Genomic DNA, 57,671 nt, shown 5'->3' with positions numbered 1-57,671 from the left:
AGAATTACAAACGATTGGAGCAACGACTCTAGACGAATATCAAAAATATATCGAAAAAGATTCTGCATTAGAACGGCGTTTTGCACGAATTCAAGTAGATGAACCAACTCCTGAAGAAGCGGAAGAGATTCTTCAAGGATTGCGTTCAAGATATGAAGAGCACCACGGGGTAGAGATTACAGATGAAGCTGTGCGGGCAGCAGTTAATCTTTCTGTTCGTTATATCACTTCTCGTCAACTACCTGATAAAGCTATTGATTTGATTGATGAATCAGCGGCGAAAGTCCGTTTGGATCAAACCGATCACTTAACAAAATCAACTGTAATCAAATTAGAAATTGATGAATTAGTACAAGAAAAAGAAGCAGCGATCCAAAAACAAGACTTTGAAAATGCTGCGCAATTACGTAGACAAGAAAAAGCACTACGTAAAAAGCTACAAAAAGTTTCTGCAATCGAAGCAAAACAAGAACAAGGATATTCTGATCGTGTAACGGAAGAAGATGTTGCTACAGTTGTATCGGAGTGGACTGGTGTCCCTCTACAGCAGTTGGAGAAAAAAGAAAGTGAACGTTTGTTAGAATTGGAAGGTCTCCTGCATGAACGGGTGGTTGGTCAAGATGAGGCTGTCAAAGCAGTTTCACGCGCCATTCGTCGTGCACGAAGCGGCTTGAAAGATCCTGACCGTCCAATTGGATCATTTATGTTCCTTGGACCAACTGGTGTCGGAAAAACAGAGTTGGCCAAAGCACTTTCAGAAGTCATGTTCGGAAGCGAAGATGCCCTGATCCGTGTTGATATGTCAGAATTTATGGAAAAATACAGTACAAGCCGATTAATCGGATCTCCTCCAGGATACGTAGGGTATGATGAAGGTGGACAGTTGACAGAAAAAATTCGTCAAAAACCATATTCAGTGATTCTCTTAGATGAAGTGGAGAAAGCACATCCAGATGTTTTCAATTTACTTCTGCAAGTATTGGATGATGGTCATTTAACAGATTCTAAAGGTAGAAAAGTGGACTTTAGAAATACGATCATGATTATGACTTCAAATATCGGAGCGACACAAATTCGAGAAGAAAAAAATGTCGGATTTAATGTCCAAGATGTCACGAAGGATCACAAAGCCATGCAAAAACGTATCTTAGAAGAGTTAAAGAAAGCTTTCCGACCTGAATTCTTGAATCGAATTGATGAGACTGTCGTCTTCCATTCATTGAGTAAAGATGAAATCCATACAATCGTCCAAATCATGAGTAAAGCGATTATCAAGCGATTGAAAGAACAAGATATTCAAGTGAAAATCACCCCATCTGCAATCGATGTGATTGGGAAAGCCGGATTTGATCCTGAATATGGTGCACGTCCAATCCGTCGCGCACTTCAAAAAGAAATTGAAGATCGATTGAGCGAGGCATTGCTTGGCGGAGAGATTCGCTTAGGTGACCACGTAACAGTAGGTGCATCAAAAGGAAAGATCACATTGAATGTTCGCGGGCCTAAAAAGGAAACAGTAGGTTCCCTATAGGTACTCGGTCTGTGTTAGCTGAATTTTTATAATAGTAAGACTTGATTAAGAGGTTGTGACAAGATTTTTGTCACAATCTCTTTTTATATTTGGACAGAATATATCGAACTTTATTTTGACTTTTTGTGAAATAATTTTCAAAAATCCGACTTTAAATAGAAGAAGTATTGGAAAGTTTTTAGAGCTATGCTACTATTATGAAGTTGTAGGAGGAGGAAATTATGATCGAACTCATAACCACAGTAGAGACTATCAAACAAGCAGAACAGTTGCTTGCTGCAGGTGCAGACACACTATATTTTGGTGAAGAGCAATTTGGATTGCGTCTGCCTGCTTCGTTCACACGAGAAGAACAGCGACAATTAGTAGAATTAGCACACAAGCATGGTAAAAAAGCAAATATTGCTGTAAATGGGATCATTCATCCTGAAAAAATGAAAAATGTACCTGAATATTTGGCTTTTTTAAAAGAAATAAACGTAGATGTGATCACAGTTGGTGATACAGGTATCATTTATACGATGAAAAAGAATCCTGAATTGCGTATACCGTATATTTATGATGCTGAAACATTAGTAACGAGTGCACGTCAAATCAATTTCTGGGCGAAAAAAGGCGCAGTTGGCGCAGTACTTGCTCGTGAAGTTCCTTTTGAAGAGATGAAGGCGATGGAAGAAAGACTCGACATTCCTGTAGAAATCCTTGTGTATGGTGCTACATGCATCCATCAATCCAAACGTCCACTGCTACAGAATTACTATAACTATACGAAGCAAGACGAACAAAAAGATCGTGAAAGAGGTCTTTTTATCTCGGAACCAAAAAAAGAAGAGACACATTATTCTATTTATGAAGATAGTCATGGCACACATATTTTTGCCAGTAATGATCTAAATCTCTCGAATGAATTGAATGAACTTTATCAGCATCATTACCGTACATGGAAATTGGACGGGTTATTTACTCCAGGCGAAAATTTCGTGACTATCACTCAACTATTCGCCGAAGCAAAAAAACAAATTTTAGAAGGTAGCTGGAATCAAGAAAAAGCAGAAAAATTGACGAGCGAAATCAACAAATTGCATCCTGAAAACCGGGAATTAGATACAGGATTCTTTTATATTGATCCTTCTGCTATCAAATAAGGAGTATGATGAATGAAATGACAGTAAAAAGAAAATTGAAACGTCCAGAAATCTTAGCGCCAGCAGGAACACTGGAAAAGTTAAAAACAGCGATCCATTATGGAGCAGATGCAGTATATATTGGCGGAAATGCGTATGGTTTAAGAAGCCGTGCAGGTAATTTTACTTATGAAGAAATGGCTGAAGGGGTTGCTTTTGCAAAAGAACACGATGCAAAAGTGTACGTTGCTGCTAATATGGTCACCCATGAAGGAAATGAAGAAGGCGCTGGGGAATTTTTCCGTAGTCTGCGCGATGTCGGTATTTCTGCAGTGATCGTTTCTGATCCAGCTTTGATCGAAATTTGCGCGACAGAAGCTCCAGGTCTGCCGATCCATTTATCTACTCAAGCTTCAGCAACCAATTTTGAGACATTGGAATTCTGGAAAGAGGAAGGGTTGGAACGTGTCGTTTTAGCTCGTGAAGTTTCAATGGAGGAAGTGGCAGAAATCCGTAAAAATACGGATATCGAAATCGAAGCATTTATTCATGGAGCCATGTGTATTTCTTATTCTGGTCGCTGCACATTGTCCAACCATATGTCAATGCGAGATGCGAATCGTGGCGGATGCTCTCAATCTTGTCGCTGGAAATATGGATTGTTCGATATGCCTTTTGGTCAAGAACGAAATAGTTTGACTGATACAGGAGAAATTGAAGAAGAATTCTCGATGAGTGCAGTTGATATGTCCATGATCGAGCATATTCCAGAATTGATTGAAAACGGTGTAGACAGCTTCAAGATCGAAGGAAGAATGAAATCGATCCATTATGTATCTACAGTGTCAAATGTCTATAAAGCAGCTGTAGACAGCTATATGGAAGATCCTGAAAACTATGTCTGCAAACAAGAATGGATCGACGAGTTATGGAAAGTGGCACAACGAGAGTTAGCTACAGGCTTTTATTACAATACACCAACTGAAAACGAGCAATTATTTGGTGAACGTCGTAAAATCCCAGTATATAAATTTGTCGGTGAAGTATTATCTTATGATGAGGCAACACAGATTGCTACGATACGTCAGAGAAACTTATTCTCTGTAGGGGATGAAATCGAATTTTATGGTCCAGGATTCAGTCATTTCAGTCAAACAGTCGAAATCATGCATAATGAAGAAGGGGAATCCATTGACCGAGCACCAAATCCAATGATGGTTTTGGCCATGCCAGTTGCACAACCAGTGAAACCTGGAGATATGATCCGGAAACGCAAATAAAGAAAAAGCTGATACATCTTTGTTTCAAGCATCTTCGCATACAAAATCTAAGAAAAGTGTTACACTTGTTTTCTGTAGAAAAAGGATCGTTAAATAAAGGTTTTGATTGATCTCTTCAATAAGGAGGAACAAAATGCAAATATATGATTACATCGTAATTGGTGGCGGCTCTGGCGGTATTGCTTCAGCAAACAGAGCAGGGATGCATGGCGCAAAAGTTTTGCTGATTGAGGCAAATGAATTAGGCGGAACCTGTGTCAATGTCGGTTGTGTACCTAAAAAAGTCATGTGGCAAGCAAGTACGATTTTGGAAACAATTGAACGCGATGCTCCAAGTTACGGCATCCAAGCAGATTTAAAAAGTGTTGATTTCGCTGGTCTAGTAGAAAGACGAGAAAAATATATTGATTTTCTACACGGTGCTTACCAAAGAGGATTAGATAGCAATCATGTCGAGGCTGTAAAAGGATATGCTACTTTTATCGATAGTCAAACGATTGAAGTAAACGGTGAAACTTATCATGCGCCTAAAATTTTGATTGCGACTGGAGGCCGTGCAAGCAAAATGGGCATTCCTGGTGGTGAGTACGCCATTGATTCAAATGGATTTTTTGAATTAAGGGAATTACCTAAGAGAGCAATCATTTTAGGTGCTGGATACATCGCAGCTGAACTTTCAGGTGTATTTCGTGGTTTAGGTAGTGAAGTCATGTGGGCATACCGAAAAGAACGTCCACTTAGAACGTTTGATAAAATGCTTTCGGACAATCTGATCCAAATGTACCAAGAAGCTGGGATCAAGACTTACGCACATCATATGGCTAAAGAAATCACTAAAAACAATGACGAATACACGGTGTTATTTGAAAATGGCGAAACCTTAACTGGTGATTGTGTCCTTTTTGCAGGCGGGCGTGTGCCGAATACTGAAAATTTAGGTTTGGAAAATACAAATGTCGAATTGGACGAAAAAGGATTTATTAAAGTAGATAAATACCAGAACACAACGGATGAACATATTTTTGCGGTTGGTGATGTGATCGGTAAATTAGATTTGACTCCTGTTGCAATCGCAGCTGGCCGACGTTTGTCGGAACGTTTGTTTAATGGGAAGAAAGATTCTTATCTTGACTATAATCTTGTTCCAACAGTCGTCTTTACGCATCCACCAATTGCAACGATTGGATTGACAGAAGAAGAAGCATTGGAAAAATACGGAGAAAATGACCTGAAAGTTTATCGTTCACGCTTTACTCCAATGTACTTTGCTTTGAATGAATATCGCCAAAAATGCGAAATGAAATTGATTTGCGTCGGAAAAGAAGAAAAAATTGTCGGCTTGCATGCCATTGGTGTAGGTGTCGATGAAATGCTACAAGGTTTTGCTGTGGCTATCAAGATGGGGGCAACTAAAGAAGACTTTGATAATACAGTAGCCATCCATCCAACAGGAGCGGAAGAATTCGTAACGATGCGATAATTTAATACTAGCAGTTCTAGTAGCTTTTTATTGAATAAACCAATGTAAAACCCGAAAATCTGTATACTGATTTTCGGGCTTTTTATTTTTTCATTGTTTATGTAAGATGGCTTCGATATTTTCCCAAAACGAATAAGCAGGGAAGTTGGATATTTTGATTATCTTCGTATTCAGCTGATTCCTATCTAAAGGAAAGTCAGTCAAAACCAAATCATATTGATTGATCAACCGATAGTTCAAATCAAAAAAGCTATCCTGATATTCTTTTATTTCTTTTATCTCAGGAAATTTTTTAGTTAACAATTCCTTATATAAGAAACAAACTTTCGGTTCTTGAGAAGAAAGGATCATGACTGTATATGTCTTTTTTTTTGGAATGATTCGATCAATAAGAGCTGGAGACAGCAAAACCAGTTCTTCCAGCAATTCTTCATATAATAGACGATTGGTTAGAATAAACGAATAATTTTCTTCCACTAATGCTTGTTCATAAAAAGAAAGAATGAGTGGATCCGAATTCAAGACGATCACAAAGAATTGTTTAAAGGAATTGGTTAGAAAAGGTAAAAACTCCTTCTTGAAAGAAATCAAATGATACAAGTAATTTAATTGCTGATCAGATAACATCGTATCAGTAGATAAAGAACGATAGAAATTTTGTGACAAATTTCTTAATTTTTTGATTTCATGAGCTGGCGCCTTTACAGAAGCAAAATGGATCATCTGGCTGATTGGACGCAAAAGTTCACTAGCTGTTTCTTTAGTTAAATAGAAATGATAATTTTTCTCCATAACGGAGCAAAATGTAACGTTATTTTTCGTTCGCTCAAAAAATAAATCAATATCCATTTCGAGAGGTTGGCTTTTCAACTGATCGGATAATCTATGTTTCTTTCCGAGCCGGATAATAGAAATCAAAAAATAATAAATCAAAAACAGCTGTTTGTGGACAGATAGTTTGTTTAATGGAGGATAAAGTTTCATGTATCGTTTGATAGCTGCAGACAATATTTGGTAATGAGGAAGTTGATCCGGTGTATAGATCTCCTCGAATAAACTGCAGTAGAAAAAACGTATTTGTCTCTCCTCACCTTGAATATGTACATATGGAGTAGTGTGGATTCTAAAAAGAAATCCTCGCTTTTGAAAGGATTCATTCAGAAACATAATGATTCTGCGAATACTTGCTGTACTCATAAATAACTGATCAGCTAGTTTAGCAATACAAGGTTCTTGCATCAAAATGATTTTCAACACTTGTATATGGCTTGAATGTTTTAAGATAGTACTCGTGATGCTTTCTAAATTATATTCACAAGGTAATCTCAAAGAAACTTTCTGATGCTCGTCGATATGAATAGATGCCGGAGAATGAACAAAATTAAATGCGGCAATATCAGATAAGAGTGTTTTTTTTGTTACAGCAATTTTCTTCTCTAAGTCTTCTAAATAAAATGAATCCATACTCAAAAGCATGGCTAATCTTAACTGTCTTTCTGATAATTTTTCAAGCATAGTTATATCTTCTGTCATATTTCCAACTGCGTTTTTAAGAAATAATAGATAAAACGCTCCTTCACTTCCTTTCTTTTCAGTCGCTCTTAATCATTATCCCACGTTATAGAGAAAATTGATTCATTTGTATGTTTGTTCAACAATTTTAAGCAACAGGCAGAATAAACAGCAAAAACAGAATGCTTTGACCTCATATTTTTGTTAATTAAAATAACGTAATAACTATAAAATAAATAGTTTTATATTTTGTATTTTTGTTATTTTTAATTATGTATTTATAAATCCTTATTGTACTCTCTATATTTACATTAAAAAAATAAAACATAAATAAAAAGCTTAGATAGAAATATCATGCTTATGTTCTTTAGATTATTGTTATTTAAAATAGCAAATATAACTACTGAATGAAAATTAAACCAACTATACTTTTAATTATTTTATATAAAATTGTTTTTTTTATTTATATCTTCGAGGGTTGTAAATGTTATTTCAAGGGAGTTACTCTTCATTCGATTTTTTATTTCCGAAAATAAAAGATCATTTTCTTTTATTTTTTTGATATATGCTCCATTAGATATAGTTATTTATACTGTTTATCCAAAAATAATAATTATAACATATAAAAACAGTTTTTAAGAAACAGGTTTTCCAAAATAGAAAAAAAAAATACTAAATTCTAGCGTAAATAACTGTAGGATAGATTTAATAGCAAACGAGAAAAGGGGAAGAAAAAATGGTAGGATTTTTAGAAAAGCAACTAGAGAGACAAATCATGCTGATCTGCTTGTTAAGCATGGATATGGCTGAGATCAACGACCTTGCGGAAGAGCTAAAAGTAACGGATAAAACAATTATTGCAGATATTGATAATTTTAATTCTTCTTGTTTTCCTGCGTACATCGAGGTCAATCAGTATAAAGAAGTAACGTTGAAAATACCCAGTAACCTCAATTTAGATGATATTTTTATCAAGATCCTAAATAATTCTATCTATATAGAAGTCTTAAAATACATTCTGATTTCAGAACCATCACTAACTGAGATTTCAGCTAAATTATTTTTGAGTAAGACAAGTGTCAGGAGAATCATTACCAAAATAAATACGTACTTTTCAAAAGAAAGATTAGATATACAAATCATCTTAACCACCAGACTTCAAATCATCGGTGATGAAATCTATATTCGCAAATTTTTCTCAAGTATGTTCAAAGAAATCTGCAAAGAAAAAGATCTTCCTTATTTTGAAATGATTTATAAAATGTTGAAACGCTGTTTGATCAAGCAAGGACGGGATGCTAGCTCTTCTAAAATCATTTATACAGTCTATTATATTTTTACTTCGATCATTCGAATCGGGAACGACCATCTGATTCCTAAAGGGGAACTGGCAGATCGACCAGCTGTCGTTGATTCAATTATGGAAACGATCAAGAGTGATACTGTCTTCTGCACACTTATTAATCAAAATTATAAATTTGTGATCAGTAGAGAAAATATAGAAAATATTTTGAGTCCATATCTCAGTCTGCTTTTTACCAATCCAGCTGAAACAGATGAGTATATGCTCAGAAGAGTAGAACTGTTTCTTAAACATTTCTATTATCTTTCCAATATCAATGAAACGGTCACACCTGAAAAGGTTTTGCATTTTACCAGTTTTATTACCTTTTATAAAGAATTGACTTTTTTCAAAGTCAGCTATGCAGATATCTTTTATAAGAAAATCCTAAAGAAAAAAGTCCAGATATGGGAAGCTTATCAAAGTGCATTGATTATCTCTAACTTGTCCTCTGTACGGAAAAATGAACTTTTGTTAAAAGAATTACTGTTGGAGCTGATTGTCTCTTCGAATGAATTACTGCATCAAGTGGAGCCAAAATTAAAAGAACGGTCTATTTTGTTATTAAGTTCACAAGAAATGGGACTGCCTATTTTATATAAGAACTTGATTTTGAATAAGTACCCTTCTTTTAAGAAAATCGATATTTATGAAAAAGATGTTTTTTCTTTAGACTATACACTGATCAACCAATACGACCTAGTATTGACCGATGTGAATTTGAATTTAAATCGCATATCTTCTGCCATTCTGAAAATTTCTAAAGTACCGACGGATGCTTTCTGGCATAATTTGGAAACATTTCTTCATTCTACTTAAGAAAAGAGTTGCCAATAAATTATTATTTCGGAAAAAGTAGGCGTGGTATAGACAATTTTCAGCGTTAAGATAAAAATAAAAACACTGGAGGAACGAAAATGAAAGAGTTAATCGGTTTATTTTGTATTTTATCCTTTACGTTCAGAATATTGGCCTCAATGATCAAAGCATTGTATTACGTGGCAAGAACCCTTGTTTTATTACCAGTCGCAGGATACAAGTGTTACAAAGAATGCAAAGCCAACAAAAGAGAGAGCAATCTTTTAAATATTTCATCTACATCATCAAGGGAAAACAATAGACAATATGGGACTATTGCCAATCGGATATCAGAAGCTTTCAAGGATGCAGATAAGACAAATGAGTCAAAAAACGAACCGATTTTACACAAGGAACAAGCAATTTGTCGTTAACCGCAACTGTATATAGAGTAAAAATCTGAGAGGAAGTAAAAAAGATGCTTACACCAATCAATCAAAAGTTATTTGAACTTCTGGAATACAACTTGGCAGATGAACGATTTACAAAAGAACCATCTCCCTTCGTAAACCCACGCGACCCGAACATTGAAATCAATATGGATAAGTTGAACGAATCTGTTTCAGAAGCAATTGAGGGGAAAATAAAAACGTTAACTGATGAACAGAAGCTATATAGTTATCTTTCGGAGGAAAAGCAACTTCAAATTGTGATCAATAACATAAAGAAACAACCTTTAGGGGAGATGGAGCAGGAAAAAAATTTTTTAGAGGAAAAGGTCCAGAAAGTCACTGAACATAAAAATAAACTTGAACAACAAAGAGAGTCTGTTACTTATGGAGCTCCTGAGAAACCAGCTCTTAACACCGATAGCTATCAAAATGAAATGCTGATCTTATCTAGAATAAATGTGGCAGAAAACAAATATCGTCTTGATCAAATAAATGAGCCTTCTAATAAAGCTAGGGAAAGAGTAGAAAAACTAAGAATAGAAGCTACCCAGTTAAAAAAACATTTGTCTAGAGATTTAGAGAAAAAAAAACAAGAAATCACAAAAATTGAATCCACTTTGCCTCCAGCACCTGAGGATAAAGAGCGAAGAAAAAGTTGGGAAATGAATAACAATGTGGTAATTGTACAGCTCCAAAAACTAATAGAAGAAAAAGCAGTCATCGAATCACAGATATCGGCAATAGCTAAGATTGAACGTTCTCAAGATGTTCCTACTAAGACAAAAGAATTTTCACAAGAATTACCGAAAAAGGAAGATACCCCCAACGAGCAGCCTAGCCAAATAGTCAAAGAAAGTGTACCTTTGCATCGAGCTGATAGTGAAAAGGTGCAGCCGAGTATTCCAGTGCCACCACCTATGCCACGTGATCCATTATGGCAGAGACAAGAAACACAAAAATCAGAGAAAGCACCTCATCCTATTGACCCGAACGTTATCATTCAAGAGAATCCTAGCCAAAAACGGGAAAATGGACCTCGTCCAAGAGCTGCTAGCGATCCTGGAGAGTTCAGGACAGACGTACCAGATAGTGGTAAAAAGACGCAAGATACACCTGAAATAGCCAAGGAAGTTACACCAGATATATCAAATAAAGATGCTTTACATACAGCAATCGGCGAAAACTTAAAAGCTAGACAAGAACTACTCCAAGTGACGATCGAAAAACAAAAAGAAATATTTGGTATCATTCCTAAAAAAGCGAAACATTTACCAGAATTAAATGCGATAGATAAGAAGATCCAAGAAAATGAAGCCGAACTCGCGAAACTGAAGATCCAGTTAGATGACCCTAAAACGTGGAAGCCCGAAATGATTCAACTGCCAAAAGGGCAATCAGCTACTGTTGAAAATATCAAAGCAGATACAGACAAGATCAAAACAGATATCGAAAAGATCAAAAGCATGGATATCAAAGATTTAAAAAAAGAACTATTCCCACATTCTAAAAAAATGCGTTGGCTCCGCCGAGCGTTGCATCTATGGCCTTTGGCGGCATATCCTTTATTTGTGAGTTGGGCAGTGATGATTTTACCAGCTCTGACGGTTAGTCTCTATGCGGCACCAGTTGCGATTACTGCTTTTTCTTTCTTTTGTGCCAGTTATTATGTCCCTAAATTAATCAATTATGCGAGAAAAAAATAGCCAATCGACGCGAAGCTCAGAAAGATAAAGAAGAACTAAATAAAGGACTGACAAAAGAAAAAGAGCAGCCAGAAGCAGCAAAAGAAGCAACAAAAGAAGTAACAAAAGAAGCAGAAAAAGAAGCAAAGAAAATAGATATAACGACAAATGAAAAAGACAAAGAAACGCTTAAAGGAGAAAAAACGGCAGAACCAAGTCTGGAACCTTCCACGAAAAAAGATTGGAAAGCCAAAACGAAAGATTTCTTGAAGAACAATTGGAAGACGCTAGCGATCATAGTAGGCGGAAGTACGTTGATTGCAGTGGCTTCTGTATTCCTCATGCCAATCATTGCACCTGGACTAGTTGGGGCCGGTATATTTACTCTTGGAACTGTAGCGTTGATGGGGGCTTCTGTGGGTATCGGGGCGCAACTGATTGACAAATTTGGATTGAAAAAAGTAGAAAATCATTTGAATAAAAGAGAAGAGAAAAACTTTGATCAAAAATTAGAAAAAGCACTTCATTCATTTGACCTCTCGAATCAAAAAGAAGAGAAAGTTAAAGAGGTACAAGAAAAAACAAAAGACTCAAAAGTGCAAGAAACAAAAGAACAAAACATCTCGTCAGATAGTTCTCGAACAAGCTCAGTAGTTTCTCAGGATGCTTTAGGTGCCAAAAGAAGCTCAATAAGTTCTCAAGGTTCTCTTGGACCCATAGACTACAACTTGTTTGCACACTCAAAAGATAACCAACAAGTGAAAGCAGAGATTCACGCAGAGCCAAATAGGAAAGTATCACTCGAACAAGGAAAGGAATCAAACAAAGTAGTTCCTATAAATCAAAAATTGACAGAAAATAATCGAAATGCGCCTTCTCAAGGTTCACCAGTAGCAGGGCCACGTCAATTTCAAGAGTTAAAACAAGATGCAGTTGTTAGAGCAAGTAATCAAAACGGAAAAGATGATAGCAATAGAAACAGCCCAGCACGTACCAGAAGCAACAGTCAACCAACTCCAAAAAAGGAGCAGAGTGTTCTATAAATGAAACAGAAGAAAAAACGAAAAGGAGAGTCATGTGAAAAATTCACGTTCTATGGTTTTTAGTTTTCATTTTTTAGTCTTTAGTATACTTTTGTATTTTGGTAATCGAATCGCTTTTTTGTTTTTAAGTGAGGAATTTACTTCATTTGAGCTAGCAGACCGAATTATGGAAGCAATTAATCAAAGCTTTGCAGAAATTGCGAAATTCAGTCCCCATATCGAATTTGAACAAATGTCGCTTCTAGTAGGTGTCGTTTCAGGAGTTAGCTATGTGTTATTCGTTTTGTATAAGACGTTCGATACTAAAAATACTAGACCCAATGAAGAATACGGAAGCGCACGTTGGGGAAAAGCTGGGGATATCCGTCCATTTATTGATAAAAAGAAAGATTTCAATATCTTATTGACGAAAACAGAAAGTCTGTCTTTGTCTGGTCGAATGAAGATCACTAAAAGAGACAACTTCAACCGTAATAAAAACATCGTCGTGGTGGGGGAGCCGGAAGTGGTAAAACTCGGTTCTTTGTAAAACCTAACCTGATGCAGATGCATTCTTCCTATGTTGTCAGTGACTCCAAAGGATTATTGTTGATGGAGACAGGAAAAATGTTTGAAGAAGCGGGATATAAGATCAAGATTTTTGATTTGATCAACCGGAAAGCAACCGACTACTATAATCCTTTCAAATATATCAGAAATGAAGATGATATCTTAAAAATCATCAACAACTTGATCAAGAATACAACCGATCCGGATAAAAAAGGTGGAGATGGATTCTGGGAAAAAGCAGAGACTGCATTGTTGATGGCGATTTTCAGTTACTTGATCCAAGAAGTCGTGGAAGAAGATCGAACATTGGGAAGTGTGATCGAATTGGTTCGATTAGCTGATATCGAGGAAGATGTCCCTAATTTTGTCAGTCCGTTAGATGTATTATTTCAAGAATTAGAACAAAAAGACCCACAAAATTTTGCTGTTGCACAATACAAGATTTTCAAATTATCAGCCGGGAAAACAACAAAAAGTATTTTAGTCAGCTTAGGTGTACGTCTAGCGCCATTCGACATTCCAAGTGTCAGACAGTTGGTATCAAAAGATACATTGGCGTTAGATTCAATCGGTGATCAGAAAACTATTTTATATATCTTGTTACCGGATACAGACACAAGTTTCAACTTTTTAGCTAGTATGATGTACCAACAGTTGTTCGATATGCTTGTTTACAAAGCTGACAATGTATACAAAGGCAGACTACCAGTCCATGTACGCTGTATTCTAGATGAGTTTGCCAACATTGGCCAGATTCCTGATTTTGAAAAAGTCATTTCCGTTGTTCGAAGCCGGGAAATCTCAACGAGTGTGATCTTGCAAAATATCAGTCAGCTGAAAACATTGTATAAGAACACATGGGAAACGATCATCGGTACGAGTGACACCTTCTTATACTTGGGAGGGATGGAACAAAGCACCCATGAATACATCTCTAAATTATTGGGTAAAGAAACGATCGAACAACGAAATATCAGTGTAACAAAAGGGGCAAACGGTTCGTTCAATGAAAGCTTCCAAAAACTAGGGAGAAACCTGATGGATCCTGACGAAGTCGCAAGTTTGAAAGGGCAAGAATGTATCTTGAAAATTCGAGGAGCCCATCCGTTCCTATCTTCAAAATATGACATCACTAAACACAAGAATTATAAAAAACTCGGAGACGTCACAGAGAAATATATGTATACGCGAGATTTTTCCGAGCAAGAGGAACAGTTGCTTCCTGGACAAGAGGAATTGCCTTACGAACCAGATGAACTATTGCTCTCAGACTTTGACGAGACATTAGATGAATCAGATGACATGATCGATGAGGAAGACTTGTATGACGAGTATCAAGAAGAGCCTGATGATGACTATGACGAGGAAGCCTTGAGAGAAACAGTTTGATTATGGGAGTAGGAACGGCAGCTCTACACGAATGGAAAGAGGGGTTCTTTTGGAACTCCTTCTTTATGTGTAAATGACCAAGAAAGATGTTTTCTGAAACGTTCCAAAATTTTCTGAATTTAGAAATAACTGTGAGAGAGTAAGGGAGAATTTTCGCTATACTGAAATTAGGCTTAAAAAATAAAAATTAATTAGAGAAGGAGACTGTAATTATTATGGATTCAGGATTGTTACAACAGGTGTTTACATTAGTTTCACGTTTTACTTTAGTTGGAGGCGGTTTGTGGCTCATTTGGGGGACGATTATTTTAGCAGGTGCCTTAAAAGATAAAAATGGACCTCAGCTGCAGCAGGGTATCTGGCAAATCGTTGGTGGTGGATTAATTCTAGTGGCTGCAGGCTGGTTTGCTACATCCTTTGATATGAGTTCTTTGTTGCCATGAGTCTGAATACAATGAGGATGATAGGAGTTTAGCATATGCACACAGCGATAATGAGTCTCTTCAATCAGATTATTGCTTATCTGAATGGAGAAGATTTACAAGCTATGTTGAGTCAGGATCTGCAGTCTTATATGTATGATGCATACAGTTTGGTTATGCGTCTACAGCAACATGTAGTAGGACCGATTGCCTTATCAATATTGGCTATTTTTGTTCTTTTGGAGTTCCAGAAGATCTCAATGAAAGTAGAAGGGGCAGGTGGTGCCCCTATGCTTGGATTCGAGATGATTATGAAAGCACTGATTAAATTCGTGCTTTGTTACATAGTAATTTTAAGAATCCAAGACATATTAGACGGAATCATCATTATTACCAGCAACTTGACTGCCAGAGTGATCGAGGTTGGAAATGATGGTGTACTGAATAATGTAGCAGATCGGGTAAGTTCAGCAGTCGCCGACCTCTCATGGTGGGAACAACTAGTTATTCTATTAGTCATGTGTATCATGTTTTTGGTTTCACTTGTTGTGCGAGTGTTGATCCAAGTAACGATCTATCTAAGATTCTTGGAACTTTATATTTTTTGTGCTATGGCACCAATCCCAATGGGGACACTTCCAAACCAGGAATTTTCAGCAATGTCGAAAAGCTTTTTCAAGAATTTTGCGGCCACGGGACTACAAGCAACATTTATTGGCTTGGTCTTAGTTATCTATCCGCTTTTGTTTATAAAAATCATGGAAGAAGTCGGTAGCGGAATCTGGGGGATCATCATGGGATTGACCATTTATATGCTTGCTCTACTGCTTTCAATCAATAAAACAAAAGGATGGGCAAAAACATTGCTCTCTGCATCATAAGGAGGAACTATGGCTGTCGAAGTAAAAGTACCGAAAGATATCAAAGAATACAGAGAAAAAGTAATCGCTGGTATGACTTTAAAGCAGTTACTTTGTCTGAGTATCGCTGCTGGAGTAAATATCGTGATCAGTCTGATTTTCATCGCATGGCTGAAGATCCCGATGGAAATCACCAGCTGGCTGATGATCCTTTCGTCGATCCCAATCGTTTCATTTGGTTGGTTCAAGCGAAATGGATTGACCTTCGAAGTGTATATCAAACAATTTTTCAAATATCATTTTTCTCCTGGCATCCGTAAGAAGCAAGGGGTATCAATGAAAGAAGAGAAAAAAGTAGCTGAAACCGTAAATGTAGAAACAAATAAAGATACAGGCGGACAAGAAACATGATGAAGTTGAAGTCATTCACTCAAACAAGAAAATTAAAGAAAAAATTGAAGAACAATGAACCAAAGGCACAAAAGAAGGGAAAGAAATCACAAGATCTACAAGAGACGGATCCTTTGAGAGCAACTTTTGCATTTCAAGAAATCTTTCCTAGCGGTATTTGTCAAATCGATGATATCACTTATTCTACTACCATCGAACTAGAAGACATCAATTACCAATTATCGTCTGAAGACAACCAAATCGAGATTTTTTCTCAGTATTGTGATTTTTTGAATTCCTTAAGTAGTAAGACGAAATTACAGCTGACCGTCTATAAAAAGAAACGACCTTTAGCAGATTTGCAAAAAGTTCTTTATTATCAAGAAAAAGGTGACTTTTTAGATGACTACCGGTCAGAAATGAATGAAGTCATCTCTAGAAAATTAGATGAAGAAAAAAATGGGTACCGCAAATGTATCTTGTTCACTTTTGTACAAAAACATACAAAAATAGAGCATGCAGAAAAAGAACTAGAAATGGTGGCTGATCGCTTTGCAATGTTTGCCAGTCGATTAGGAAGCAAGATCAAGCGCATCGAAAAAACAGAATTATTGACAATCCTCTCAGAGATTTTAGGGACAGATGATAAAAGAGAGAAGCAAAAGGTCGAAGATGTATTGCCAGAAGTCATTGAGATAAAAGAAAACAAAAACTATCTAAAGGTAGATACGCATTATGCAAAAACGATTTATCTTCAAGAATATCCTTCTGAATTAGCAGATACGTTCTTATACGAGCTGTTAGAAATCCCGAAAGAATTAGTGATTACTCTTCATATTGATCCTCTAGAGCAAGATGAAGCTTTTGATTTAGTGAAAACAAAGCTAGCATTCATGGAGCAACAAAAAGTCGATGAGCAAAAAAAGGCGTTGCAAAACGGATATGATTACGAAATGCTTTCTTATGACCTTTCGTATTCATTAACAGAAGCAAAAGGCTTGGTAGACGATTTGCAAAATAGAGGTCAAAAGCTTTATGCGATGACAAGCTCGATTCATTTTCGGGCAGGAACAACTGAACAGCTGGCGGAGATTCAAGACGAAGTGAATGCAGTAGGACGTCGTTTTGGATTCAAGATCATTGAATTAGAATTTATGCAGGAGAATGGACTAAATGCAACACTCCCGCTAGGAATAAATTCGATACCGTTAGATCGTACGCTATCAACAGCCAGCACAGCGATTTTTATCCCATTCACCATATCTGATTTGATCCAAGAAAACGGAAAATATTATGGAGTGAATGCTATTTCTAAAAATATTCTTTCACTAGATAGAAAACTTTTAAAAGCCCCCAATGGATTCGTTCTTGGGACACCGGGCTCCGGAAAAAGTTTTTCTGTCAAACGGGAGATAGTCAATGTCTTGTTACGAGATGCAGAAGATGAAGTCATCATTATTGATCCAGAACGGGAGTATTCGGTCATCGGTCAGAATTTCAATGGAGAGATCATCAAGATATCCAGTGATTCTGCAACAACGATCAACCCGATGGATATCAATGAAAACTATGGGGACGATACCGACCCTGTAGTATTGAAGTCAGAATTCTTGATTTCTTTGTTCGATTTGATTATTGGTGGGGCACTAGGTTTGAGTTCTGCTCAAAAAACGCTGATCGACCGTGTCTGTCGTAGAACATATGAAATAATGAGCGGTGCTATGCCGACTTTTGTTGATTTTTATAACATATTAAAAGAACAGGAAGAAGAAGAAGCAAAGCAGTTAGTCATGGATCTAGAGATTTATATCGAAGGAAGTTTGTCAGTGTTTTCTGCCAAAACAAACGTGGATATCACGAAGCGGCTTGTCATTTACGATATTAAAGATCTTGGGAAACAATTGAAGACAATGGGGATGTTGATCGTTTTAGACCAAGTATGGAATCGGATCACGGAAAACAGGGAACGAGGCGTGCGAACATGGCTGTATATCGATGAGATGCAACTTTTGTTCACCAATGAATATTCAGAGAATTACTTTTTTGAATTATGGAGTCGGGCAAGAAAATGGGGGGCCATTCCAACAGGGATTACTCAGAATGTGGAGACATTGCTGCTATCGGATCTTGCACGAAGAATGTTGTCTAACAGTGACTTCGTCATGATGCTCAATCAGGCTAAATCAGACAGGACACAGCTCGTTCGATTATTCGATATCTCAGAAGAACAAGAGAAATACGTAGTCAATTCTCCAGAAGGCTATGGATTAATGGTATTTGGGGATACCACTCTCCCGTTTTACGATCATTTTCCAAAAGATACGAAGCTGTACAAAATGATGTCGACCAAGCCTGGAGAAACATAATAAAGTAAAAACAAGCAGAAAGGATATGTGATAGTGGCTGATTCGGAAAATCCAATAGGAGATATTGAACTGGATAACGAAAGAGAGGATGAGAAAGGAAGCAGCTCCACTTCCAAGTCTAAAGCAGAAAATATTGTTTTAAATAGAAACGGTGAGAAATCATCAAAAACAAAAGTCTTCAAAACGAGTAGTGAGAAAAAGAAAAACATTCGGTTGAAGAAAAAAAACGGGAAAAAAGTAAAACTGATAACTTCGAATACGCGTAAAAAACGCCTTCGTGCCATGCTTCTCGAAAAAAGAATTGTCGCAGTGCACAATCCAAAAATCGCGAAACAGCAAAAGTTATTTCGAAGAAGACAATTACTTTTAAAATCAAAAAAAGAGCTAAAGTTGGAAAATGCTCGCCAAACGAACCAACAACATATCATTCAACGGGAAAAACCGAATGAGCAGACATATCGAAATAGTGTCATTTCAGATAAGCAAACAACCCAAGACATTACTCGCAAGCAAAAATATCAAAAGCAGTTTTTGCAAAAAGAATTGAAGTATACGGGATATGTCAGTGAAGCAAAAAAAGCTTCTTTACAACAAAAGCAAGCGACCGTTACTCGACAAGCTAAATCAACTCAATTTTCTACTCAATCTTATAAAAGAAAATATCAGCGTTCGACTCTCTCTGCTCAATCGAAGCAAACGGGTCAAACGAGCCAGAAATATAAGAGACAATCTGGACGAGCGAGCACATATAGCGTCAAGAATATGAAACATAAAGTAGACCGTTCATTACAACGAAATATTTCGCCTAAAAATCGTTTTCGTTCACAGATAAAGGAATTAGTGATTGATAAGGTAGGACGAGATGGGGACGGCAATTTGAATTTAATCGGGCTATTGATTGCGCTGTTTATTTTAGTACCGATATTGTTGAAACTGATTATCATCATTACCATCGTTGCAATAGTCATAACCGTCATCACAGTGGTTATTTCTATTTTCATGTTTATTGCTAGTCTATTCGTGATAAAGACCGAAGATATGGCGCTTGAAGAAGCCTATCGTTACGTCACACATCTAGATGCTCTCAAAAATAAGAATGTTTATAATGCTTACCAAAATTTGATCAATGACGACGCATTCGATGAAGTGTACTTCATGGTCAATGGTGTCCAATCAGATCCCGAGACGTTTTTATATTCTTCAAATGGCGATAGTTACTTATACTATTTGAATGCAAAATTCGAAGATTACGATATCGATGAATTAGCAATAGCGAAATATCGGGAAAGGATTGCTCAAAAAACCGGTCAATGGATTCCTAATCGTGGAAGTATCTATGCTATTTTTGCAGATGCTCCATATACATTGACTGATCATCCAGTTAGAGTGAATAAAGTCAGAGATGAGATCCTTGCAATCCATGATATGGTCTATAACTACAGTACACTGGCCGAACTTGGCAAACAGATTGAAACAACGACCGTCACGATCGATGAAGAGACTGGAGAAGAGAAAGTAGAAGTCAAGACGGAAACAAAAGATATTGTCACAATAAATATCAACATCCAAACATTAGGAGAAATGCTAGATTCAGACCCGGAAGTAGATGTCTATACGATGAGAGGAGGAATTATTCCTTCAAACAATGATCCTTATTACGGCAGAGTATCTGCATTTGATGAAGAGGAAGTTGATAAATATTATCCAATCAGTGATTTAGATCGCTTTGAGAACAAAATCTTTTTACTTAATCCATTCGGAGCCACTCATTACGCAAGTGTAATCGAAAATTACGGATATCGTGGACGAAATCCAGATGATAGAAACAATGATATTGTGCTAGAAGCAGAGCCAGGGACGCCAGTCTACGCAATGGGAGAAGAAACGATTGATGGGACCTTAGGGGGGATACAGGCAGTCCAGGTTTACGTACATGGGTCTACATCAATGAATTTTCATTTTATCTGCATTATCGAAATATCAATCTTGTACCTGGACTACGTTCAGGTCAGCGATTATCTGCAGGTGACCTTATTGGATATACTCGTTCTGATAATGGTGGTAATTTGCTTATGGATATGGAACTTTATCGTTTCTGGCACGCAGATCCACCACTATATCCAGCAGTATATATCGATAATCTTTCTTTTGCTCATGAGACGAATCTCGGTTATTTCCGCAGTGGGGGAGGGTTGAGAGGGGAACTAATCAATCCACCAGCTTCTGTTACTAAATGGCGGGAGAAAGTGGCCGAAGAGACAAAGAAGAATGATATCGAAGGGTATGAAAATGCGATTTTATCTATTATCTGGGTAGAAACAGGCGGAAATGAGAGAGAATTTCCGGATATCATGCAAGCCAGTGAATCACAAGGAAGACCGCCTAATTCAATTAGAAGTCCAGAAGAATCCATCGAAGTTGGCGTACGTTATTTTGCTCGTCTTCTGAAAAAAGCACAGGAAAACCAGAAGAATGAGCGAGCTGCTGTCCAGGCATATAACTTTGGAGAAGGATATTTAGATGACTTGATCCGAAGAAATAGTGATTACTCCTTTGATGACAGCAGAATCTTTGCCCGAGATAAAAGTAATGGGAAAACCGTTCCGTATCACAATCCTATTGCGTTGCGGTTTGGTTATACGTGGCGATATGATTATGGAAATATGTTTTATGCGCAACTTGTAACGAATAATATCATGGTCGAGAGTGGACGTATGGTAGAAATAGCTAGAGAAGAGTTAGGGAATTTGAATGGTGATAAATACTGGCGCTGGTTTGGTTTTGAAAATCGTGCAGAATGGTCTGCGATGTTCGTTTCATGGGTGGCAGATCAAGCAGGGTATATCAACCAGAATCGAGTATTGAAGACTCCGAATGTATTAGCGATGAGAGACTGGTTCTACGAAAATGAAAAATTCAAACGTCATGATGAAGAGTATTTACCACAATCTGGTGATCTTATTTTCTTTGATTGGACAGGTGGAAGAACTGGCAAGGATTTTGTCGGAATCGTGGAATATGCAGGGGGCGGAATGGTCCAAGTCATCGAAGGAAATTCCGACAATCGAGTAAGAAGAAGAACCTATGCTTTAGATAGCATAGCTATCTCGGGGTATGGAACCCCATAATCTTATTTTTTAAGAAAGGTGCGAAGATGCTTAAAAATTTTTTAGAGACGAAAGCTGGAAGAAACATCATTATAGGTTTAGCTGTTCTAATCGTGGTCGTTATTACTCTTGTCACTTATTCACTGATGAGTGGGAAACCAAAGGAAACAGCCCAAGCAAATGATAAGACAGAACAGACCCAAGAAAGCAAAGAAACGATCGGACGTTATAACGGAACAATCTACAGCGGAACATGGTATTCGAACCGTTCGGATGATATGTATATCGAGTTAGATGCAGATGGAACTTACTGGGCTTCTTCCTGGATTCCTAAAGGCGAATACTACCTCAAGGACCAAAACATTATGGTTTTAGAAGCAGAAGATGGAAAAACAAAGGAATTCCAATTACAAACACGGATGGGTAGCACAGTGATGTATCTGAAAGAAGGAGAAGAAGAGATTTTCTTATATCCGAATGAAGACATCAAACAAAAAATGGAATCAGAAAATGCCGAACAAATCGAAGCGGCTGAAAAAGCAGTGAACCAAATGTGGTCTGATATCTTGACGCAAGGTCACTGGGAGAACAAAAATTCAGATCGAACATTCAAGTTGGAATTCAAAGACGGAGAGTACGTCCAAACGAAAATCGAAGGTGACGATGAGGAGACGGAGACTTTCAAATATACTATTTCAGGAATAGTTACCGAACAAAGTGGAGCAACCATTTCTTTAAGCAGAACCGATAGTAACGATAGAAAGCAAGATATCAACTTCAAAATAACAGAGGAAGGATCAAAATATATTTTGGCAGGACCAGTAGGGACCTTCAAGTGGAACTCTTACTATGAAAAAAAATATGACGATGTCACACTAACGCAAGATGGGACAACACGAGACGATTTGCCCGAACGGACGATAGAGACAACAGATGAAGAAGGGAACAAGGTCATTATCACTGAAAGAGATGTGACAAGCTAATGGATGGAAACAACGCTAGCAAAGACAAAGAAGTAGAACTCACGGAAAGAGGGTTTCTCTATCTTGCTAAAAGTACTCCCCGTATTTTATTATTTGCCGTGAAGTTTCTATATAGAATTGTAATAGGAACGATCAATCTTGTGAGACAGAGAAGGTTTCGCGAGATTATTAAAAGCCTAACGAGTGTTCCAATAGTCTTCTTTAAACTTTTATATAACGCTAGAACAAGAAGTATCAATTTTGTGGAAAAAATGCAGGGGAAACAAAAAGAAAACAAACAAGAGAACCAAAAAAATGGAGCAGTCCAAAATGAGAGTCAGACCCAAAGTCAGGATCTAAAAGGCAAAAAGCCAGAAATTACTATATCACGGAATAACATCAATAGAGAACTAGGACCGTCAATGCAAAATTCAGGAGGAACAAAAGCAGAGGGGGTTGAACTACTAAGAAGCAACAAAGCTGCTAGAGCGCGGGTCCAAAGTCCAACACAGAACCGGAAACGTTCATTAAGTGAGATTACAGCTTCCGCAACTAAGAAAGCTAACAAATGGAATGAAAGGGTGCTTAATGAGAGAAGAATTTCACCACCATCAAGATCTAGATAAGTGAAAAAATCGAAAGTGCTTAGGAAGAACGAGATTTCCATCTCTTCCTAAGCATTTTCTAAATCAAGCGTATAACAGTTTGTATCTCAACAATAGACAAATGAAACAAGGCGCAATGGTCAACAGCACATGACTCGATTTAGCGAATAAAGCGGAGGTTCATGATGGATAAACGAGAAAAAGCTTATTTACGCAACAGTAAGAAAGCATTGAATAATCACTTTACTTATATTTTAGATAACGTCAAAAAAATCGAAAAAAAGTTAAACAAACAACAGGAAAAAATGACTGCACCTCCTGAAAGGCAAGTGTTGCTTGATGAATATAATCAAACAAAAGAAACATATAGGGTGTGGAATCAACGATTAGCAGATGTCGAAGAACAGATTCTAGATGTAAGAAAGTTATTGAATAACAAAAATGATTATCAGTATAAAAGTAAGACGATGAAAAGGAAAGGGTATGTGGTGGGCACAGCCAAATCCTATTTAAGTCATAACGTTGAACGCCCGCCTAGTAATTTTCAAATCACGTTAGAAGACATTATTAAAGCTAGAGCAGCCCTTAAAAGTACCCCAAATAATCCTAGAGAAGATCAAGTCATAAAAAAAACGGTTGTCGGTAAAACAGCAAAGCCAACAGGTAGGCTTAATAAAACAAAAAGCGAGGTCTGAAAAAATGCCTAATAAGAAGGACTTAAAAAAAGAAAAAGAATTGCTGAATCAGGATTTCAAAAACGTTTGTAAAGAATGGCACACGATAAAACGAAATTTGGTTAAGGGACAAAGAGAAATACAGAAGGAAGAGATCGAGCTAAACAACCCCGAGTATAAAGCCGCTTTTAAAAAAGCATTTCAAACTGGCGAATATAAAAATAGAATGTTGATTTATAACTCACCTGTAGAACTAATTCAAGAATATCAAAAAAATTTGATTAGTTATGGAAAGATTTGTCAGAAAATGCATAATCTTGAGCAAAAAATATATAGAAAAAGAGAAGAAATCAAAAATAAACCCAGTTATGTAAAAGGTAGTAAAACATTTGAACAGTTGAACTATAAAGAAGGATTTGCTTTAGCAGCTTTAAAAAAAAGTTACAATAAATTTTATCCTAAAGAAACAGCGGATGTTATCAGTACGATCAAAGATCTTGCTGATACTGCTAATGTCAAGTTACACCTTCTCAATGAACAAGAAATATCTCAAGAGTTGAACAATTTATTGCCAGCTGTGCGTAGAGAAGGAGAGATTAATAAACAAAATCCAAACTTAGAAAATAAAGTAGGACAAGCGCGTAAAAATGCTAAGTCTATGAGAAATTCATTAGTTCAAGAAAATTCTCATCAAGTTCGCTGATACGAATCAAAAAAATAAGGAACTGTGACAAAAGTCTTGTCGCAGTTCCTTTTTCCGAATAAACGGTGTTCCAGAAGTAACTTCTTCGGAAATAAGCCGAAATTTCACAAAAATTTGAAAAGCAATTTTCGTAAACTCCTTCTTATTTCTTGAAGCTGACCACTTCTGTCACAACCTCTTCAAATCGTTAAATGGATTGCACAATGATCGTTAGTAATAGACCCAATACATAGCTAGCATTGAACAAGACCATATTTTTGATGGAATAGCTGAAACTGATAGGTTGGGGTAATGTTTGCTTGAATTGATCTAAATGCTTCTTCACAATTGGCAAAGTCAAGAAGGTGACTAAGATTGGCCATTCATAGATACCACTCAACAAGCCCATCAAGATCACAAAATAGCAAGCATACATCAATAGCTGGAATAAGACTGTTCCTGCTGGGCGTCCGATATAAAAAACCAGTGTATAGCGATGATTTTCAATATCGCGGTCAAGATCTCGCAAATTATTAGCTAACATGATATTGGCAATCGTAAACACCAAGGGTAAGGAAGCCAATACAATGGCTGCTATAGCCCAAAGGTTTCCTACCAAAGCAAATTGCCCGGATGAAAAATCGATTGTCAGATCATAGACATCCGAACCGAATGTATTAACATAAACGACCATTGCAAAAATCCCAAGTCCCATAGTCACCCCGCTGAAGATTTCCCCTAAAGGCATTCGAGACAAGGGAATGGGACCGAATGTATAGAATACTCCGATAAAACAACAGATAAATCCCATCAAAAGCAAAAGCCAACCCGTATTGATTGTTAAAATAACGCCAATAACAAAAACAAATGCGATCATCGCTAAAATCATGTTTCGGATCAATACAGGGGATAGATTTCGGCGACCAATGACGTTTTCTTCATACTTATATACTTCAGAATGCGCCTTTTCATAATCCATGTAATTATTGATCGCGGTTGTCGCTAAATCAAAAACTAGCATCCCAACAAAAAATAAAAAAGTGTTCAACCAATGTATCTCGTTAAAAAAAGCGATAGAGAATAATACCCCTACCGCAAAAGGAAATACACTAGCCACCTTTGTTCGTATTTCAACTACTTCTAAAAAGATTTTTAGTGTCATGGTTCGTGCTCCTTATTTTAGTTCAGAACGGTCACCCATCGTGTAATGGGAGTCCTCAGATAATTTGAAAGTGTCTTTGATCGGATCGGTCACATATACTTTATCGTCTTTTGTCACGAAGATTGCTTCCGTCCCATTGTTCAATTCACTTTCAACATATTCCAGACCTTTTTTCACACCCATTGAAAAGACTGCTGTAGACAGACCGTCACCATCAATGGATTTATCTGTTATGATCGTGACACTTGCGATATCGTTGTCGAATGGATAACCTGTTTTTGGATCAAACAAATGATGGTATTTTTTGCCATCTACTTCTAGATAGCGCTCATAAATTCCAGAAGTAACTAATGTTTTGTTCCGTTCTTTGATAGAACCTAAAACAGAGCCACGAGCCATATTTGGATCTTGGATGCCGACTGTCCAGTCTTGGTTTTCGCCTCTTGGGCTGTGTCCTAAGACATAGACATTCCCACCTAAATCAACGATAGCAGTAGTCACACCTTGTTTTTTCAAGACTTTCACTACTTCGTCTGTAATGTAGCCTTTGGCGATCGCCCCTAAGTCGATGATCATTCCTTTTTCTTTTAGATAGACCGTTTTTTCTTGGTCATTTAGTTCAATTTTATGATAATCCACTAATTTCAATGCCTGATCGATTTCTTCTTGTGAAGGTTTTCTGGCGTCATCAAATCCGATTCGCCATAATTGAGTGATTGCACCGATTGCCATATCGAATCCGCCTTGAGAATCTTGGCTGTATTCATAGGCTCGTTTGACTAATGTGTAGACGTCGTCAGAAACTTTTACGGGTTTGATTCCAGCCTGTTCATTCACTTCATCAATCTCGGAACCTTTTTGGTTGATCGTGATTTTATCACCAAGCTCTTTTACTCGATCAAAGGCAGGTTTCAATGCTGCTTCTTTGCCTTCATCATACACACGGATACGAACGTAAGTCCCTAACAAGAACTGTTCATCAGAGTACGGATCTTTCAAGATCTTGGTAGAAGCTGAACTTTCAGTGGTTGTTTTTTTTGCTGAATTAGTACAGCCAGTTAGCACCATAAAAGAGATGCCCAGTGTGATTAAGGAAAATAGTAGTTTTTTCCGCATTGTTTTCCTCTCTTCATTTTGAAAGGTGAGACGACTGCCTAATCTGGCTATCGTCCCACCCTCCAACTTTTATTAATATGGTTATATGATATTACTCTGTTACGATATTGTCTACTTCGATTGTTTGAGTGTCGCCTTTTTCAGCTGCATTCACTAATTGTTGTGCGTACATGATGAATGAATGTGAGCTGTGTGTAGCACCTGTAACAACTTCTACATCAGCAGGTGAGCCATCTTCTTCACCCATTGCTTTGACGAATTCATCGTTAAGAGTAGGGATGTAAGTTTTTGGTTCTGTTCCGCTTTTGGCTTTCATGTTTTCATTGTATTCTGTATCATCTTGTTTTGATTTACCGTCTTTGTCGATATAATCAAAGTTTGATTCAGTTACTTTGCCGCCAGCAACTGTCATTTCGAATTGCACACGGTAGCCGTTAGAGTAGTTCTTTTCTTCTAGCTTGTAAGTGCCGTCTTTCAAATCAGCACCATTGTCGATTTCGATTGTATCTGTGTTCCCAGCTTGAGCAGCTTGGATCAATTGTTGTGCGTAGTTTTGGAAGCTTTCAGATGAGTGAGTAGCTCCAGTTACGACTTCCACACCGCTTGCGCTTTGTGCTTTTAAGAATTGGTCGTTCAACTCAGGAATATATTTTTCTGGATTTGTGCCAGATTTTGCTTCCATGTTTTTGTTGTATTCTGCATCTTTTGTTTTTGATTCGCCGTTTTCATTGATGTTATCATATTTTGATTCAGTAATTTTACCGTCTTTTACAACCATTTCAAAAACTGCGCGGTAACCATTTGAATAATTTTTTTCTTCTAATTTATATGTGCCGTCTTGCAAGTCTCCGCCAGCAACAACTTTTGTAGATGATTCTGTTGTGCTTTTTGCAGTTGAAGATTGTGCTGTAGATGATTCAGAAGAAGAATTTGAACTTCCGTTATCATCTGCGCCGCAAGCGCCTAACACTAGAGCTGAAAATGCTAACACGGCAAATCCAGTTACAAAACGTTTTTTCTTCATTTTAATACCCCACCATTCCATTTTTAGTCCACAATTTTTCTTTGTGATTCATTATACATTCTAATCTTTTTAGCCTATAAGTCAACTATTTTTGATAAATAACCCGCGTAATATTTCAAACGTTTTCTTTCAGCAAATTTCGTGAAAAAACGCTTTATTTTAAAATTTGAAAAAAATCCAAAAGGAGTTAGACAAAAGAACAGAACATCTATATAATATATGGAGATTGTGTAATAAGTATCAAACTAAAAGAATTATCATATATTCATTATATAGATAGTCTATAAGGAGCGGATGATCAATGGCAAAGCAAAATATTGTCGTTGTAGGAGCAGGATATGCCGGTGTTTCAGCTACAAAATACTTGGCAAAAAAACTGAAAAAAGAAGATGTAGCAATTACTCTGATCGATCGTCATTCGTACCATACTATGATGACCGAGTTGCATGAAGTAGCTGGCGGACGTGTAGAACCAGAAGCAATCCAATACGATCTGCAGCATTTGTTTGCTCGTCAAAAGAATGTGCAACTTGTCACAGATACAGTTGTCGGTATCGATAAAGAACAGAAAATCGTCAAGACCAAATTGGGTTCCTATCCTTTTGATCAGCTGATCCTTGGAATGGGCGGAGAGCCGAATGACTTTGGTACACCTGGTGTCAAAGCTCACGGATTCACCCTTTGGTCATTTGAAGATTCTGTAAGGATTCGTGAACATATTGAGAAAACAGTAGCAAAAGCTGCGTTGGAACCAAATGATGAGTTGCGTAAAGCCATGCTGACTTTCGTTGTCTGTGGTTCTGGGTTTACCGGTATTGAAATGATTGGGGAACTGATTGACTGGAAAAATCGCTTAGCCAAAGATTACAAGTTGGATCCAAACGAGATCACACTGATGGTCGTAGAGGCAATGCCGACAATCTTGAATATGTTAGACCGAAGTGATGCTGCAAAAGCTGAACGCTATTTGCGTAAGCACAATGTAGAATTATTATTGAATGCACCAATCGTAGAAGTGGCTGCGGATCATATCAAGCTGAAGGACGGACGCAACATTCCGACCCACACACTGATTTGGACAGCTGGTGTTAAAGGAACTTCTGATGCTGCTGATTTTGGATTAGAAGCAGCACGCGGACAGCGGTTGATCGCCAATGAATACATGCAGGCAAAAGGCTATGAAGATAAAAACATCTATATCATCGGTGATTTAGTCTTTTATGAAGAGTTTCCAGGAACACCGACACCGCAGATCGTCCAAGCTGCTGAACAAACAGGACACACAGCCGCAGCGAATATCGTGGCTTCGATCAAAGGCGGAGAAAAGCATAAATTTAAAGGAAACTATCAAGGATTTATGGTTTCTATTGGTGCTAAATGGGGGGTAGCTAACCTATTTGACAAGATCCATTTAAGCGGATTTTTAGCTATCGTAATGAAACATATCGTGAATTTGAAATACTTCTTTGATATTCGTTCTGGTTATTATATGTTCCAATATTTAATGCATGAGTTTTTCCATATCAAAGACGATCGCAACGTGACTCGAGGACATTCTTCTCGTTACGGCAACGTTTTATGGAGTGTGCCACTTCGTATTTTCTATGGTTTAGTTTGGTTCGTTGAAGCTTCCAAAAAAATCATTGGTAATGGTGAAGTGTTCAGACCAAGTACTTGGTTTGGTGAAGGATCATGGTTCACTGGAAACAGTGTATTTCCTTGGACGTGGGAATATAATGTAACAGATGTTGCCAGTGGTGCTTCGGCTGCTGGAGATGCAACCACAGCTGCCAGCGGAGCAGGGGCAAGTGCCGGAGAAGCAGCGACTCATGCTGCACATTTCGGTTTGAGTTATGCATACGGAGAAGAACCAATGGCTGTGATCGAGAAGTCACCAGACTGGTTCACGAAGATTATGCAAGTAATCATGCCAAATAATGATGTAGCAATGTTCTTCCAAAAATTTATGGTATTCTTTGAAATCGCCTTGGCATTAGCATTGATTGCTGGATTATTCACATGGCTATGCAGTGCGACAACGATCGTATTAGTGATCACATTCTGTTTATCAGGAATGTTTTATTGGGTAAACATTTGGTTCATTTTTGTTGCTTTCGCATTGATGAACGGCTCTGGTCGTGCGATTGGTTTGGATCGTTGGGTGATTCCGTGGCTACAACGTACACTAGGCAATTGGTGGTACGGTAGACCAAGTGCCCAATACGGCAAGAAATAAATAGATAAAAATAAATGAACAACGTTATTTGAATGCAAGATTTTCAATAGAAAGGGGCTGAGGCAAACCGTCGCAGCCTCCTTTTTATGTAAAACAAAGGAATAAGATGCCCGAGATAAACCTCCATGAGCAAGACACAGGTGTCATAACCTCTGATAAACGGTATTCCAGAAGTAGCTTCTTCGGAAATAAGACGAAATTTCACAAAAATTTGAGAAGCAATTTTCATAAATTCCTTCTTATTTCTTGAAGCTGCCCACTTCTGTCACAACCTCTTGATATAAACGGTGCTCCACCTGCTGCTTCTCGGTAATAAGCCCAGAGAATTAGAAAACATGGAAAGCTGCTTTCTATTCTTCGTTCTTATTACTCAAAGCAAGGCACAGGTGTCACAACCTCTTGTTTTTATGCTAAAATTGGGTGAGTTAATCTGGAAAAAGGAGAACAAAAATGAGCCTTAAAGAATTTGCTGAAAAAAGTCTGCTCAAACCTTGGGATGTTTTTATTATTTTGCTTTTGACTGTTCTTTCTTTTTTACCAGTCATGATTTTTGGTCTTCAGCAAAATACCGCAACAGCAGAAAAAGAAGCGGTACTGCGTGTGGATGGCACAGAAATCAAAACATTCCCTTTGATGGCTGGAGAAAAGAGCTACACATATACTTACAAAGATAAACACGGAGATTATAACTTGATTGAGATAGATGGCGATCGAGTACGGATAAAAGAAGCAGACTGCGATGACCAGATCTGCGTACGTCGAGGCTGGGCAACGAAAAATGGTGAAACCATTGTTTGTTTACCACATAAATTAGTGATCGAGGTCCGATCTACAGATGGGGGTGACGAAGACAGTCTGATTTATTAGACCTTCACACACCATGAGCAAATTACAAAAAATGATTTATATTTCGCTACTTGTTGCACAAGGAGTGATCATTAGCTTATTGGAAAATATGATTCCTTATCCTTTTGCTTTTGCGCCTGGAGCAAAATTGGGCTTAGCCAACCTGATCACGATCGTTGCGATTTTTACCATGAAAAAACGGGACAGCTTCTTGCTATTGTGGCTGCGACTATTTCTGACTACCTTGCTAGGTGGAACGATTTCCACGTTCCTTTACAGCATGAGCGGTGCTCTGCTTAGTTATTTTGGGATGTTATTGGTCAAGCAATTAGGACCCAAACGTATCAGTATCATCGGGATCAGTGCGGCCGGTGGGTTCATGCATAATGTCGGTCAGCTTTTGATGGCCTCTTTCATTGCGCAATCATGGACAGTCATGCTGTACTTGCCAGTCCTCTCCGTTTTAGGAATATTGTCAGGAATCGCTATCGGAATCGCGGCGAATTATCTTTTACGACATGTGCAGACACTGCAACGATTCCAAAAAGATTATGAGCAGGGAACCAAACAACAATGGAGCCCGATGTTTACCAAAAAATAATCGTCACACAAGGAGTTTTTTTATGAAGCTACATCCAATGTGGGAAAACTATCCTGCTTTAAGTAAAGAATTGACAGAAACACTAAAACGGATGGAAGAAACTGTCCGTCTGAAAAACAAACCTGTCGAACAAGCAATCAAAGAAACGATCCATGCTGGCGGAAAACTGTTGCGACCTGCCTATCAGCTACTGTTCTCACAATTTGGACCAGAGCAAGACCGGGACAAAGCCATCGCTTTGGCAGCTTCCATCGAAATGCTCCATACGGCCACACTGATTCATGATGATATCGTTGATGAAGCAGATCTGCGGCGTGGTCAGCCTAATATCCGTAGTCAGTTTGGGAATGTCGTTTCTGTTTATGCAGGAGATTATTTATTCGTCTGCTGTTTTAAACTATTGTCTGATTACTCGACTTCCCTGAAAAGTCTTCAATTGAATTCTCGCAGTATGGAAAAAGTATTGAATGGCGAATTAGGGCAGATGGATGATCGCTATAATTATGAACTTTCTGTAAAAGAATATTTGGAGAATATCTCAGGTAAGACAGCTGAATTGTTCCAACTAAGTTGTTCTGTTGGCGCTTTTGAAAGTGGAACAAGCGAGCGTTTCGCAAAAAAAGCAGGAGATATCGGACTCTCTATCGGGATGGCCTTCCAAATTATCGATGATATTTTGGATTATACAAAAGAGAGTCAGGAAATCGGGAAACCTGTACTAGAAGACATGCGTCAAGGAGTCTATTCTTTGCCATTGATCTATTCTTTGCAAAAAAACAAACAGAGTTTACTGCCTTATTTAGAGAAGAAAACGAAAATGACAGAAGAAGATATTGAAGCTGTACGCAAAATCGTTGAACGTACAGGAGGTGTGGGAGAAGCCAAGAAATTAGCAGCAGCCTACACAGAAAAGGCGTTGAAAGAAATCAAGAAATTACCTGATACCTCTCTTCGAACGAGAGAAAATCTTTTTTCCCTTACTCAATTGATTCTAGACCGCAAAGACTGAACAGAAATTGGTGCAACACGTGGATAAATTCCTAAGGATGAAATCTACATGTTTTTGGATCACTTGAAATGGATTTTTTGATGTTAACAAGCAAAAATAAAGAGCAATGTCACTAACTGACGTTGCTCTTTATTTTTTATCTCGGTTCATTTTTTTATCTTTTCGACTTCTTATTACTCATGAAAGTGATTCTTAAACCGATTACAAGTAATATAACGCCTGCGATTGTTATCCAATTATTTGATTGACTTCCAGTTTTAGGAAGTACTTTTTTCGATTTATTTAAACGATCATCGCTTGTTTTATTAGCTAAGTTAACGTTCGTCTTGTTATCCGAACTTGTTCTTGGGAAAGAGACACTTGCATGACGACTATCACTTGTGATAAATGTTGTATCTGCCGTATCGATACTGTCACTTGAAGTGGTAGTAGAATCCGAGCTATCGCTTGAAGTCGTTGTGTCAGTACTATCACTTGTGGACGTTGTATCCGAGCTATCGCTTGAAGTCGTTGTGTCGGTACTATCGCTTGTGGTAGTAGTATCTGTGCTATCGCTTGTAGCAGTTGTGTCAGTACTATCACTTGTGGTAGTAGAATCCGAGCTATCGCTTGAAGTCGTTGTGTCGGTACTATCACTTGTGGACGTTGTATCTGTACCGCCTGTACCATTGTCGCTGATAAATATTTCGTTAGGATCCCAACGATTGGTAGCCGCATCTAAAATCACATTTGTCCCTATAATCGTTCCATCTTGGTTTTGAGTAATGTGAATAGTGGCATTAGGCGCAAGGATTGTTCCTTGAAAAGGAGCACTGATTGTCAAATCAGTCATCTCATTTCCGAAATTCCAAGAGATATTCGCATCCGAAAAATCTTCTGTTTCATGATTTGAGCGATCGTTGTATTTGATTGGTGACTGTACGTTCAATGCAGAAGAACTGTTGATGACATTGAATACGACTACTTGATCACTTGGATTGATGATTTGAAGTGGCGTATTCATCGTTAACACTTCTGCGTCGATATTTACCAATAAAAATCCAGAATCTGATAGACCAGTCAAATCAATTGTTCGATTATTCATGTCTGGAAAATCCGCAGCAGTATATGTTTTACCTGGGGTGGCAGTTGCAAGGTCATTTGCTGCTACATTCAATCTAGCAAACTCTTGCTCGAAATCAATATATTCGTTTCCATCACGGTCTTTATAAAAATCATCCGGAGTTAAGTGATCAAGCCTTGATCACTTAACCGTAGGATGTCCATCTTGTAATGCTACATCCACATCACTACCAACGACAAATTTATTTACTCTTGTGTCGCCAGTAGGGATACCTGAAGAATTAATGAAAGAATCAGTTTTTTGTATATAATTGATCTCTTGGTTCAATAAGCCTTCATGAAGCTCTGTCCCAAAATTATTATTTGCATCCAGTTCATGTGTTGCTATATTTCCGTCTGTATGGGCATTAACTGTTGTCTTGTTTTTGGCAAATACATGGAATTGACCAGCAATTCCCAGCAAACCATAGTTACCAGTTAAATCATTATAAACATTCCCAGGATCTTTAGGAAATGTCTCCGCTGAAACAGCCACACCATACGAAAAGATGTTGAACAATAAAGTAACTAATATTAATAAACTTACCCTTTTTTTCATCTTTTCCCTTCCTTTCATTTCAAACATTTTCCTGTTATACTCTTTTTTTCCTAGGCTTAAACTGTTCGTTTAAAAAATCATTGTTTATTTAAACAATATTAATGAATCATTCATTTTATTGATTTTTGTTCAAATGGAAAATAGAGAACATCTTTCTCTTTCAATCTCCAAACGATTCATACTAGTGACTGGAAAGTGTAAAAAATGAGGGGGTGTAGTAACATATAAGTAGAAATTCTAGAGTTAGGAAAAAGCAAGTAGGATAAATAAAAAGGAGGAAAATAGATGAATTATTTAGATATGTTATGCGAGAGCATAGACCGAGCATACGAGCGATTTGAACGTTTGTTTGAAGGTGTCTCTATTGAGGAGGCCAACCGTTTTCCAGTGGAAGACAGAGCCCCACAAATCAAATCAATGACTTGGCTGGCTTGGCATACCGCTCGAGAATTGGATTTCCAGATTGCTGATTTAGCCAGTACCTCTCCAATTTGGCACAGCCAAGATTGGGAAAGCCGATTTCCGATGAGAATAGCAGATGACGAACAAGATTGGAAGCACAGTCTGGAACGAGCAAAACAAATCCAAACTAATCAAGTAGAAGACTTGCTAGGGTACTTGCGGGCTGCTTCTGATTCTGCTCTTTCCTATTTAAGAGGGTTAGAACCTTCCGAGCTAGATGAAGTAATTGACGAAAACTGGACACCACCAGTCACGCGAGGGATGCGTCTTGTTTCTATTATTGATGATGCTGCCATGCACTCTGGTCAGGTGATCTATGCGAGACGTTTATTGGGATTGAAAGACTAAGACACTAAATAAAAAAGAACTTACGACAAAAACAAGTCGTAAGTTCTTTTTTGATTTTAGTTGATTGGCATCCATGATCTATATATAAGATCGAAAGCAGGATCTGATTTTCTCCTGCTGTTAGAAACGGCAATGATCGTGATTGGGTATTGTCCATGATGACGAATGTCCTCAGCTATGAATTCGGGTTCCGTTGTTGTAGCAATTAGAAAGTCCCATAGATAGAATTCGTAGTGACTGATACCGTAATGATCTACTGAAGGCTCCCAAGTAACTGTCGTGCTTCTTGGATTGAATGTATAGCGAATTCTTCCAGGCTGAGACGGTCGGTAATCAGGAATCGCTTGTTGGATGACGGTACCACTAAATTCAATTGAAGCACCGCCTGTGGTGTACCAGTGAAGATTGTTCGTACCAGCTTCATGCCAAATCACATTCTCTCCGTCATAGGTACCGGGATGATCAAAGACGATTTCAGGTAACTGCCCAAAACGATCTCTGATACGTAATGGAAATGGTGTATAGACAGTGGCGACAGATGGGCTGACTAATTGGTCTCTGGCGTTAAGAAAGCTTATTTCAGGCATGTTTTTCAAAGTGTCAATTGATGTCAATTTATTAGCAGTTAAAAAGACACTTCTCAAATTCACTAAACTTTCTAAAGGTTCGATCGTAGAAAGATTATTGTTTGAAAGACCTAAGGCTTCCAGTGTGGTGAATTGTGCGATCTTATTCAAGAATTGGAGTTGCGCCTCATTATTTAAGTAAGGGAAATCATTGTACCCTAACTCTAAGAGGGACAATTTTGGAAACTGTAATTGGTCATCCAATAGGCGGATTTGATTATGTGCTCCGTAAATTCTTTCTAGATTGACATGGTTCTTCAATGGTGAGATGTCTGCGACAAGATTATAGTTGAACTCGATCATCTCCAAATTATGTAGATTGTATAGCTCTGTTAATGTAGGCACCTGATTTCTTGAAATCCATAGATGAGTTAAGGAGGTACAGATGGCTATTCTTCTTAGTGTAGTCAAACCGTTATTTACCAAGGACAACAGTTCAAGTGAAGGGACATCTTTTAGTGTCTCCAAACTGCTGATCTGGTTAGAATCTGCTCCGATAATTTTTATATTAAGAAGTTCTCCTAAAGGGGACAAATCAGACACACGGTTATTGTTGAAACGAAAGTTTTCTATATTCTTTGCATGTTCCATGCCTGACAAGTCTGCAATTTCCTGATTAGAGACATCTAATACGATCAAACTCTCCATATGTTTATCGGTAATCGGTTCGTTTTCACTTAAACCAAAGTGCTCCTTCAAACAACGTTCCAATTTCCTATCTTTGATTTGGATCGCTGTTTGGTTTTCAGGCTCGACCACTCGCGTAATGAAAGTAGATACAAGTGGGTCTATTTCTGAGGTGAGTATATTTTCTAGTTCTGTATTCATTTCTCTATGTACTGTTGCAACACTCGGTTGTCTTTCTGGTAAAGAGGTTCCTTCTACTTGTAGAGTAGGAATAGTAGTAAGGAATGTACTAACATAATAGTGAAGCCGTCAGTAAACGTGATTTTCTATTTTTCATTTCAAATCCCTCCATTTTCCATTGTAATCGGTTACTATTTCATCCTAATAAATAATCCAATAAGAAGGAAGTTCATTTAACTTTTCTGGTCATCCACATATTTCTGTAAAAGGAAAAAACTGTTCTAAGAGACCGTTCGGCATCTGATAAAGTAGTAACAGGTAGGCGGTTTTAACGAGAAAAACAAATAGAAAAATCAGATACCATTCGTTTGTTTTTGTAGATAAAACCATAATAGCTCTATCGATAAAAAAACGACAAAGGAGGGAGGCATTCTGATAAAGCGACATAAAAAAAAGCTTATCGCTGCTCTAGCGATCGTGACAACTATGCTTATTGGCTTTTTTATCTATGATCATTTTTGGAGAGAACCCGAAGTGATCATGAACTTAAACAGTGGAGACCAGTCATTTATCAAAGACATGTCAGAAGAAGAACTGCGCAATTTTCTACAGGACCAAGCAGACGGTGATTACGTACGATTGAAGTTAGATACAACGATGCGTTTTGATACCTCTGACGATCCGGGATCAGTGAATATCCAAAACCCGCCCAGCAATGAATATGCGATCAAAGTCACAACTTATATAGAAGGGGAAGACGAAGAGATTTATATCTCGGGTGTAATCCAGCCAGAACAATATGTGACGGAAGGAAAACTACTGCGAAAAGTTGAAGAAGGCACATACAAGACAGTTAGTACCGTCCAGTTTTTAGATGATGAATCAAACGTAGTCGGAACGTCTTCTGTCGTAGGGAAGTTAACAGTTGAAAGTTAACTGATAGCAAACATATATTTTTAGGAGGAAAAGAAATGAAATTATCTGCAAAAGTGATGGTGCCGGCACTTGCTTTATTAAGCACGGCGGCGATTGGGCAAACAGTAAGCGCTTATACATGGGTCGGAGGAGAACCTGATCCAAATACGGTGTATGATTCTGTCCAAAAACAAGACAATGCCACGATCCCAGCAGAAGGTACCTTCAAAGAATGGGACCCGACAGATCCGGGACCAGGACCAGAACCAACTGATCCAGTGGATTGGATCGATGTATCGATTCCGACAAAAGTGTTATTCGGACAAACAGATGCAACAGAAGGAAAGATCGTAGCGCCAATCTACCAAATCAGAAACAACTCGGTAAAAGGCGTGAAAGTCTCTGTTGGAAACTTCGTAAAAGGGCAAGATGCAGACAAAGTGCCGGAATTAGTGTTGAACATGGATAGTGTAAGTAGTAGTACATCCATCCCTTTAGTCAATCCAACAACTGCGCCGCAATTTCCACGTGAGTTAGTGACATTGCCGAACAAGGACGATGTCTCAGAGTTTACTTTCTCTGGTAGTGTCGGAGCAAATTTCCAATTTGGGGAAGCAATTAATCCTCAATACGAACTTGTCTTACAATTTGAAGCTATAGGGGTATAAAAAAATGAAAAAAACAGGGATCATTCCACTGGTTTTCCTTCTGGGATTTTTCTGCTTATCAATGAACAGTTTGGCAGATGCAGCAGAAAAAGAAAGCACGATCGAAGTCAGCGGTCTGATCTATTCAGAAAAACCAACGGAACCTGGAACAGATCCAAGCACAGATCCTGGAACAGGATCAAGTGCTGGGCCTGATACAGGCTCAACTGCAGATTCCGCAACTGATTCTGGAAAAAGTACCGGTGGAGATACGTCAGGAACATCCGGTTCTAGCGACACTAAGGGCAATTTGCCTCAAACGAATGCTGTAGAAACAAGTAGATGGGTAACGGCAGCAGGTGTGCTGCTTCTCCTCGGTTCTCTTTCTTTATGGAGTAAAAAAGCCTTGTCTGGAGACACATATGTTTAGACAGGCGAACAAATACAAAAGAGAGAGGAGAGAAAAATGAAACTATTCAAAATACTAGCAGTTTTTACGTTGATGATTTCTAGCATCAGTCCAACTACCCTCGTCTATGCAGTTTCAACCTTGACGTCTGAAAGTAGCGAGGTCGCAAGTGAAGAAACACCAACAGCCGAACCACAAGTGGCGGAGGAAGCTGTAGCAGAGCCTACAGAAGAACCTGTAGCAGAAGAACAATCAACGGAACCAACGTCCGTCGAACCACAGACAGACTCAGCTATTCCCGTACCGGAACTAGCTGTGCCAAGTCCGCAGATTCCCCTTCCCAATCTTCCCCAATATCGTGAAGACCTGAGAAGAAACGGGGAAAGTTCTTATCGAGCAGCAGTCCAATCTGGATTTAATACGGGAGTCAGTAACTTGTCAGAATTGGGACCTAATGTAGGAGACAGTATTTCCTACAGCTTTACGTTCCCGACCCATTCTCTCGTATATGGGAACGGCAGTGACTGGATCTCATTTATCGTTGGTAATGGTAATATCGGTGTTGCTTTTGTCAACAGGATGCACTATGGCCGAAATTCTTATGCAAATAATTATCAGATCGGACGCACGGAAGTCGTCGAAGTTGGGGGGCCTTCTGGTGATCTTAGTATTACTTCGAATCACACGATAAACAATAATAATTTCACGATGACGATGTCAGGGACGATCACTAGAACAAGAGTCAGCAACCGTACTAACTACCAATTAACAGCTGGGATTCATAATCTTGTATTAGGCTCTACTGCCGTAGCTTCAGGTGGTGAGGTGCCTGCTACGCCTATAGAAGATGTACCGATCTCTTATCTGTCGATCGGGAACTTTACGGTCAGTAGTAATCCATATACACTCCAGGTCAATGATCCCGGATCATTTCCTTTAGGCCAACACACTGCTGTAAGTTCAACGTACCCAGGTAACACAAATGGGATAAATTATAAGCAGTTTATAAATGTATTGCTAGATGGTGTTCCTATCGGTCAGGATGACTATAGTATATCTGCGCCAGATAGGAAACTTACAACGATTGGTACACATCAACTACCAATAACTGTTCGGATATCCAATGGTACGGTAATAAGTCAGGATATTCCTATAGAGGTGAGTTATACGGATAGGGATACGATCGTCTTTGGAAACAACTACAGATGGGCACCAGTTGGAGGAGCCTATCGAATGATGTCTAGTAGGATAGAGGCATTTGCAGCTGAAGGAAATGATGTCCTAGATATAATAGGTGAGGGCATGAACAGTTCTAACGCTTACTACAGCCTTGGTATATTTGGGGTCAACTCTACTATTTTGTTAAATAATCTTTCCGGTGGAACCACTAAAATAACCCACCGAGTAATGGGAAGCAGTTTTAAACTACAAGCTCTGGACAGGTGGAATAATAGCAGTTACACTCCTACTCCTGGGGATCTTGCCGTTGCCTACCATGCAGAGGGGAAGATCTGGTTATCAAAGCAAGGTCAGATGCCAGATTATACTGGGAGCGCGCAAACAGAATATTTTGAGATTCTTTCGCATGGTCAGTATCGTCAACTTGAACTCCATAAGTTATCGGTCTCCGAACATGAGATTTTTAACGGGATGACCAGAGAAGAACTAGATCAAAATGTTGCTAATTATATAAATGTGGGGACTTCTGGTAGAGTGAAAGTAAAAGGTTTTGTTACCTACCCAGACACGGCTACTAATGGAAGGAAAAACGGGGTCATCCAAGTCGAAGAGATACTCGATTCTGGAAAGACGGCTACTTACAACTACACAGTGCCATTTGTTGTTAGTTCTAAACTTGAAGTAACGGCTAAGACTGATAATAAAGTATTGCTAGGAACAGACATGAACACAGTGGATCTTCGTCAGTTTGTAGATGTCGTGGTGGATGGAGAAAAGCTTGATGAAGATCGATATGAAGTGGAAATGACTTCTGCGCCTATCGCTACAGATACCGTGAGTGCTAGAAGAGTACAATCGTTACGGGTCACTGTAAATGAAACAGCTCTCTCTCAAGAGATACCTGTCGCTATAGAAATCATATGGGGAGACAGTATCGTCTTTGGACGATTCCCACTCGTTAGTAGGACAGCTGCTGCTTTTACTTTACATCATCGTGGAAATCATCCGTTGATCACTGCAAGTAAAGGATGGAGATCTACTGGTACGTCTGAAAGTATAGCTCCAAATTATGCTGGAAGAGATTACTATAACTTTTCTTGGTACGACTTGAGTCAAAAAAACAGTGTGGATCTAACGAATGACTCTGCCGGTCAAACAGTAACTGCGCAAGGCGAAGAACAAGAGGATGATGTTTTAAGCCGCTGGACTACACAATCAGTTAACTATGGTGATGTCGTGCGTTCATGGGTAGCAGTACCAGCGGGGAATGCAGTGACAGAAAACGAGCAATTTGTCTATAATGGCGGTGAAGTCTACTATGAAATCACAGCAGGCGGTTATCGAGCACTGAATATCAGTAAACTTACTCCATCAAGTCATACGATCCTACAAGGAACGACGAAAAGTGAGTTAGATAGCCGATTAGCTGAGTTTCTAGATGTATCAAGTGTAGAAGGTGTCAGCTTGGATAAATTCATCCAGTACCCAGACACTTCTGTAGTCGGTACGGCAAGTGGGACGATCCGTGTAAAAGAAACCTTATCTACAGGGAAAGTAGTTTCCTATGACTATGAGATTTCATTCACAGTTGAGGCAGAGAACACCCCTCCAACAGCTGACCCAATTCCGCAAGAATTATATTTAGGAGAAGCATTGCCGGATTCGCCGATGGATCTACTAGAAAATATATCAGATGACAGAGACGATCCGTCAGCTCTGAAAGCAACTTATCAAAATCGACCAGATATAAATCTCGTTGGAGAGATGACAGCTAGTATTCAACTAGAAGATTCAGAAGGAGCTGTTTCAATCATCGAGGTACCGATTACCATCAAGTGGGGAAGTACGATTTCCTTAAGAGGGCTTAGTGATCGTACAGTTGGCGCCTATAGTTTAACGAGAAGCACCGATGGCACACTGCGTCTTCATTCGACATTTGGTGACAATAGAACGAATCAAGGTTCGCAAGTCCATTCCTATTATGGAGGCAGTGTCTACTATTCGATCGAAGTATTTGATGGAGAAACAAGCACCTATCAATATGAAGTCACAGGTAATGCGATTATCAGAAATGCAGTCAATGGATTCAATCAAGGCAATCCATTGGAAGTATCTTCGGGAAATGTCGTCAAAGTTTATCACGCAGAATCTAACAGCCGAAGCAGACTGATGGTAAATGAAGTCGCGGAAAACTACTCCTTCGGTACACCTTTTTCTTACTACCGAGTAACGGACAATGGCTTAGTTCCGATCAAACACTTGGAAGCTGAAGCAGTTCCTCAGACATTTAACTTAGGTGAAAACACGGACGGACGTGACCTAAAAGACTTCGTTACGGATGTGCAGGTAAATGGTGTAGCAGTGGATGCAAGTGAATATGAAATCTCGTTACGTTCCGAAGTCAATACGACATTGATCGATACGCGTGAAGTAGAAGTCGAAATACGCACGACGGACGGATTAGGCATCCTGAGAACAACTGTGCCGTATGAGGTCAAATGGGGAAGTACGATTTCCTTGAGAGGACTTGGTGAAAATACAGTCGGATCCTACAGTTTGATAAAAGATAGGAACGGAAAGCTACAACTTCATTCGACATTTGGTGATAACAGTACTCGTCAATATTTAAACGTTCACCCCTATTACGCAAATATCGTGTATTATTCAATCGAAGTATTAGACGGAGAAACAAGTACCTATCAATATGAAGTCACGGGTAATGCAGTTATCAGGGATGCAATCAATGGGTTCAATCAAGGCCAGCCATTAGAGGTCTCTTCGGGGAATATCATCAAAGTCTACCATGCAGAATCTCGGTCTCGAAGCAGACTGATGGTAAATGAAGTTGCGGAGAACTACTCCTTCGGCACACTTTTCTCTTATTATCGAGTGACTGACAATGGATTAGTTCCGATCAAACAGTTGGAAGCCGAAGCAGTTCCTCAGACATTTAACTTAGGTGAAAGTGTCGATGGACGCAATCTAAAGGAATTGATTAGAAATGTACGAGTAAATGGCACAGTCGTAGACGCAAGTGAGTATGAAGTAGTTTTACTCTCAGATCTTAATACGACATTGGTCGGTACCCGTGAAGTGGAAGCCGAAGTACGTACTACGGACGGGTTAGGTGTGACACAGATAACTATACCTTATGAAGTAAAATGGGGAAGTACGCTTAAATTAAAAGGTTATGGTTACGGAACAGTCGGTGTGTACAGTCTAAACAAAAATGCAAATGGGGCTATGCAGATCGTTACAACGAAAGGTGAGATCTACTCACTTACCAGTCAAGTCCATCAGTTGTTCCCAGACACGGTTTACTATTCCATCGAAGTATTATCTGATGGATCAAGGAAATTCATGCATGAAGTAACAGGGGGAATGATCGTAGAAGATTCGATCAATCAATTCAACAATGGGTCTCCACTAGCTGTAGCTGTCGGAGATGTCGTGAAAGTCTATCACATCGAAGAAGAGGAATCAAATAACTATAAAAATAAAAACTTATTGATGGAAAATGAACAAGAGAAAAATTACACTTATGGTACGAACTATGCTTACTATAAAGTGACAGAAGATGGATTTGAGCCAATGGCTATGCTTGAAGCGAAACCAGTAGCTCAAGAATTTATACTGGGAGAAGATACGGGTAAGTTAGACCTTCATGATTTGCTAGAAGATGTCACACTAAATGGTTTAGAGATTCCTTCAGATCAGTACGAAGTAGAGTTACTCGCCAATTTTGATACTGCCTCAGTAGGTACTCGCAATGCAAAAGTCAAAGTAACTTCTATTAGATCCACTGCATCTTTAGAATTAGAAATTCCATACGAAGTGACATGGGGGCATTCGATCGTTTCTAAAACACAATCTATGAATGAAACGCTCAGCGCTGTTTCTTTACTTGATAACAACGGTGTTCCTAAATTGGTAGCTACTAAAGGAAGTGGATTTAGTGATTGGGTTCAGTTAACAGCAAGACCGACGATACAGCTATTCACTACTCCAGATTTAACTGTTTCATCTCATACTGTTTCTTATGTTACGGTGGATCAAACACCGGAAGAGTTGATGGATAGATGGAATTCTCAGTTGAATGGAATCAATAATAGTTTAAGTTATGGAGATGTTCTTTCGCATTCAGTGAAAAAATTAGATAATCTCACTAACTATAATGGAGCTAATACATGGGTTTCAAGAGATAATCAATTAGTTACAGAAACAGTAGGGTTTGACACAGCCTATTATGAACTAACTCAGTCTGGATTAAATCTACTCCATATCAACCAATTGAAGGTAGAAACGCAAACCATTGAAAGTGGATTGACGGAAGAGGAATTAAGTCAAAATATCGAATCCTATCTGTCGACTGACGGATTCGATACGATTAATGTGACAAAGTTCATCCAATATCCTGACACAAGCAAGGCTGGAACAAGTAACGGGATTATCGAAGTAGAAGAAACATTAGCGACAGGTGGCACAGCGAAGTATAACTATACGGTGCCATTTATCGTGGAGAACTCGACGGAATGGATCGATGTCAAGATTCCTAAGAAACTACTTTTCGGTACATCTGATGTGAATAAAGGAGTCGTTTCTTCTCCGCTTTACTATATTGAAAATGCAGGAACGAGAAATCTGAAAGTCAGCGTGGAAGAAATCAACATCACGAACAATACGAATAACTTGGAGCTGTTACGCACAGCTGATGCAGATCCATCTGCAGAGAGGGCAGCAGCAAAACTTCGTATGAATTACAAGACGAGCAATATCCTTGTTGATCTTTATGAAAGTACACCAAATCAGGCAGTGGCTGAGCTAGCACCGAATGAACAAACCCAGTTTATGATCGAAGGACAATACTTCGGGAACTATCAGCAAGAAGTCAACATTGGATTGGACATCCGCTATCGATTTGAGGTTGCTTCGTAAACATCAATGATACAAATCCCTTGTTTCAAAGGATAGGATAAATCCGAGAAAAAACATAAAAAAGGAGCTTCCAAAACAATTAATTGTTTTGGAAACTCCTTTATCTTTGCTTTACATCAAAGATAAATATTCTCATTTTTGAAAGATTTCTTTATAGATGCTGTTGTTGGTTACCTTTGCTTAATGGTTTAGTAGGTTGTACTTGACTTTTCGTCTTAGCACTATTAATTTGGGTTTCTAGTCGTGTTACTCTTCTTGCTGTTTTTATTTCACTGAAAGTTGGTTCTTTTTTCTGTTTATGATCACCAAATTCCTCTTTTAGCGATGGGTGCGCCAAATATACTCGATTTACTCCTTCTTTAAATTCATAAATATCTGTTTTTAATTTATTAATGCCGTTTTTATTGAATAATTTAGAAAAAAAACCTTTTTTGTTTAATTTCTCTTCTGCTTGTTTTATCAAATCTTTAAATTCAGTTACTTGATATCTTCCTGCATCAATATTTTCCAACGTGTCTCTTACATTTTCTGGCTTTCGAACAGCCCTTTTTTGTGTTTTTACTTGTGTATTCTGTTTTTCAGGTTCAATCTTCATATTTACAATATTTTGTACCTCTTTTGTAAGGTCTGGGCCTAATTCTTTACTTATTTTTGTTATCTTAGTAGCATATTCGTTTAGTTGGGTATTGTATTTTTCTACTGTACTTTCTAGTGTGTTAGCTGTTGTTTTATAAAGTTTATTCTTTACTTCTTTTCTTACGTTTAAAGTAGTTACTAAATCTTTTACAAGCTGTTGTTTCTTTTTTGGAACTGCTTCAAGTAGTTGTTGGACTGCTTTCTCTTTTGTACTTTGTTGAAAATACTGTTGTTGCTCTGACTGTCTTCTGCTTTCTTTGGGCATATTTCTTCCTCTTTTCTTTTTGTTTATATCTTTATATTCACTTTATCATGCTTTTTTTTTGTTTTTGTACCGTCTTTTTCTAAGGTGGAAAATATCTGGTACGGTTTTCTGATATTTCCCATAAAAAATAAACCAAGGGGATTATTTATGAAAAAAGATTCGTACCGATTTTTTTCAATCCACTTTTATCCTTGTTGTCAAAGGCTTTTTTTCTTCGTATCATTCTTTTTTATTTTTAGAAATTATGGTCCCAAGGCATGAAAAAAAACATGTTATAGTAAAAACATAAGTGAAATTGGCAGAGCAATCAGCCAATTCTTACTGTTTACCTAAGAGAAAAACAGCTGTCCGCAAAAATCAAATCGAGGAGGATGCATTTGAAAAAACTCATCACTAATTTAACACGTACAGATGTCCCGCCCCTGATCCTTCGGCTAAAAGGAGAGAAACAGGCATTTACATTTGAAGACATCGAAAAAGAAAGCGGGATAAAATTGACGAGCGCAGACAAATTTTTGATCCGTTCTGTCGCAGAGAAAAAATTCAAAATGCAAGTGGTGTGTGAAGCACCTGAGAACCAGCTGAAGTTCTTTCCAAAAGCAAAAGAACTTTCTTGATCACTCTATTTATTATTCTATCTATGTAGCAAACAGGAAAAAATAACAAATATGTTATTAAAAGTGTTGCAATCGCATACAAAAAGATTAAAAAACAAAATAGTCCTTTATCATAGGAGATGGAAACACGAGAATGTCAGATAGGGGGATGAGATGCGTTGATTTTTTAGTTGTAAGTTGGTTGCTACATAGATAATAAAAGGGGAGTAATTTGATTGAAAAAAAAATCATTGGTAGTCTATTACTATCAACGCTAGTGTTGACGAGTATGATAAATATGTTCATCAATGAAGACTTGCAAGCGGAAAATCACGTGCTCAATATCAGTCGCACGCTTCAAGAAGAAAAGGTGAACTATCTCAATCCTAGGGGAGAAGATGGTATCAGCAATGCCTGCCACTGATAGTCATCGAAAACTATCGCGCAGGTTCTATCGGCTCTATTGACATCGTTCCTCAATGATCTTTTGATCAAAAGACGATGAAAAATAGATAAGAATCAAAGCACATAACCTATGATTTTCATAGGTACGTTCACAAAGGACTAGCAAATAGTCCTTTGTGGGTATCATAAAAACTGAATAGTAAAAGAAAACATAATAGCTTTATCACCATTGATAGAAAAGCGATAGATGTATCCAGTTCAAGGAGCATCTATCGCTTTTTGCTTTACGGTACGCCAATGAAGAGAGAGCAGGCGGATAAAAATCCTGTGCTAGAGTTCGTGAGTGGTTGGGCATCCTTTCTTTGGATTTACTTCCTGTCTGTTGGTGTCATTGGATACAGTGGTATTTAACTCTTTGAGCTCATTGGCAGGTATATTTACATTAAGGATCTTTGTTTCACTTCGCTTTCTGTCTGCTGATAAATGGTTAAAATTATTTTCTTCTGGTCTTTTTGATAAAAGAGTATTTAACTCTTTGAGCTCATTGGCAGGTATATTCATATTAAGGATCTTTGTTTCGCTTCGCTTTCTGTCTGCTAGTAAATGGTTAAAATTATTTTCTTCTGGTATTTCTGATAAAGGAGTAGATAGTATTTCTTCAATGGTTTTTTTATTAGAATTACTAGCTAAAGAATGTTCCGAATCAATATCACTAGCAGTAATGTTCTCTGTCAGTTCATGGAAATTATTGACATGGATCATATCTGTCCTTCCGTTGTTATCTTTGCTTAGTATGGAATCTAATTTGTTATCTACCGAAATATTTTTAATAAACGTCAAATTTATATTAAAAGAATCTAGGGTGTCTGTTATTTGAACAAATGATTTTTCTGGAGTTGTTGTTATATGTTTATTTTGAGGCAACATTGTTCGTGATAGATTATTACTATCTAGATTAGCATTTATTTGAGTATTATCGCTAGTTGAGTCTTGCATTTCTTTATTTTCATTTGTTGACTGTACAGCAGATGAAGTAGGAGTTTTTTGTGATAGATTATTACTATCTAGATTAGCGTCTATTTGAGAATTATTGCTAGTTGAGCCTTGCATTTCTTTATTTTCATTTGTTGTCTGTATAGCAGATGAAGTAAGTGTTTTTTCTTTTAGAAGCCGGACATTTCTAGCTTCTACCGGTTGGTTAGTTAGTTGGCTTCTTTCTAGCGCGTTCTCGATCAGTTTTTTAGCTGCAGGGAAATTAGTATATATCAATTGATCGACATACTCAATAGATGAGAACATCTTAGAGAAAGCGTCTATTTTTTCCTCTATTTCTTCAGAGGTAGTTTTTCCTATTACATATTGGTCCAGAACGTGGTTAAAATAAGGAAGATTTTTCTTATATTCCATTTGGACTACATCTTTAGCTTCTAGACTGTCTTTTTCTTTTTCTAACGTTTTTTTTATGTAGCCTATGACAGTAGGCATAGGCGTAGTGGAGGACAACAGGTCGAGTTGTTGATACGAGGGAATTATATTGATTTCTGTTAAAATTTTTCGGTTCTTTTCGTTAAGTTTTTGTTTTGAAACCCAAAAATAGCGTTTTGGATGCTCCATTTTCTTTTGATTTTTATTTAACTTCGATAAGCGTTTTTCTAAGAAGCTAATCCTCGAATTTACTGTCTGCTTACTTGTGTTTACTTCTAATGCGTTCTTATTAAATTTTTCTATGATTTCAGAAAGTTTTTTGACATTGGAGTCGTTAGATAGGTTTATCAGAAGATTTTGACGCGTGTCTTGTGCGTTTTCTATTTTTTTTTGCAAAGTCTTTATTTTTGTTGCTTTAATTCTCATCTCTTTACTATTCTTAGGTTTCGTCTTTTGTAGTACATTTAAAGTGTTCTTATATGTTTCGATTGTACAGATATGTTTTTTAAATTCTTCTATCTGATTTTCATTCGGCATATGCGTACTCCCTCTCTATTTTACAGTTAGATATACATATGAAGGGTAGCATGATTTATCGGTGTGGGCGAAACGTCTTTTTCTGGTTAATGGAAAAAGTGTAGAGGGGCAGCGTGAGGGAAAATGGTATACGGAGGAAAGCGCAAAAGGACACTGCATAGAAATCGGTGTCCTCTTCAGAGCGCTATTCTTCTCAGGAACCGATAGAGGTAAGGCTGATTTCACCAGAAGATAGGCTCATTTCCTGTTCATTTGTTTGGACGATCAGTTCGCCATGATCGCCGATTTCTTTTGCAAGACCGACATAAGTCGTTCCTTTCTGATTGAACGACACGTTTTTTCCCAATACGAATGATTTTTCTTTATAAAAGGCCAATGCTTTTTTCGGTTGAGAAAGATAGGTGAACAATTCTTGCCAGATTTTGCTGATTAGCTGATTCCTTGTGATACTCGCTTGTCCATCAGGAAAGACAGAGGTGGCTTTTTCTTGGAGATCAGCTGGAAAATGATTTTGAGGAACAGAAAAATTCAGCCCAATCCCGATAATGATATGACTGATCCTGCCACTTTCCATATCACTGACTGCTTCAGATAAAATCCCACAGACTTTTTTTCCATCCATGTAGATGTCATTGACCCATTTGATCGAAGCAGAGCGACCGGCAACCGATTCAATGGCTTTCACACAGGCACTAGCTGCGATGATCGTATATTGAGGCAGTTCATCAAAACGTTTGTCTGGATGGAGCAAGAGACTCATGTAGATTCCTCGTCCAGGTTCGGCAAAAAAAGGTCGTCCAAAACGCCCACGAGCTTGTTCTTGTGTATCAGCAACAAATAACTTCGAAACAGAATCTCCGTGAACTGCTGCCAGTTTGGCATCTTTCATCGTAGATTCAGAAGTCAACATCGTTTGTACCTTCAAATCGGGAATAAAAGACCGTAGCTCTTGCTGGATTTCTTTTGCATCTAGTACGTCAGAGGGCAGGTAACGATACCCTGTAGGCCCGTGCTCAAAACGATAGCCTGCCTTTTCCAATTCTTTGATGGCTTTCCAAATACTTGTCCGGGAAACTTCCAGTTGCTGTGCTAACTTTTCTCCGGAAAGAAAATCTGGTGTCTCCTTCAATAAATGAAGTACTTTGTCTTTTGTTGTCATGGCACCAAGCTCCTTTCCCATCCATTCTATCAGGAAGAAGGAGAGAACAAAATAGTTTTTGAAGAAACAACGGTTGATACATAAAACAAAAACGAAAGAAGGAAAGAGAAAAAAGAAGAGGGTGGGCGTTCATTTTTCTCCCAGCCTCTTTCTGATTATGAAGATAAAAGTACTTGATCGTCTTTCAACGTCGTGCCGCTGTTTTGTTTGAACAACGCCAATAGTTGAGGTACTGTGAGTTGCTGTTTTTCCTCTTGCTGGATATCAACGACGATTCTTCCTTGATGCAACATGATCAGTCGATTTCCATAGAGGATCGCGTCTTCCATATCATGTGTGACCATGAAAGCAGTAAGATTCTGCTCGGTGATCAGCTTTTCTGTCAATTCCATCACCGTTTTGGAAGTAGCCGGGTCAAGCGCTGCGGTGTGCTCATCTAATAAGATTAGTTCTGGACGCTGCAATGTAGCCATTAACAGCGTGATGGCTTGACGTTGTCCCCCAGACAGCAAACCGATTTCTGAGGATAAACGATTTTCCAAACCCAAATTCAGCCGAGCCAGCTGTTCTTTGAAAAACGTTCGATCTTGCGGTTTGACACCACGAAAGAAGCCGCGCTTTTTTCCTCGTTTCATAGCAAGAGCGAGATTTTCTTCTACCGTTAAACGCACGGCTGTCCCTAGTTTAGGATCTTGGAATACGCGACTGATGGATTTCGAACGTTCAACAACGGATTTTTTCGTGATATTTTTTTCATTCAATAAAATCTGTCCCTGATCGACAGAAAATGTACCGGCGATGCTGTTCAGCAAAGTAGATTTACCTGCACCATTTCCGCCGATGATCGTCACGAAGTCACCGGGTTTCAGGGAAAGATTGATACCTTTCAGGACATGGTTTTCGTTGATCGTTCCTTTTTCAAAGGTATGATGGAGATTTTCCAATGTTAAGACGTCATTCATTTGACACTACCGCCTTTCTTTTTTTGAGATAAATGGAATTTTTGCTGAATCTGCGGGAAAGAAAGACAGATTACTAGCACGAAAGCAGAAGCAAGTTTCGAATCACTTGGCTCAACATTCAGTTCGAAGACTAACGCCAAAATAAAGCGGTAAATGACCGCACCTAAAACGACAGTCAAGAGACGGAGAAATAGCGGTTGGTTACGTAACAAAACTTCTGCAATGATGATGGAGGCAAGTCCGATCACGATTGTTCCAATACCAGAATTCAAATCAGCAAAGCCGTTGTTTTGTGCAAGCAAGGAGCCAGAAAGAGCAATGCATCCATTAGAGATCATATAACCGATGATCTTCATATTATCTGTATTGATCCCGTTTGCTTCGCTCATTGCCAGATTATCGCCAGTTGCACGAATGGCAAGACCTGTTTCAGTACGTAAGAACAAAACAAGTAAACATACAACGATCAAAGCAAAAAGCAGACCGACGATCAGTACAGCGTTGTCTTTTGTTATGCCGAATGACTCGACCCAATGAAAGATCGTTGGCTGACCCAATAAAGAGATGTTCGGCGCACCCATCACACGGGATGTGACAGAGTATAAACCAGTCATGGTGATGATCCCTGCAAGAAGGGCGGGAATTTTTAATTTTGTGTGAAGCAGTCCGGAAACAAGTCCCGCTGCCGCACCTCCTAAAAATCCTAGGAGACAAGCTGTCAATGGATGATAGCCATTTGTAATACTTACTGCCGCAATCCCTGCACCTAAAGGAAAGCTTCCTTCAGCAGTCAAGTCGGCAATGTCCAAGATACGGAAAGTGACATACACACCAATCGCAAGTAGGGCCCATAAGACCCCTTGCGATGCAGATGATAAGAAAAGAGAGAGCAGATTTGTCATGAGAATCCTCCTGTGTTTTATTCAGCTTCTTTGATGCTGTCTGGATTGATGCCTAATGCTTTGGCCATGTCTTTATTGACATACAGTTCCAAATCATTCGCTGTTTCGACAGGAAGTTCACTTGGCTTCTTGCCGTCTAAGATTTTTGCTGCCATGATCCCCGTTTGTTTGCCCAAGCTTTCGTAATCGATTCCTACTGTTGCTAGACCGCCGTCTTTGACTTGATCAACTGCGCCAGCAACGACAGGTGTTTTTGTTTCTTTTGCGACTTCACCGACAACACTTGCCGCACTTGCGAACGTGTTATCAGTAGGAATATAGATTCCATCTACATCTTTAGCTAGACTTTTCGTCACTTGTTGGACATCATTTGTGGAATTTGCTGTCAGTACTTTGACTTTTACGCCCGCTTTTTTCAATTCTTTTTCTGCCAAATCAGCTTGGATCTTAGAGTTGGCTTCACCGTTGTTATACATGATGCCGATTGTTTTGGCGTCTGGCACGATATTTAACAGTAAGCAGATTTGTTTTTCGATTGGCACCATATCTGTCGTGCCAGTCACATTGCCGCCAGGTTTTTCATTGGATGTGACTAAATGAGCTTGTTCCAAGTCTGTGACCGCTGTGACAGTCATCGGGATAGTGGTTGTTTCATTTAATAAAGATTGTGCTGCTGGAGTGGCGATCCCAAGTAGCAAATCAGGATCTTCTTTGACGAGTTTCTCACTCATGCTTTTCAGGTTGTCTTGGTTGTTTTGGGCATTTTGATAATCGATTGTTAGATTATCGCCTTCTTTATACCCTTCTTCTGCTAATCCTTCTTTGAATCCTTTATAGGCAGCGTCTAACGAGTTATGCTGTACAAGTTGCAATACGCCAATTGTTTTTTGTCCATCTGATGCCTCTGCGGAATTATCTTTTTGTGCGCAACCTCCTAAAGCTAGTAGCAGGGCAGCGCCTAATCCAATTAATATATTTTTTTTCATTTCTTTTTCCTCCTTAATTTTGGGAAACAAAAAATCCATTCAGACAAAATGTCCAAATGGATTGAAAAGTCGGAAAATAAATTGAAAAGTAGAATGCTTGATACTTTTACTTTGTATTTTCACTGCTCAGCCACTTAGCATTTTGTCTACGTGGCTTTTTGCTGCAATACAAAGTTCTTTAGCCATCATAGATACAAACTGTCGTTTAACGTTTGTATCCATCATGATGAATACAAACCTATCTAAAGTAGCTAAAGAAAAAGTTATTCAGTTGTGTTGGTACGATTTGCTTGATGTTGGTTCGCATAGAAGTTCCTCCACAAAATGAATTTTCTAAAGTATAACCGAGAAAAAACGGTCTGTCAATTAAGAATTGTCAGATAATTGAAAACATAAAATTGAAAAAATTAAGAAAATATTGCGAAAAAGCAGAAGAAACGCCAGGAAGTGTTGACTTTTATAGAAAATAAGTGTAGTATATGAAGTTGCAAAAACTATCTGATGAAGAAAAGGCAGAAACGAAATATTGTCCGTTTCGGCTTTAATATAAGGAAACAAAAGTAGAAGCTCACGAAGTAAGGTTTCAAGAGAATGTTCTATTTTTGGTTTTTTTTTGCCTAAAAGCCGCAAAAAATGTCTGTTGTTACCTAGAAATAATATTTGAAATATTATTGTAACAATTGATCGGGTAGTCTTTTTGAATGACATTTTAGAGGGGTGAAGAGCTTGGCTGGACACGTAGTAAAATACGGAAAACATCGCGAACGTAGAAGTTTCGCAAGAATCAGTGAAGTGTTGGAATTACCAAATTTGATCGAAATTCAAACAGACTCTTACCAATGGTTCTTAGATGAGGGACTTAGAGAAATGTTTGAAGACATTTTGCCAATCGATGACTTCAATGGCAATCTATCTTTGGAATTTGTAGATTATGAATTGAAAGAACCAAAGTATACAGTAGCAGAAGCTCGTGCGCATGATGCAAACTACTCTGCACCATTACATGTAACATTGCGTTTGACAAACCGCGAGACTGGCGAAATCAAAGCACAAGAAGTATTCTTCGGTGATTTCCCATTAATGACAGAACAAGGAACATTCATCATCAACGGGGCAGAGCGAGTAATCGTTTCTCAGTTAGTCCGTTCACCAGGTGTCTATTTCCATGGAAAAGTCGACAAAAACGGAAAAGAAGGATTCGGTTCTACTGTTATCCCTAACCGTGGCGCTTGGTTAGAAATGGAAACTGATGCAAAAGACATCTCTTATGTACGTATCGACCGTACACGTAAGATTCCTTTAACCGTATTAGTTCGTGCGTTAGGATTTGGTTCCGATGATACGATCTTTGAAATCTTCGGCGACAGCGAAACATTACGCAATACAGTCGAAAAAGACTTGCATAAAAACGCAAGCGACTCAAGAACAGAAGAAGGTTTGAAAGACGTCTACGAACGTTTGCGTCCAGGCGAACCAAAAACAGCAGACAGCTCACGTAACTTGCTGAATGCTCGTTTCTTCGATCCAAAACGTTACGACTTAGCAAACGTTGGTCGTTACAAAGTAAACAAAAAATTAGATTTAAAAACACGTCTATTGAATCTGACATTAGCTGAAACATTAGTTGATCCAGAAACAGGCGAGATCATCGTTGAAAAAGGAACAGTCTTGACTCACCAAGTCATGGAAACATTAGCTCCTTTCATTGATAACGGTCTAAATTCAGTGACTTACTATCCATCAGAAGATGGTGTGGTCACAGATCCAATGACTGTCCAAATCATCAAAGTATTTTCACCAAGAGATCCTGAACGTGAAGTGAACGTGATTGGAAACGGCTATCCAGAAGCAGCTGTAAAAACAGTTCGTCCAGCCGACATCATTGCTTCAATGAGCTATTTCTTGAACTTGATGGAAGGTATCGGCAATGTTGATGATATCGACCACTTAGGAAATCGTCGTATCCGTTCAGTCGGCGAACTTTTACAAAACCAATTCCGTATCGGGCTAGCACGTATGGAACGTGTGGTTCGTGAAAGAATGTCGATCCAAGATACTGAAACATTGACACCTCAACAATTGATCAATATCCGTCCAGTTGTGGCAAGTATCAAAGAATTCTTTGGTTCTTCTCAGTTGTCACAGTTCATGGATCAAACAAACCCTCTTGGCGAATTGACACACAAACGTCGTCTTTCAGCCTTAGGACCTGGCGGATTGACTCGTGACCGTGCCGGTTATGAAGTTCGTGACGTTCACTACTCCCACTATGGCCGTATGTGTCCGATCGAAACTCCTGAAGGCCCAAACATCGGGTTGATCAATAGTTTGTCCAGTTATGCGAAAGTAAATAAATTCGGATTTATCGAAACACCTTATCGTCGTGTAGACCGCGAAACTGGTCGTGTTACTGACCAAATCGACTACTTGACAGCAGATATCGAAGACCATTACATCGTAGCCCAAGCAAACAGCCCATTGAATGAAGATGGAACATTTGCTCAAGACGTTGTTATGGCTCGTGCTCAAAGTGAAAACTTAGAAGTATCTATTGATAAAGTAGACTACATGGACGTATCACCTAAACAAGTAGTTGCCGTTGCGACAGCATGTATTCCTTTCTTGGAAAACGATGACTCCAATCGTGCCTTGATGGGTGCCAACATGCAGCGTCAAGCAGTGCCGTTGATCAATCCTCAAGCACCATGGGTTGGTACTGGTATGGAATACAAATCAGCGCATGACTCAGGAGCTGCTTTGTTATGTAAACATGACGGTGTCGTTGAATACGTTGATGCTTCTGAAATCCGCGTACGCCGCGACAACGGTGCATTAGATAAATACGATGTAACAAAATTCCGTCGTTCAAACTCCGGAACAAGCTACAACCAACGTCCAATCGTTCATTTGGGTGAGAAAGTCGAAAAAGGGGATACTCTGGCAGACGGACCATCTATGGAACAAGGCGAAATGGCTCTAGGTCAAAACGTTTTAGTTGGTTTCATGACTTGGGAAGGGTACAACTATGAAGATGCGATCATCATGAGCCGTCGTTTGGTAAAAGATGACGTATACACTTCTATTCATATTGAAGAATATGAATCAGAAGCCCGCGATACAAAATTAGGACCTGAAGAAATCACACGCGAAATCCCTAATGTTGGGGAAGACGCATTGAAAGATTTAGACGAAATGGGTATTATCCGTATCGGTGCAGAAGTCCAAGATGGCGATTTGCTTGTAGGGAAAGTCACGCCAAAAGGGGTAACAGAATTATCTGCAGAAGAACGTCTATTGCATGCGATCTTTGGCGAAAAAGCTCGTGAAGTCCGCGATACATCATTACGTGTACCGCATGGCGGCGGCGGGATCGTTCACGATGTGAAAATCTTTACTCGTGAAGCTGGAGATGAATTGTCACCAGGCGTAAACATGTTAGTTCGTGTTTATATCGTTCAAAAACGTAAAATCCATGAAGGGGATAAAATGGCCGGTCGTCACGGAAATAAAGGGGTTGTATCCCGTATTATGCCGGAAGAAGATATGCCATTCCTACCTGATGGAACACCAATCGATATCATGCTGAATCCTTTAGGGGTGCCTTCACGTATGAACATCGGACAAGTATTGGAATTACACTTGGGTATGGCTGCACGTCAGTTGGGTATCCACGTAGCAACGCCAGTATTCGATGGTGCAAGTGATGAAGACGTATGGGAAACAGTTCGTGAAGCCGGTATGGCCAGCGATGCGAAAACTGTTCTGTACGACGGACGTACAGGTGAACCATTTGACGGACGTGTGTCTGTCGGTGTAATGTACATGATCAAACTTGCTCACATGGTCGATGACAAATTGCATGCACGTTCAATCGGACCTTACTCATTGGTTACACAACAACCATTGGGAGGTAAAGCTCAATTTGGTGGACAACGTTTTGGTGAAATGGAAGTATGGGCACTGGAAGCTTACGGTGCGGCTTATACTTTACAAGAAATCTTGACATACAAATCAGATGACGTAGTCGGACGTGTGAAAACATACGAAGCAATCGTCAAAGGTGAACCAATTCCAAAACCAGGTGTACCGGAATCCTTCCGCGTATTGGTGAAAGAATTGCAATCACTAGGTCTGGACATGCGTGTCTTGGATATCGAAGAGACAGAAATCGAACTTCGCGACATGGACGATGAAGACGACGATTTGATCACTGTTGATGCTTTGACAAAATTTGCCGAACAGCAAACTGCCAAAGAATTAGAAAAGAAAGCTGCTGAACAAGTGGAAGATGAAAGAGACGATGTCATCCAAAACTTTGAAACCGCAGAAGATAATTTAGACTAATCCGGTCTATGAGCTGCAAGGCGGTCGAAGATCAGCCGTCTTGCGGTTTGCCATTAAATGAAATGGAGGGAACCCCTTTTGATCGATGTAAATAAATTCGAAAGTATGCAAATAGGTTTGGCTTCTCCCGAAAAAATCAGAAGCTGGTCTTACGGTGAAGTAAAAAAACCTGAGACGATTAACTATCGTACCTTAAAACCTGAACGCGAAGGGTTGTTCTGTGAGCGGATTTTTGGTCCTACAAAAGACTGGGAATGTGCCTGCGGAAAATACAAACGTATCCGTTATAAAGGAATCGTTTGTGATCGATGCGGAGTGGAAGTTACTCGTTCGAAAGTTCGCCGTGAACGCATGGGACATATTGAATTAGCAGCTCCTGTTTCACATATCTGGTACTTTAAAGGGATTCCTTCACGTATGGGTCTTGTATTAGACATGAGCCCACGCGCTTTGGAAGAAATCATTTATTTTGCTTCATATGTGGTTATCGAACCAGGAAACACGAATTTAGAGAAAAAACAATTGTTGACAGAACGCGAATATCGCGAAAAACGTGAACAATATGGACAAGAATTTCAAGCTGCTATGGGTGCAGAAGCGATCAAACAATTACTTGATAATGTTGATCTAGATGCAGAAGCAGCCGAATTGAAAGAAGAATTGAAATCTGCACAAGGACAAAAACGTACACGTGCAATCCGCCGGTTGGATATTTTAGAAGCATTCCGCGCTTCAGGAAATCAACCAAGCTGGATGGTTATGGATGTTATCCCTGTTATTCCACCAGATTTGCGCCCAATGGTTCAATTAGAAGGTGGACGTTTTGCAACAAGTGACTTGAATGATCTTTACCGTCGTGTCATCAACCGTAATAACCGTTTGAAACGTTTATTAGACTTGAACGCACCTGGAATCATCGTTCAAAACGAAAAACGCATGTTGCAAGAAGCAGTAGATGCATTGATTGATAACGGTCGTCGCGGACGTCCAGTAACTGGACCAGGTAACCGGCCATTGAAATCTCTTTCTCATATGTTGAAAGGGAAACAAGGTCGTTTCCGTCAAAACTTGCTAGGTAAACGTGTGGACTACTCCGGTCGTTCCGTTATCGTTGTTGGACCTTTCTTGAAGATGTACCAATGTGGACTTCCAAAAGAAATGGCCATTGAATTATTCAAACCATTCGTGATGCGTGAGCTTGTTCAACGTGAACTAGCTTCAA

43 protein-coding genes and 2 pseudogenes (2 of these 45 only partly in view) are annotated in these 57,671 nt (G+C 38.7%); 32 read left to right on the top strand and 13 right to left on the bottom strand.

What is annotated here, in order from left to right; translation table 11 throughout:
• The 4 genes from FTX43_RS04360 to gor all read left to right on the top strand — a co-directional run.
• Nucleotides 1-1,531: the 3' portion of an ATP-dependent Clp protease ATP-binding subunit gene (locus FTX43_RS04360; RefSeq protein WP_002310599.1), read on the top strand. Its footprint begins 956 nt before the window's first position; the window shows 1,531 of its 2,487 coding nt (coding positions 957-2,487); its start codon lies beyond the left edge, outside the window; the stop codon is at nt 1,529-1,531.
• A 221-nt stretch (nt 1,532-1,752) separates the two neighbouring features.
• A complete protein-coding gene (locus FTX43_RS04355) occupies nt 1,753-2,676 on the top strand; it encodes a peptidase U32 family protein (RefSeq protein WP_147606792.1) in 924 nt (307 codons plus the stop codon).
• Between the two features lie 5 nt (nt 2,677-2,681).
• Nucleotides 2,682-3,935: a U32 family peptidase gene (locus tag FTX43_RS04350; RefSeq protein ID WP_002310597.1), complete on the top strand. Its 1,254-nt coding sequence runs from the start codon at nt 2,682-2,684 to the stop codon at nt 3,933-3,935.
• Nucleotides 3,936-4,068: 133 nt separating this feature from the next.
• Nucleotides 4,069-5,415 (top strand): glutathione-disulfide reductase, encoded by a 1,347-nt coding sequence (gene gor, locus FTX43_RS04345; RefSeq protein ID WP_147606790.1) that lies wholly within the window; start codon nt 4,069-4,071, stop codon nt 5,413-5,415.
• A 90-nt stretch (nt 5,416-5,505) separates the two neighbouring features.
• Here gor and FTX43_RS04340 read toward each other — a convergent pair whose 3' ends face one another.
• Nucleotides 5,506-6,930: a helix-turn-helix domain-containing protein gene (locus tag FTX43_RS04340; RefSeq protein WP_002320497.1), complete on the bottom strand. Its 1,425-nt coding sequence runs from the start codon at nt 6,928-6,930 to the stop codon at nt 5,506-5,508.
• 733 nt (nt 6,931-7,663) lie between these two features.
• Between FTX43_RS04340 and FTX43_RS04335 the strand changes: the two genes are divergently transcribed.
• The 3 genes from FTX43_RS04335 (at nt 7,664) to FTX43_RS15115 (ending at nt 11,222) form a co-directional block, all read left to right on the top strand.
• Nucleotides 7,664-9,088 (top strand): helix-turn-helix domain-containing protein, encoded by a 1,425-nt coding sequence (locus FTX43_RS04335; RefSeq protein ID WP_104835500.1) that lies wholly within the window; start codon nt 7,664-7,666, stop codon nt 9,086-9,088.
• Nucleotides 9,089-9,186: 98 nt separating this feature from the next.
• The gene (locus FTX43_RS04330; RefSeq protein ID WP_002345603.1) at nt 9,187-9,501 is read left to right on the top strand and encodes a hypothetical protein; all 315 of its coding nucleotides are present in this window, start codon (nt 9,187-9,189) and stop codon (nt 9,499-9,501) included.
• Nucleotides 9,502-9,545: 44 nt separating this feature from the next.
• Nucleotides 9,546-11,222: a hypothetical protein gene (locus FTX43_RS15115; RefSeq protein ID WP_261801551.1), complete on the top strand. Its 1,677-nt coding sequence runs from the start codon at nt 9,546-9,548 to the stop codon at nt 11,220-11,222.
• A 16-nt stretch (nt 11,223-11,238) separates the two neighbouring features.
• Here FTX43_RS15115 and FTX43_RS15110 read toward each other — a convergent pair whose 3' ends face one another.
• The gene (locus FTX43_RS15110) at nt 11,239-11,544 is read right to left on the bottom strand and encodes a hypothetical protein (protein WP_261801550.1); all 306 of its coding nucleotides are present in this window, start codon (nt 11,542-11,544) and stop codon (nt 11,239-11,241) included.
• Nucleotides 11,545-11,653: 109 nt separating this feature from the next.
• Between FTX43_RS15110 and FTX43_RS15105 the strand changes: the two genes are divergently transcribed.
• The 12 genes and pseudogenes from FTX43_RS15105 to FTX43_RS04275 all read left to right on the top strand — a co-directional run bounded on the left by FTX43_RS15105 (nt 11,654) and on the right by FTX43_RS04275 (nt 24,271).
• Nucleotides 11,654-12,244 (top strand): hypothetical protein, encoded by a 591-nt coding sequence (locus FTX43_RS15105; RefSeq protein WP_261801549.1) that lies wholly within the window; start codon nt 11,654-11,656, stop codon nt 12,242-12,244.
• 34 nt (nt 12,245-12,278) lie between these two features.
• A pseudogene (locus FTX43_RS04320) lies at nt 12,279-14,182 on the top strand (VirD4-like conjugal transfer protein, CD1115 family).
• Between the two features lie 215 nt (nt 14,183-14,397).
• Nucleotides 14,398-14,625 carry a hypothetical protein gene (locus tag FTX43_RS04315; protein ID WP_002310588.1) on the top strand — a complete coding sequence of 76 codons (228 nt, stop codon included), beginning with the start codon at nt 14,398-14,400 and terminating at the stop codon, nt 14,623-14,625.
• A gap of 35 nt (nt 14,626-14,660) precedes the next feature.
• Entirely contained in the window at nt 14,661-15,485 is an 825-nt protein-coding gene (locus FTX43_RS04310) for a hypothetical protein (protein ID WP_147606788.1), read from the top strand.
• Nucleotides 15,486-15,494: 9 nt separating this feature from the next.
• Nucleotides 15,495-15,875: a PrgI family protein gene (locus tag FTX43_RS04305; protein WP_002314257.1), complete on the top strand. Its 381-nt coding sequence runs from the start codon at nt 15,495-15,497 to the stop codon at nt 15,873-15,875.
• The gene (locus tag FTX43_RS04300) at nt 15,872-18,220 is read left to right on the top strand and encodes a VirB4-like conjugal transfer ATPase, CD1110 family (protein WP_138314875.1); all 2,349 of its coding nucleotides are present in this window, start codon (nt 15,872-15,874) and stop codon (nt 18,218-18,220) included. The genes FTX43_RS04305 and FTX43_RS04300 overlap by 4 nt, the downstream gene beginning before the upstream one ends.
• Nucleotides 18,221-18,253: 33 nt before the next feature.
• On the top strand, nt 18,254-20,416 hold the full coding sequence (locus FTX43_RS04295; RefSeq protein ID WP_261801548.1) for a hypothetical protein: 2,163 nt from the start codon (nt 18,254-18,256) through the stop codon (nt 20,414-20,416).
• Nucleotides 20,299-21,348, top strand: a complete 1,050-nt coding sequence (locus FTX43_RS15100; RefSeq protein WP_252707375.1) for a lysozyme family protein — start codon at nt 20,299-20,301, stop codon at nt 21,346-21,348. The genes FTX43_RS04295 and FTX43_RS15100 overlap by 118 nt, the downstream gene beginning before the upstream one ends.
• A 26-nt stretch (nt 21,349-21,374) precedes the next feature.
• The gene (locus FTX43_RS04290; protein WP_002314260.1) at nt 21,375-22,310 is read left to right on the top strand and encodes a hypothetical protein; all 936 of its coding nucleotides are present in this window, start codon (nt 21,375-21,377) and stop codon (nt 22,308-22,310) included.
• Nucleotides 22,310-22,915: a hypothetical protein gene (locus FTX43_RS04285; protein WP_104835495.1), complete on the top strand. Its 606-nt coding sequence runs from the start codon at nt 22,310-22,312 to the stop codon at nt 22,913-22,915. The genes FTX43_RS04290 and FTX43_RS04285 overlap by 1 nt, the downstream gene beginning before the upstream one ends.
• Before the next feature lie 164 nt (nt 22,916-23,079).
• Nucleotides 23,080-23,589 (top strand): hypothetical protein, encoded by a 510-nt coding sequence (locus tag FTX43_RS04280; protein WP_261801547.1) that lies wholly within the window; start codon nt 23,080-23,082, stop codon nt 23,587-23,589.
• Nucleotides 23,590-23,593: 4 nt separating this feature from the next.
• Nucleotides 23,594-24,271 carry a hypothetical protein gene (locus FTX43_RS04275; RefSeq protein WP_261801546.1) on the top strand — a complete coding sequence of 226 codons (678 nt, stop codon included), beginning with the start codon at nt 23,594-23,596 and terminating at the stop codon, nt 24,269-24,271.
• Between the two features lie 187 nt (nt 24,272-24,458).
• On the opposite strand, the gene menA is transcribed toward FTX43_RS04275, so the two are convergent.
• The 3 genes from menA to pplA all read right to left on the bottom strand — a co-directional run bounded on the left by menA (nt 24,459) and on the right by pplA (nt 27,552).
• The gene (gene menA, locus FTX43_RS04270; RefSeq protein WP_086309904.1) at nt 24,459-25,412 is read right to left on the bottom strand and encodes a 1,4-dihydroxy-2-naphthoate polyprenyltransferase; all 954 of its coding nucleotides are present in this window, start codon (nt 25,410-25,412) and stop codon (nt 24,459-24,461) included.
• A 12-nt stretch (nt 25,413-25,424) separates the two neighbouring features.
• The gene (locus FTX43_RS04265; protein ID WP_002310577.1) at nt 25,425-26,528 is read right to left on the bottom strand and encodes an FAD:protein FMN transferase; all 1,104 of its coding nucleotides are present in this window, start codon (nt 26,526-26,528) and stop codon (nt 25,425-25,427) included.
• A gap of 91 nt (nt 26,529-26,619) precedes the next feature.
• Complete coding sequence (pplA, locus tag FTX43_RS04260) at nt 26,620-27,552, bottom strand: extracellular electron transfer flavoprotein PplA (protein ID WP_002314265.1); 933 nt, start codon at nt 27,550-27,552, stop codon at nt 26,620-26,622.
• A gap of 301 nt (nt 27,553-27,853) precedes the next feature.
• Here pplA and FTX43_RS04255 point away from each other — a divergent pair, with 301 nt between their 5' ends.
• From FTX43_RS04255 to FTX43_RS04235, 4 genes are all read left to right on the top strand, one after another.
• A complete protein-coding gene (locus FTX43_RS04255; protein WP_147606784.1) occupies nt 27,854-29,788 on the top strand; it encodes an NAD(P)/FAD-dependent oxidoreductase in 1,935 nt (644 codons plus the stop codon).
• 450 nt (nt 29,789-30,238) lie between these two features.
• Complete coding sequence (locus tag FTX43_RS04245) at nt 30,239-30,655, top strand: NusG domain II-containing protein (RefSeq protein ID WP_002310574.1); 417 nt, start codon at nt 30,239-30,241, stop codon at nt 30,653-30,655.
• A gap of 13 nt (nt 30,656-30,668) precedes the next feature.
• Nucleotides 30,669-31,235, top strand: a complete 567-nt coding sequence (locus tag FTX43_RS04240) for a Gx transporter family protein (RefSeq protein ID WP_147606782.1) — start codon at nt 30,669-30,671, stop codon at nt 31,233-31,235.
• Between the two features lie 22 nt (nt 31,236-31,257).
• Nucleotides 31,258-32,244 carry a polyprenyl synthetase family protein gene (locus tag FTX43_RS04235; protein WP_002314267.1) on the top strand — a complete coding sequence of 329 codons (987 nt, stop codon included), beginning with the start codon at nt 31,258-31,260 and terminating at the stop codon, nt 32,242-32,244.
• A 154-nt stretch (nt 32,245-32,398) separates the two neighbouring features.
• Here the strand turns inward: FTX43_RS04235 and scm are convergent.
• Nucleotides 32,399-33,904: pseudogene (scm, locus tag FTX43_RS04230) on the bottom strand (collagen-binding MSCRAMM adhesin Scm).
• 285 nt (nt 33,905-34,189) lie between these two features.
• Between scm and FTX43_RS04225 the strand changes: the two are divergent.
• Nucleotides 34,190-34,714, top strand: coding sequence for a DUF664 domain-containing protein (locus FTX43_RS04225; protein WP_002310568.1), 525 nt, complete (start codon nt 34,190-34,192; stop codon nt 34,712-34,714).
• 56 nt (nt 34,715-34,770) lie between these two features.
• Here the strand turns inward: FTX43_RS04225 and FTX43_RS15095 are convergent, their stop codons facing one another.
• Nucleotides 34,771-36,168 (bottom strand): leucine-rich repeat domain-containing protein, encoded by a 1,398-nt coding sequence (locus tag FTX43_RS15095; RefSeq protein ID WP_261801545.1) that lies wholly within the window; start codon nt 36,166-36,168, stop codon nt 34,771-34,773.
• A 519-nt stretch (nt 36,169-36,687) separates the two neighbouring features.
• Here FTX43_RS15095 and FTX43_RS04205 point away from each other — a divergent pair.
• The 4 genes from FTX43_RS04205 to FTX43_RS04190 are packed head-to-tail and all read left to right on the top strand — an operon-like array spanning nt 36,688 to nt 44,232.
• Complete coding sequence (locus FTX43_RS04205; RefSeq protein WP_226072326.1) at nt 36,688-37,083, top strand: hypothetical protein; 396 nt, start codon at nt 36,688-36,690, stop codon at nt 37,081-37,083.
• A 35-nt stretch (nt 37,084-37,118) separates the two neighbouring features.
• Nucleotides 37,119-37,730: a hypothetical protein gene (locus tag FTX43_RS04200; RefSeq protein ID WP_002314272.1), complete on the top strand. Its 612-nt coding sequence runs from the start codon at nt 37,119-37,121 to the stop codon at nt 37,728-37,730.
• 4 nt (nt 37,731-37,734) lie between these two features.
• Entirely contained in the window at nt 37,735-38,139 is a 405-nt protein-coding gene (locus FTX43_RS04195) for an LPXTG cell wall anchor domain-containing protein (protein WP_147606780.1), read from the top strand.
• Between the two features lie 36 nt (nt 38,140-38,175).
• A complete protein-coding gene (locus tag FTX43_RS04190) occupies nt 38,176-44,232 on the top strand; it encodes a putative mucin/carbohydrate-binding domain-containing protein (protein ID WP_147606778.1) in 6,057 nt (2,018 codons plus the stop codon).
• Nucleotides 44,233-44,383: 151 nt separating this feature from the next.
• Here FTX43_RS04190 and FTX43_RS04185 read toward each other — a convergent pair whose 3' ends face one another.
• A complete protein-coding gene (locus FTX43_RS04185) occupies nt 44,384-45,133 on the bottom strand; it encodes a hypothetical protein (RefSeq protein WP_147606776.1) in 750 nt (249 codons plus the stop codon).
• Nucleotides 45,134-45,504: 371 nt separating this feature from the next.
• Here FTX43_RS04185 and FTX43_RS04180 point away from each other — a divergent pair, with 371 nt between their 5' ends.
• Together FTX43_RS04180 and FTX43_RS04175 are read left to right on the top strand one after the other, a co-directional pair.
• Complete coding sequence (locus FTX43_RS04180; protein WP_002314275.1) at nt 45,505-45,750, top strand: hypothetical protein; 246 nt, start codon at nt 45,505-45,507, stop codon at nt 45,748-45,750.
• Between the two features lie 211 nt (nt 45,751-45,961).
• Nucleotides 45,962-46,153: a hypothetical protein gene (locus FTX43_RS04175; protein WP_172966968.1), complete on the top strand. Its 192-nt coding sequence runs from the start codon at nt 45,962-45,964 to the stop codon at nt 46,151-46,153.
• 311 nt (nt 46,154-46,464) lie between these two features.
• Here the strand turns inward: FTX43_RS04175 and FTX43_RS04170 are convergent, their stop codons facing one another.
• The 5 genes from FTX43_RS04170 to FTX43_RS04145 form a co-directional block, all read right to left on the bottom strand.
• The gene (locus FTX43_RS04170) at nt 46,465-48,096 is read right to left on the bottom strand and encodes a hypothetical protein (RefSeq protein WP_002314276.1); all 1,632 of its coding nucleotides are present in this window, start codon (nt 48,094-48,096) and stop codon (nt 46,465-46,467) included.
• A gap of 193 nt (nt 48,097-48,289) precedes the next feature.
• Nucleotides 48,290-49,255, bottom strand: coding sequence for a biotin--[acetyl-CoA-carboxylase] ligase (locus tag FTX43_RS04165; protein ID WP_002344796.1), 966 nt, complete (start codon nt 49,253-49,255; stop codon nt 48,290-48,292).
• Nucleotides 49,256-49,410: 155 nt separating this feature from the next.
• Nucleotides 49,411-50,217, bottom strand: a complete 807-nt coding sequence (locus tag FTX43_RS04155; RefSeq protein WP_087062883.1) for an ABC transporter ATP-binding protein — start codon at nt 50,215-50,217, stop codon at nt 49,411-49,413.
• Complete coding sequence (locus FTX43_RS04150) at nt 50,214-51,119, bottom strand: ABC transporter permease (RefSeq protein WP_002320483.1); 906 nt, start codon at nt 51,117-51,119, stop codon at nt 50,214-50,216. Before FTX43_RS04150 ends, FTX43_RS04155 begins: the two co-directional genes overlap by 4 nt.
• 17 nt (nt 51,120-51,136) lie before the next feature.
• Nucleotides 51,137-52,105: an ABC transporter substrate-binding protein gene (locus FTX43_RS04145; RefSeq protein ID WP_002344799.1), complete on the bottom strand. Its 969-nt coding sequence runs from the start codon at nt 52,103-52,105 to the stop codon at nt 51,137-51,139.
• A gap of 726 nt (nt 52,106-52,831) precedes the next feature.
• Here FTX43_RS04145 and rpoB point away from each other — a divergent pair.
• On the top strand, nt 52,832-56,449 hold the full coding sequence (gene rpoB, locus FTX43_RS04135; RefSeq protein WP_172401368.1) for a DNA-directed RNA polymerase subunit beta: 3,618 nt from the start codon (nt 52,832-52,834) through the stop codon (nt 56,447-56,449).
• Between the two features lie 78 nt (nt 56,450-56,527).
• Nucleotides 56,528-57,671 carry the 5' end (the start) of a DNA-directed RNA polymerase subunit beta' gene (rpoC, locus tag FTX43_RS04130; protein WP_029745053.1) on the top strand. It continues 2,501 nt past the right edge of the window, so the window shows 1,144 of its 3,645 coding nt (coding positions 1-1,144); the start codon lies at nt 56,528-56,530; its stop codon lies off the right edge, out of view.

The sequence above is a fragment of the Enterococcus sp. DA9 genome, from assembly GCF_008000875.1.
Classification (GTDB): domain Bacteria; phylum Bacillota; class Bacilli; order Lactobacillales; family Enterococcaceae; genus Enterococcus_B; species Enterococcus_B lactis.
Note: the sequence above shows the minus strand (reverse complement) of the source record. Positions and strands in the feature narration are given on the sequence as shown.

Coding starts and splice junctions, on each gene's coding strand:
- FTX43_RS04355 (WP_147606792.1), top strand. CDS start 1,753: ATGATCGAACTCATAACCACAGTAGAGACTATCAAACAAGCAGAACAG.
- FTX43_RS04350 (WP_002310597.1), top strand. CDS start 2,682: ATGATGAATGAAATGACAGTAAAAAGAAAATTGAAACGTCCAGAAATC.
- gor (WP_147606790.1), top strand. CDS start 4,069: ATGCAAATATATGATTACATCGTAATTGGTGGCGGCTCTGGCGGTATT.
- FTX43_RS04340 (WP_002320497.1), bottom strand. CDS start 6,930: ATGCTTGAAAAATTATCAGAAAGACAGTTAAGATTAGCCATGCTTTTG.
- FTX43_RS04335 (WP_104835500.1), top strand. CDS start 7,664: ATGGTAGGATTTTTAGAAAAGCAACTAGAGAGACAAATCATGCTGATC.
- FTX43_RS04330 (WP_002345603.1), top strand. CDS start 9,187: ATGAAAGAGTTAATCGGTTTATTTTGTATTTTATCCTTTACGTTCAGA.
- FTX43_RS15115 (WP_261801551.1), top strand. CDS start 9,546: ATGCTTACACCAATCAATCAAAAGTTATTTGAACTTCTGGAATACAAC.
- FTX43_RS15110 (WP_261801550.1), bottom strand. CDS start 11,544: ATGAGGAATACAGAAGCCACTGCAATCAACGTACTTCCGCCTACTATG.
- FTX43_RS04315 (WP_002310588.1), top strand. CDS start 14,398: ATGGATTCAGGATTGTTACAACAGGTGTTTACATTAGTTTCACGTTTT.
- FTX43_RS04310 (WP_147606788.1), top strand. CDS start 14,661: ATGCACACAGCGATAATGAGTCTCTTCAATCAGATTATTGCTTATCTG.
- FTX43_RS04305 (WP_002314257.1), top strand. CDS start 15,495: ATGGCTGTCGAAGTAAAAGTACCGAAAGATATCAAAGAATACAGAGAA.
- FTX43_RS04300 (WP_138314875.1), top strand. CDS start 15,872: ATGATGAAGTTGAAGTCATTCACTCAAACAAGAAAATTAAAGAAAAAA.
- FTX43_RS15100 (WP_252707375.1), top strand. CDS start 20,299: ATGGAACTTTATCGTTTCTGGCACGCAGATCCACCACTATATCCAGCA.
- FTX43_RS04290 (WP_002314260.1), top strand. CDS start 21,375: ATGCTTAAAAATTTTTTAGAGACGAAAGCTGGAAGAAACATCATTATA.
- FTX43_RS04285 (WP_104835495.1), top strand. CDS start 22,310: ATGGATGGAAACAACGCTAGCAAAGACAAAGAAGTAGAACTCACGGAA.
- FTX43_RS04280 (WP_261801547.1), top strand. CDS start 23,080: ATGGATAAACGAGAAAAAGCTTATTTACGCAACAGTAAGAAAGCATTG.
- FTX43_RS04275 (WP_261801546.1), top strand. CDS start 23,594: ATGCCTAATAAGAAGGACTTAAAAAAAGAAAAAGAATTGCTGAATCAG.
- menA (WP_086309904.1), bottom strand. CDS start 25,412: ATGACACTAAAAATCTTTTTAGAAGTAGTTGAAATACGAACAAAGGTG.
- FTX43_RS04265 (WP_002310577.1), bottom strand. CDS start 26,528: ATGCGGAAAAAACTACTATTTTCCTTAATCACACTGGGCATCTCTTTT.
- pplA (WP_002314265.1), bottom strand. CDS start 27,552: ATGAAGAAAAAACGTTTTGTAACTGGATTTGCCGTGTTAGCATTTTCA.
- FTX43_RS04255 (WP_147606784.1), top strand. CDS start 27,854: ATGGCAAAGCAAAATATTGTCGTTGTAGGAGCAGGATATGCCGGTGTT.
- FTX43_RS04245 (WP_002310574.1), top strand. CDS start 30,239: ATGAGCCTTAAAGAATTTGCTGAAAAAAGTCTGCTCAAACCTTGGGAT.
- FTX43_RS04240 (WP_147606782.1), top strand. CDS start 30,669: ATGAGCAAATTACAAAAAATGATTTATATTTCGCTACTTGTTGCACAA.
- FTX43_RS04235 (WP_002314267.1), top strand. CDS start 31,258: ATGAAGCTACATCCAATGTGGGAAAACTATCCTGCTTTAAGTAAAGAA.
- FTX43_RS04225 (WP_002310568.1), top strand. CDS start 34,190: ATGAATTATTTAGATATGTTATGCGAGAGCATAGACCGAGCATACGAG.
- FTX43_RS15095 (WP_261801545.1), bottom strand. CDS start 36,168: ATGAATACAGAACTAGAAAATATACTCACCTCAGAAATAGACCCACTT.
- FTX43_RS04205 (WP_226072326.1), top strand. CDS start 36,688: ATGAACTTAAACAGTGGAGACCAGTCATTTATCAAAGACATGTCAGAA.
- FTX43_RS04200 (WP_002314272.1), top strand. CDS start 37,119: ATGAAATTATCTGCAAAAGTGATGGTGCCGGCACTTGCTTTATTAAGC.
- FTX43_RS04195 (WP_147606780.1), top strand. CDS start 37,735: ATGAAAAAAACAGGGATCATTCCACTGGTTTTCCTTCTGGGATTTTTC.
- FTX43_RS04190 (WP_147606778.1), top strand. CDS start 38,176: ATGAAACTATTCAAAATACTAGCAGTTTTTACGTTGATGATTTCTAGC.
- FTX43_RS04185 (WP_147606776.1), bottom strand. CDS start 45,133: ATGCCCAAAGAAAGCAGAAGACAGTCAGAGCAACAACAGTATTTTCAA.
- FTX43_RS04180 (WP_002314275.1), top strand. CDS start 45,505: ATGCATTTGAAAAAACTCATCACTAATTTAACACGTACAGATGTCCCG.
- FTX43_RS04170 (WP_002314276.1), bottom strand. CDS start 48,096: ATGCCGAATGAAAATCAGATAGAAGAATTTAAAAAACATATCTGTACA.
- FTX43_RS04165 (WP_002344796.1), bottom strand. CDS start 49,255: ATGACAACAAAAGACAAAGTACTTCATTTATTGAAGGAGACACCAGAT.
- FTX43_RS04155 (WP_087062883.1), bottom strand. CDS start 50,217: ATGAATGACGTCTTAACATTGGAAAATCTCCATCATACCTTTGAAAAA.
- FTX43_RS04150 (WP_002320483.1), bottom strand. CDS start 51,119: ATGACAAATCTGCTCTCTCTTTTCTTATCATCTGCATCGCAAGGGGTC.
- FTX43_RS04145 (WP_002344799.1), bottom strand. CDS start 52,105: ATGAAAAAAAATATATTAATTGGATTAGGCGCTGCCCTGCTACTAGCT.